Origin of the sequence: Litoribacter ruber, from assembly GCF_018449405.1 — a bacterium.
Taxonomy (GTDB): domain Bacteria; phylum Bacteroidota; class Bacteroidia; order Cytophagales; family Cyclobacteriaceae; genus Litoribacter; species Litoribacter ruber.
This window is the reverse complement of sequence record NZ_JAHCMY010000004.1, coordinates 1-57,671: the sequence shown is the minus strand read 5'-3', so window position 1 is coordinate 57,671 and position 57,671 is coordinate 1. Positions and strand designations below refer to the sequence as shown.

Genomic DNA, 57,671 nt, shown 5'->3' with positions numbered 1-57,671 from the left:
TGGCTAGTTTTCCGGTATTCACGTGGGATACCTTGGTGGCTCTTTCCTGAAAAGAAGTATAGATAATGGCCTGATAAGGATCTTTTTCAGATCTTGGATCAAAACCGTTATAGATTAGTCTGTGGATCGTTTGCTCTACCGCTTTCATGTCTGCACGGCCAGAAAGGTAAAGGTATTTGTTGAGCAGGTCGCCATGGCGGTTTTCCTCAGCCGTCCAGGCTTTGGACCATCTTACCCAGCCTCTTTCGCTTAAAAGGCTTCCCTCAGGATTGATGCCTTCCAAAAGGTTGAAGTAAGTCTGGTAACTCGGAAGGGCCTCCTCGGTGATCATGTTGCCAATCAGGGAAGTGATTACCGTGTCAGGGATGCCGGCCGCTCTTTCCTGCAGGGCTTTCACCTGGTCGAGGGCATCAGGCTCGGTCATGTTAGGAAGGAAATCGGTGGGCTGCCAGCAATCGTCTGGATCTACCAACACGCTGTCGACAGTCTCGCCTACAAGATCATCAAGTTGGCTGATGACCTCCATGTTTTTTTCTAATTCGTGGTTTGTTATTGCTTTCATGGTACTTTATATTCCTATTCTAAAAGAAAATTTCCAGTCTTTCAAATGTAGGATTACACTAGCAGAACGGGAGGATTCAGTTATTTTGGGCATGGTTAGGCCCGTATAAACAGCAAGTTAAGGATAATCCTGTAAAGCTCAATATGGAAAACCCGTTTAATCTTTTCAGTTTCCTCTTGGATTTTGTTAATTTATCCACATTTTTTAACAAACCCAACCATTCTAGGGGCTACTTGACCGTTTGTAGATAATCGTTTCCTGTTATGGAAAGTTTGTGCTACATTCCTTTTTAGACTAAAATCTAACCTAATCCATTACTATGAAAGCATTGAAGTATATCGGGATGGCTTTGGCCTTCCCCATGATGTTTGCCTGCCAGCAGTCAGATGTGCAGCAGGATACCGATTATCAATCCATGAGCGATGAGGAAAGGCTGGAGGCTGCCCGCTCCATGGCCCAGGAATTTATCATGGTTGATGGGCACGTGGATTTGCCTTACAGAATGAAGGTGGGAGGGTTTACCCTGCAGCGTGAAATGTTGGACGTATCGGAAAGAACCGATGGGGGGAATTTTGACTACCCAAGAGCCAAAGAAGGGGGACTTGATGCTCCCTTTATGTCGATTTACATTCCGGCAAGTTATCAGGAAAGGGGCGGGGCAAAAGCATTTGCTGATTCCCTGATTCTGATGACCGAGAGGATAGCCGACACCTGGCCTGACAAATATGCCATGGCCTACAGCCCTAGTGATATCGAGTCTAATTTTGAGAAGGGACTTATTTCCCTGCCTATGGGGATGGAAAACGGAGCCCCTATAGAGGACAAGCTTGAAAATGTAGCCTATTTCCACGAAAGAGGAATCCGCTATGTGACCCTCACCCATGGAAAAGACAACTTAATTGGAGATTCCTCTTATGATGATACCAAAACGCATGGTGGTCTTAGTGAATTTGGCAAAGAGGTAGTAAAAGAAATGAACCGCGTGGGTATCATGGTAGATATTTCGCACGTTTCGGATGATACTTTTTATGATGTCATGGAATTGACAAGCGTTCCCGTAATTGCCTCCCATTCCTCTGCAAGAAAGTTTACCCCAGGGTTTGAAAGAAACATGGATGATGATATGATCAAAAAACTGGCTGAAAATGACGGTGTGATCATGATCAATTTTGGAGGAAGCTTCATAGACGGGGATTACCAGCAGAAGACAGGTGAAGTGAGGGAGCATATTGTGAACTGGTTGGCCGAAAATGAATTGAGCAGAAATGATCCCGAAGCCCAAAAGTACATCTCTGAATACTCGGCCAAGCACAACCCTTTTCCGGATGTGCAAAAAGTAGCCGACCACATTGACCACGTGGTATCCTTGGTGGGGATCAACCATGTTGGACTGGGTTCGGATTTTGACGGAGTGGGGGATTCTTTACCCACAGGGCTCAAAGATGTCTCTATGTATCCAAACCTTTTCGCGGAATTGTTGAAAAGAGGGTATAGCAAAGAAGACATCGAGAAAATCTGCAGCACCAATGTGTTTAGGGTTTGGAGAGCCGTGGAGGACTTCGCATCCAAAAGCTAAAAAATCTGTAAAAAATCCTTTGCCGAAATACTCCCTCTTGGTATAATTTATGTATTTTACTACTGGCTATTTTTCAGTAAAATACAGTTGCCATGAGGGAGTATTTCCTTTTACATCCGGACTATTTCGTGGCTATTATCATTTGTTTGGTAATAGTGCTGAGAATAGTCATGCTGATAGTCAAAGGAGGCTATGGGGATGATGATGACAAAGGTGATGACGGGGACGAAGGAGAAGACGGCGACCCAGTACTTGACCTGCCGCCGGGTATCGACCTGCCCATTGAGGAGGATGAATTGATTATTCGGGGTTGACAATAAGGTGGCTCAAAAAAATAAAAAGCCTTCGGTTAGATTAACCGAAGGCTTTAATTTTCTTAGACCATTTAAACAGCCCAAGGAGTGTGTTTTAAATCAAAAGCTTTTTGTTATTTGAGTTAGATCTGAATTTGATTAGTTTACTCCAGTTGCTTTCGCTGCATTTACAAATCCATGGCCATAGAATTCATCATTGCCAGGTTTTCCCAAGTCAGTGGAAGATTGCCTTAATCTTGCGTTTACCTGGGCTGGGGTCATGTGACCTCCGTTTGCCTCCATCATCAACGCTACAACCCCAGCTGCAGCAGGGGAAGCCATAGATGTGCCTTGAGCCCAACCATAATTTCCATCAGTGCTTCCTCTAATGGTACTAAAAACTTGGTCAAAGACAGCGCAGGTCTGCGTAGAGGAACGCGTTGTTCCGATCAAAGTACATGGGGAGAAGTCGCCATCTACAATGGCAAAACCTGCTGTGCCTCCCGGAGCAGCGAAATCTACTAATGATTTACCAAAATCTGAATAATACGCAGGATCAGAAAAATTTGTGCTACCTAATACCCAACCTCTTGGTCCAGTTGAACTAATGGACAGTACAAATTGGTTTTGTGCAGGAAGTTTAAACAATTCCTTTGCAACATCATGGTTTGTTGCACCATTCCCAGCCGAGGCAATAACTGTTACCCCGTTTTGATTAGCGTATCGGGTAGCTCTATCGTAGATTTTCTGTAATTCCCGAAAGAAATCCCTAAAACCAGGTTCTTGCCAATTGTCTCTATAGTTAATAGATGCGCCTAAGCTCATATTGATAATTTGTGCACCTCCTCCACCTTGTGATAGTGGAGTAGCTGCATAAAGAATGCCTTCTAGAATCCACTCAAATGCACCAGATCCACTATGAAGTGATTTAACTCCAATAATTGTAGCCTTTGGTGCAATGCCAACAATACCAAAACCGGAAGCAGCAACTATGCCTGCCACGTGTGTGCCATGCCAAAATGTCCCTGTATCCTGATTAAACTGAAATCCTGGTACTGTTGAAGTAGAACTGTTCATGTCTAAATTTGGCGCCAAATCTATATGTGAGGAATGAAAGCCTCCATCAATTACGGCCACTCTTACTCCTTCTCCGGTAATTCCGGCATCCCATGCTTGTGGAGCATCTATAGATGAAGGCGCCCATTGAAATCCATCAAATATAGCATCGGCATAGTTAAAAGCATTTCCAGAAGAATTGATGCTTGAACCGGAACCTTCTAAAGCCATGTCAAAATCACTTATCTCCGGCTCTTCAGTGTACTTCAAGATTATATCTGGTGTCACCGACTCTATGCCATTTATACGGCTTGCTTTCAAAAAGAAGTCTTCTGATCGGCCAACAGCAACAGCCACTCCAATTTCAGGAAAGGTTTTTACTATTTCCCCTCCAGCATCCTTAATTCTTTGGTTTAAGTTATTTGGCAAATTTGAATTTCTTGCTATAATCAAATATCTTCCCGTAAAATCTCCCTCTCTTAAATTAGCGAAGTCGGTCATTTCGGTCAATTCTTTTAGATTAAATTGACTCATTAATGCCTCTTCATCCATCAAGGATTCCTGAACAGGGTCAACTTGCATTAAGTCACTATTGCACCCAACTAATAAAAAGCTGAGTAGAGCGACCAAAGGTAAAAATTTGGTGTTTTTGAAATTTTTCATTTTAAATTCTCTTTTTGTGTGGAATAAAAGTGTGAGTAAAAATTAAATTGTTTAATAAAGAGTTAAAATAGGTTTGATTGGGTCAAAAAAGCTCTAGACCAAATTGTCTATTAGATTTAAAACGCTTCTAAAATAATTATTAAATTTTAAATTTTGCTATTTTGACTAAAAATAATGCATAAATTTCTTCGCTTAGTCATTAAAATGAGTTTTAAGGGGTGATTAGGGGGTGTAAGTAGTCTAATGCCAAGTATCGACCTGCCCATCGAGGAGGATGAATTGATTATCCGAGGTTAATCCTATTTTTTGAGCAAGTACCACCCTTTTGGATCCACTTCAGGAGCCTGCTTGCTACGGATGGTGGTGGGCTTTTTGGAAAGTTCGACCGTTTTGATGCCCTCATCCGTTTGCACTTCCACCGGCATCTTGAAATCTATATTGTCCAAGCTGACATGGTATGCTCCTTTGCCTTTCTTTTTCACTTTCACCACAGGCAGGTCGGTGGTGTATAGATAGAGGTCAAAAAATGCTCGAAGGCTCTTTTCACTATAAGTTTCCATAAATTCAATCACTGCATCCGTGGTAGTCCTGTTTTGGTAGATAAAGCGCTCGTCGTTGGCTAGGGCTTTCAACATTGGAAAGAAGAGCTCATCCCCGACAAAAAACCTTAAGCTGTGAAGTATATAAGCCCCTTTGGTGTAAATTTCGGGATGGTAGGCTTCTTCGGCTGTGAGATTGGTGCCTTTTACAATTGGCTGGCTGTTGGGGATATCCTTTCTGACTGAACGTACTTTCTGCTGATAGGCTTCCTCTCCGCCGTGTTTGAGGTAAAAAAGCCAGTCTCCATAAGCGGTGAAGCCCTCATGGATCCAGAAATCGGCCCAATCTCTCACACTGACTTTATTTCCCCACCACTCGTGGCCAAGCTCATGGTGTAGCAGCCAATCATAAAACTCATCCCCCATGGGCACAAATTGAAAATTGTTGCCATACCCATTGATAGTCTGATGTTCCATGCCCAGGTAAGGCGTTTCCACTACAGCGACTTTATCATCTGGAAAAGGGAATTCACCAAAATAATACTCATGGGTGCGAGTGCTATTCTCCAAAACTTTCAAGAGCATAGGAGCCTGGGATTTATTTTCCTCCAACACATAAACTTCCATCTGAATGGGATTTCCATCTATGGAAGCATACTCCTTACTTTCCTTGTGAAATTTGCCAAGGGTGAAATTGATGTTATAATTATTGATGGGGTAGCTGCTGGTCCAGTGATACGTGGTTTTTCTTTCAGCTTCCTCTTGTTGGGTTAACCGGCCGTTAGAGGCGATGAAGTAGGGGGAGGGGGCCGTGAGGTACAGGTCCACGCCATTTTTGGGCTCACTAGAAGGGTGGTCTTTGGCCGGCATGAAGATTTTTGCACCCTCATTTTGGCTAGACAAGCCCATCCAGTGGTTGCCGCTTTCATCTGTGGTCCAGGTAAATCCGCCTACCCAAGGTGGATTCGGAGCAATGGGCGTCTTGCCGCCATAAAATACGGTAACCTCCTCAGCGCAGCCGTCGGGGATATAAATATCCAAAATATCTTCTTGATGGGAAAAATCCACTTCTTTCTCGTAAACCAGAACCTTTGACACTTTATAATTATCAATCAGGTCCAGCCTAAGGGTGTCCAGTTTTCCAGGACAGGTGAATTTGATGGTATTGCTTCCGGCTATTTCCTGTGTTTCAGGGAAAAATTCCAGCTTCAGCGTATAGTGTTCCACTTCATATTTAGCCTGAAGAGGATCTGAGGGCCCACCCCAGGTCCATGAGTCTTGGGCGTGAAGGGTTTGGATAGATAGGAAAAGTATCAAGCAGGAAAGTAGCCTTTTCATAAAATGTCTTTTGTGAAAAGTTACGCATTTCCTTTCAAAACTGCTATTTCAAAATTGCCTCCTGCACCAAAAGAGGGTAGTCGCTTACGATTATGCTTGGTTTTCTTTGCTCATAAAACTCACGAAAAACCTGTAATCCTTCTTCATAGGCAGCCAAATCTAGCTCCCCCATGGTGTCGGTGACGATAGGTACGTCGGCTTCCAGCACCTTGTTGTAAAGCTCCAGATCAGCGGCCTTGTTAATGTATGCGATCATGTAGGAAGGGTCTGTCGCAAGTTCTTGGTAATAAGAGATATCTTCTTCAGAGGTGATCAGCACAGAGACATAATAGGGCTGATCATAATCAAAAGCCTCAGCGGCCCGCTCTCGGGAAAAGGTCAATATCATCACCTTTTCCATCATTTCAGCAGCCTTGACCGCATCCATGATAGCCTGGACAGGTGCTTCCTTGGCATCTAACATCAATAAGGCATCGTTCTCTTTTGCCCAATTTAATGCGTCTTTAAAGCTTGGAATGGACTCCTCAGTGTTTAGTAGCTTGCCTTGACGGAGTTCCTGTGCGGTTTTTTCCGAGATTTTACCTTGGAGATTGGTGGTGCGGTCCAGGGTTTTGTCATGCAAAATATACAGCTCCCCGTCCTTGGTCTCCATAATGTCTATCTCGTGCATTTTGATTCCAGCCTGGAGGGACTCTTCCATGCTGGAAAGGCTATTTTCAACCTTGTCGGGATGGATTACACCCCTGTGGCTGCAAATGATGGGGGTTGGCTCTGAGAGCAGTTCACGCAGAGTCTGCCCATACGCCTGGAAAGAAAGAAGCAGGAAAAGAACGGGGAACAGGTTTTTTAGCATCAGAGGGAGAAATTAGTTTTCCATGATGTTATGGCTGTCCAGCTGTTCCTGCACCCAGTCGATATATTTGGATAGCAGATATTCGTTCCATTTCGCCTTATATTGAGGGGAGTTTTCCAGCACCACGCGGAAACTGGAAGTGGCTTTAGTTTTGGCCAAGGCATTGAATAAATCCTCTTGCATGGAGCGTTCTTTGACATGGCGGTCGGCAAACTCCTCCATGATCAAACTCTCATGGTAAGGCTCCATTTTGACAAACTCCACGTAATTGTCCGGATCTTCTTCGATTTCGTCCAGAATATCCTCCTCCTCGGGCGTCAGGTCGTAGCTGAAATGGTCTTCATCGTCAGGCAAGGAGTAGATTTTCTTGGAATCAATTTCGTAGAAACAAATCAAACCTTTGATTAAGAATCCGGCGATTTTTTGTTTTTCTGGATTGGTAAGGGAAAGCATTACGTTTATTGGATGGGTTATTTTTCGGAAAATTAATCAGTTGGGAATAAATTTCAAACCAACTACTTGTAATTTAATTGTTATCTAACTTAATCGCCCTCAGAGGGGTCGTGGGGAGGTTGGTTTAATACCCTATTATACCTTTCCCGAAGGTCTTTCAAATCCTCTGGCTCGCTAAAGGAATCCTCACCGGCCCTCATGGCCATATGGGCATGTTTTAAGATGACTTCCTCTCGGTCTTTCATCTTTATAAATTTGTTGACTATACTCAAGCCCTCCATCAAACGTATCAAAACGGAAGGGTTTTCTTTTCCATATTGTCGCACTTGATTGAAGGCAGCATCTGCCATTCCTGAAAAGTCAAGGCATTTGACCACTAAGCGTAAACGGTCCCCTTCATCAAATCGGTATGGAGAAGGAAACTTTTTATCAGCCAGCTCACTCAGGTTCGATATCAACTTGTCCAAGGCGGTGATGGCGGTAAAGGGGTCGTTGATACCCGGGGAAAGGGCACGGGCAATCACTTCCACCAGCTGGTGGATGGCAAATTGGGCATCCTGCGTTGGGGTACGCGCATGGCTGATCACAAATGACTCTCGGATGCCATCGGCCTGCCCTTCTTCCAAAATCTTGTTGGCGTGAACCTGCACCAGCTCGCTTCCTTTTACAATCAGGTCCCCGGGGCGGAACTTCACTACCAGAATCAGGTCGTTTTTCTTTGCAAACTTGATCAGATCATTGCCATTAATCAACTGTAGGTAGCCACTTTCTTCCGCATACACAAAATCCTTATAGGGTATTTTTTGTATGTATTTATTGATAAAAGTCTCGTCCTGCTCGAGGTTCTCTTTCCCGATGCTGGTTGGGAATATATGGTTTAAGCTTTTATTTAATTTGTCGCTTACATCTGAGATAATATTATCCGCCTGAATAATCACAGCGATATGGTGGATGTAGGCGATAAGAAGGAAAATATTTGCCAAGGCAATGATTAAAGTGGCGATAATCGAAATGTTTGGAATAAACTCATCCGTAGAGCCATCCCCTTCTCTTACCACCCTCATAATCAGCAGGCAAAACATAAAAGTAGCAATATAAGCCCCGAGCACCGTTTGGTTCAACCGGTCATTCATGAAATTTCTCAGCAGCCTCGATCCATATTCCGAAGATGCCAGTGTTAGCGCCACCAAGGTGATCGAAAATACGATACTGGTAACATTCAGCATCGCTCCAGCAATCGTGGATAGAATGGCGCGGGCTGAATCCACGTCTTCCGTAATGATATAATCAAACAAGCCAAATGGCTCCATGGAATACTTACTGTCCACATGAATGAGGAAAAAGGCCAAAGCTATGGCCGTACTGACAATAAGGGCGGGTATAAACCAAAAACTTGTTTTGATCATTTCCCAGAAAAATATCAGTTTGGTTTTCATTACTGATTAGGTATAGGCCTATTTAAACTAAATATAAAATACGTACAGGTTGTTTACCTCATTTTTTATGCAAAAAATAAGCAGTAAATTATTGAGGAAATGGAACAGCTACATCAATTCACCGGATTAAATGCTGCGGAGGTATTGTCCAGCCGAGAAAAGCATGGAGCTAACTTGATGCCAACTGATAGTAGATGGCGCTGGTTGGAGTTGCTTAAGGAGGTTGTGCTTGAGCCTATATTCCTGATATTATTGGCTGCAGCCTCCATTTATTTTTTTCTCGGAGAATATCAGGAAGGTATTATCATGTTGATTGCTATTGGGTTGGTTTCGGGTATTTCCCTTTTTCAGGAAAGAAAGAGCCAAAATGCTATCGATGCGCTGAAGAGAATGAGCAGCCCAAAAGCCAAAGTCTTCAGGGAAGGGGAGCTGCTCACCATTCCAAGTGAGCAGTTGGTGGTAAATGACCTTATGATGGTGGAAGATGGCGATCTGATACCCGCTGATGCGGAGGTGATCGAGTCCCATGATTTTACGGTCAATGAAAGTGCCCTGACGGGGGAATCCTTTCCCGTAACCAAGACAGGCAATGGTAAAAAGGAGAGCCTCTACCAGGGAACTTTGGTTTTGGGAGGCAACTGTGTGGGGAGAGTTACTGCGGTGGGAAAGGACACCACCTTGAATAAGCTAGGCATCAGCCTTCACGGAATTGAAACCAGCAAAACACCGCTTCAGCTTCAAATTTCCAGGTTCGTCACCGGCATGGCGGCTATAGGAGCGGTGGCTTTTTTTATTGTTTGGGGGCTCAATTATTACCTGTCCGAGAACATCTGGGACAGTCTTCTGCAGGGACTCACACTGGCCATGTCAGTGCTGCCGGAGGAGATCCCCGTGGCTTTCAGCACATTTATGGCCCTGGGAGCTTTTCATCTTTACAAAAAGCAAATCATTACCCGGAGTCCCTATACCGTGGAAACCTTGGGGGCGGCCACGGTAATCTGCGTGGACAAGACAGGGACGCTTACAGAAAATAAAATGGAGTTGGCAGCCATTTATGAACATGCTTCTGGTAGGCATTTTAGATATAATGATGGACAGGCCGAACTTAATGAAGTGCTGGAATATAGTCTTTGGGCTTCCGAGATATTGCCATTTGATTCCATGGAAAAGGCTATCCACAAAACTTATCAATTGGCCGCAAAAGTGGATATGAGAGGGGCCTACAACATGGTTCATGAATACCCATTGGGAGGGACGCCTCCTATAATGACGCACATATTTCAGAATGGCAGCCAAGACAGGAAGATCGCCGTCAAAGGCAGCGTGGAAGGGGTCGTTAAGCAATGTGATTTGACCCTGTCCGAAAAGGAAGGTATCATGAAAGTGGTGGATGATTATACCCATCGGGGGTATAGGGTTTTGGCAGTGGGAAAGGTGGCTCATTGGGTGGGAGCCTTTCCAGAAACCCAGTTTGATTTCCAATTTGAATTCCTGGGGTTGGTCTGCTTCTATGATCCGCCAAAATCCAATATCCCCGAGATCATCTCCAAGTTTTACAAAGCCGGGATTGAGGTAAAAATGATAACCGGCGATTATGCCAAAACGGCCCAGGCTATTTCTGAGTTGATTGGTATGAAAAACCACTCATCCGCCCTTACCGGAACCGAAGTGCTAAGTATGGATGCAAATGAACTGCGGGAGAAAGTCAAAAACACCAAGCTGTTTTCCAGGATGTTTCCCCAAGCCAAAATGAAAGTAGTGGAAGCCTTGAAGGAAAATGGGGAGATAGTGGCCATGACGGGTGACGGGGTGAACGACGGCCCAGCGCTAAAAGCCGCCCACATTGGAGTGGCCATGGGGCTGAGAGGGACTGAGATCGCCAAAAAAGCTGCTGCACTGGTTCTGATGGATGACGATCTGGCCCATATGGTGGATGCCGTGGCATTGGGGCGCAGGATTTATGAAAATCTTAAAAAAGCCATCCAATATATCATTTCCATCCACATCCCCATTATTCTGATAGTTACCCTTCCCTTGGTGTTTTTCTGGGAATTCACTGCCATATTTTCTCCTATACATGTGATCTTTTTGGAGTTGGTGATGGGGCCTACCTGCTCTATAGTGTTTGAAAACGAACCCATTGAGCCGGGGTCAATGAACCGTCCACCGAGGAAGATGACTAGCACTTTCTTTTCCCTGCGGGAATTGGCCATCAGCATAGTCCAAGGGCTGGTGATCACGGCAGGCTGTCTAGGAATTGGGTATTATTATATAGAGGCCGGGGCAAGTGAGCATTTGGTGCGAACCGTTATTTTCTCCACACTCATCTTCAGCAATGTTTTTCTTACCTTGGTCAACAGGTCTTTTTATTATTCGATTGTCAAAACACTGAGCTACTCTAACAGGCTCATGCCGCTGATATTATTGGCATCTCTGGGGGTATTGGGACTTGCTTTGTACTTTGAGCCATTGAGAAATGTTTTTGACTTTGCGCCTCTAAATGCCGCTATTTTGCTTCAAACATTAGCAGTCGGGTTTGCCTCGGTGATTTGGGTGGAGGGGTTCAAACTTTGGCGCAGGGTTTATAAAATAACATGAGGCCAGGTTGGCCCGGCCTCATGCTTTTACTTATATACAGGGATAGTCCATTCAGCACCGCTGATATCCGTTAGCCTCAATCTATATTCATTTTTATTCAATGAAGTTAGGCTAGTGTCTTCTATCCGCAGACGTGCTTTGCCGCCTAAAGGAATGATCAAACTGTGGGCACCTGGTTTAACTTTGGTCACATAAGTATTGGCAATCTGACTTTCCGGGAATGCTGCCAGCTCTTTGCCATCCAATTCCAAAACCGCCTCGCCATTTGGCTCCTCTAGCGCTATTCCGATTAGCCAAGAGCCGTATACATCAACACCTTCCACTCTGAAAACGGTAAATTCCAAGCTGCCATTTTCCAGCTGTGGTTTTGATAGCTCAAGTTTAGGCTTCACGGATTTGTTGTGAAGTGTTCCCCAAACCCCTCCATGGAAAACCTGGTTGGTTAGAAGGGTTATAAATAAAATGGCCAAAGAGCCCCCCAAAACCAGCTTGTGCAAGACATTGGCCTTGATCGGTATTACACCGGAGGCCAGCCAGGAAAACCAGGGCTTCTCGTTGATTGAGGGGTGGTTTTTCATTAGATAATAATCTAAAGAATACCGGCCACTGCCTGATAGAAAGACGGTAAAGCCAACCGCAATCCCTAAAATGCCGATTTGCCATTCGTCCAGACAGGTTGTTCCTATCCATCCGGCGCCAAGCAAGATGCCCATTGCCAATCCAAACACCCCTACACTCATCAATCGGGTGAATAAACCCAGCATGAAAAGTAGACCTACCACCGCTTCCACTAGGGTGAAAACAGTCATGGCTATCCATAAAATATCGGGGTTCAGCAACAGATATTCAATCATAGGCTGTATGCCCAAGGCATTGGGGAGGAAATGGTTGAATTTCTCACCAATGTAGCCTGGGGCATCCGGGTCGAGCTTGTTTTCCAAAACTAACCTTCTCCAAAATGCAGAGAAGTATGTCCATCCGGCCACTAATCTCAGGGCAAGGGAAAATAGTCCAGCCAGTTCATAGGAGTGGCCGTCATAAGATTTTAATTCTTGTGATTTCATTTAATGCAATTAGAAGTTCAAATAATTTTGGCTGTAAAAGGTGATTACATCAGCCAAGACTTCCATTGCTTAAATAAGATGTATAAGGGGAGTTTTGCCCATGAGCCAATATTATTATTGGATTGTGGGGTGAATTGTTGTAGGGTCTTAAATGAAAAAGTTGACCGGGCTGCTTCTGCAAAACCAAGTCCTAAATGGTGCTCCGAAACCTCAAAGGCCTCAACCTTTTCGCCCCAAGCCAAATCATCATGGATTTCGCAGCCCTCATTTTGAAGGATGGGCTTTGTGACGTTAAGAGGTTTGGGAATGGAGACTTCAAAATACTCCGAAATGGCTTTCCTGCTATTGCAGGCCATGACAAGCATTACCGCACTTAAAAGGTAAAGTGAAATCCTCCGAAGCGTTGAAGCTTGGTTTTTATGGGCGGTATTTAAATCTTGAGCTCTGATTTTTTTGAAGCTAGGTTTACCCAAAGGTAAAAATCTTTGTGATAAGGTATAAATAAATAGAAGAGGATAAGTTACTCAACTCTTTAATCCTGAAATTAGGAAATGACTGTTTTTGGTAGGCATTACTTATATTTGCTTATAAGCTGTACGATTAATGGGAGAACCAAGTTTTGATTTTTGGCGGTTCCTGGCCGGCATAGGGGTGTTTCTTTTTGGTATGAGCCAACTGGAGACAGCCTTGAAAGAGCTTGCCGGGAAATCTTTCCGCAAAATGCTGCAAAGCCTGACCGACCAGTCCTGGAAAGGGGTGCTGGTGGGCGCTTTGATCACGGCGGTTTTGCAGAGCAGCTCCTTGGTGACCCTAATGGTGCTGGCGTTTTTAGGAGCCAAAGTCATCAATCTCCGCAGTTCCCTAGGCGTGATCTTGGGGGCCAATTTGGGCACCACCATTACCGCTTGGATTGTGGCTACCTTGGGCTTTAAGCTAAGTGTGGCCGATTTTTCCCTGCCTTTTCTGGGATTGGGGAGCCTATCTGTCATTTTTCTGCAGCAACGGCCGGTGCTGAAAAACATTGGCTACTTCTGTATAGGTTTTGGATTGCTTTTCTTGGGCTTGGATTTCATGAAGGTGGCCATTGAAGAGGTTGCCACTCAGATTGATTTTAAGCAATATCAGCATTATGGCCTGTGGATGTTCTTGGGCATTGGGATCATTGTTACTGCGCTGATCCAGTCCAGTTCGGCCATGATGGTGATCATTCTCTCCGCTGTGCATGCAGGTGTGGTGACCCTCACACAGGCGGCCGCAATGGTAGTGGGGGCCAATATTGGCACCACCATCACCGTGGCCATAGGAGCCATGGGCGGGGCGGCAGATAAAAAGCGCCTGGCCTTGGCACACCTGCTCTTCAACTTGGTCACGGGCTTGATCATTTATGCCTTCATAGCGGATTTGATCAACTTGACCCTCATGCTCTTTCCAGTTCAGGATGCGCTGATTGATTTGGTGATCTTCAGTACATTTATCAAGTTGCTAGGCGTGTTCCTATTCCTTCCTTTTCTGGGGCTTTTGGAAAAATGGCTCAAGCGCCGGTTTTCGAAATCAGAACCCAAAGGTCAGACCCTTTACATCAAAAACGTGTCTACCAAGGTACCTGAGGTGGCGGTTTCGGCCGTGGAAAAGGAGGTGGCGGCGACTTTTGAGAAAACAGTGGATTTTATAATTGGCACTTTCCAGGCGGGTAAAAAACGGCAGAAAATGCCTACATGGAGAAGGATCGTCAGCGAAGTGAAAGACCCCATCGAAAATTACAACCAGCTCAAGGTAATCGAGGATGAGCTTACCGCCTACCATGTTTCCTTACAGGAGGAGGTGCTTAGTGAGAGGGAGGCGGAGTCCCTCACCAATCTCATGCTCAGCTTACGGTCTATGATTTTTGCAGCCAAAGACATCAAAGATATCCAACACAACCTGCGACAGATGGAAAATTCGGAGGATACACTCACTACAGAGATCTTGAAAAAGCTGAGAAACCAGCTCAAAAATAGTTTGTTGGACTTAGAAGAAAGGGTTCAGGCCGGATCTTTGACCTTTAACAACCTGAATGCTTGGCGATATGGGAATGAACTCTCCCTCAAAGAAATCAATACCTTCCTGCATGTGGAATTAAGAAAGAACAAACACGAACTCTTTCCAGTATCCACCTTGGCCAATGTAATCCGGCAAACTTCCACCTCATTGGACAACCTGGGGAATGCCATAGATTTTTGGAAATTCAGGACGCAACCGGAAAAAGTGGAGGCTAATTAAGCTTGCACCTCCTCCATGAGGGTTTGATAAAACGAAGTGGCTGCCAACTGGTGCGGCAGAAGGACTTGGTCGGGGTTTTCGGCCTGCAGGATCCGTAGATCCTTTTCATGCATGGCAGTCACGTATATTTTCCCCTTAAATTCCTGCCTTCTCAAGGCATGGATTAGGTTGATGGATAATTCCGTGCTGGGGACGGTGCAGATCACGCACTTGGCCGTGGTTAAGGGTAAGGAATCCAATAGATCCGGATCTTCAATGTCTCCATAAATCACATGATCGCCCTTTTTTCGCCACTCCCTGACCACAATGGGATCAAAGTCTATGGCCAAATATTTTATGTCATGGTACTGATCAAGCAGGTCTGCCACATTGGAACCAAACCTTCCCAGCCCAAATATGATCAAATCATATTTGGCATGAACTTCCTCTTCAAACTCGGCCTCCCGATACGGATGTCTTTTTTCGAAAATACTCAGGGCAGGGGCTATAAAATCGTAGATGGGATGGCTATAGATGATCAAATAAGTGGACAATGCGATGGTTATCAATCCCACAAGTGTTATTAACCCTACCACATCCTCAGTAATATGTCCCACCGACAGTCCCAAGCCGGCAAAAATCAGGGAAAACTCGCTGATTTGGGCTACGGTGAGCCCAGCCAGAAACCCGGTCCTTTTCCTATAGCCCATGACTCCCATGATGATCAAAACGATTATGGGGTTGCCAACGAGTACGAAAACGGAAAAAATCAGGGAGGAGGGGATTTGGCTTCCTATAATGCCGAGATCCAAGTTTGCCCCTAGATTGACGAAAAAAAACAGCAAAAGGAAATCCCTCAGGCTTATCAGCCTACTGCTGATGACGTCTTTAAACTGGGAGGAGGCCAGGCTGACCCCCGCCAAAAAGGCGCCAACCTCCCCACTGAAACCCATAGCGTCACCCAGGGCCGCCATCGCTATAGCCCAAGCAATGGCAAACAAGGTCAGAAGTTCTTGAGATTTTGCCAGAAAAATACTCAGTCTGGGGATGATAAATTTCATTGCGATGAAAGTCAAAAGACCCAAAACCGCCCCGGCCAGCACCGTGCTGCCCATGTCTTCCCAAAAAGAGCCTCCCTCACTTTGGCGCATGGCGGATAAGACGATCATGACCAAAATCACCACAATGTCCTGCACGATCAAAAAACCTATCGCTATTTGCCCGTGTAGGGAATCAATTTCTTTCTTGTCGGAAAGCAGTTTGACAATGATTATAGTACTGGAAAATGTCAGGGCCACGGCAATGTAAAAACTGTGAAGGTAGGAGAAATCCAAAGCCACGCCTATAAAAAAACCTATCAGGGAAGTGAATAAAACCTGCCCCAGCCCTGTAAGTAGGGCGATTTTTCCGATCGAGCTGATGATTCTCAGGTCCAGCTTTAACCCCACGATAAAAAGCAGGATCACGATGCCTATCTCTGCCAGCAGATGGATGTTGTCCTCTGATTTTACCACATTGAGAAAGGCAGGGCCAACCAGGATGCCCAAGGCAATAAACATCACGATCAATGGTTGCTTCAGCAGTTGCCCAAGCCCGCCCATCAATGCCGCCAAAAACAATATTATGGCAAATTCATAAAAAGGGTTGTCCGCTAAACTGGAAAGCCAATTCATTTGGGTAATATCAAAAGCGGCATAGAGCCATCGTGAATCAGGTCGTTGAGCATAAAGTTTCTGAAAAGCTGGTCGTTCAGCGTCCGGCTTCCCTTTTGGGCTACCAAGTAGGAGTTGGGAATGGCATGGACGTGCGATTTGATTTCTTTGAAAGCATCTGCTCCATGATAAATCTTATAGGTGGCCCCCCAATCTCTGAATCTTTCCTCAAGCAAAAGCAAGTATGCAGAGCTGCTGTCAGGATTATCGTTTTTGGTTACCACGGTGATAAATTCCAGCTTCACCCGGAATGGTTTGAAGGTTTCAAGCATATGTTGGAGACTATCCTCATTGACAGGAAAGCGGTAGCTTACCGCCACTACAAATTTGGACGGTTCAAAGGAAGTCAGATTGGAGGGGATGGCAATGATAGGCTTGTTGGTTTCCTCAATGATTTTGGTCACCGTGCTGCCGATCAATAGCTTTTTTAAAAATCCAGTTCCTTTTAGGCCCAGCATGACAATGTCATCATGTCCCATTACAGACCGCTCATTCAAAATCTTTGACAGGTTTTTTTCAGTCACCAAGAGTGAAACTTCCTCCTCAGCTAGTCCGACTGTATGTATAAGTTCGAGCATTTTGCTGGTGGCAGCTTCTTTTTCATGACTGATCAGCTGTTCTCTGCTTTCCAGGTCTGATAGGGAAGGAACCAAGCTAGGGACTTGATGGACTAATGTGATTTTAGACTCCAGCTGTTTGGCCAGCAAATGCGCCAGCTTTACCAGAGGTTCAGAAAATTTCGAAAAATCTATTAGAAGGATCAGGCGCTTTTTCATATTAGTTGAAGTGGTTAAAGTCCATATGAAGTTAACAATTTTAAAAATGGAGTTCAAATGGAAATTTTATTTTATAATTAAGGGCAGTCCTTAGTGAATTAAATTTTCCAGGCTTAATTTAATTTATCGATAAGCAACTTTTTTGTAATGTTTATGCATATATATTTGTTCTTATAATTCATCATACAATTTTACATGCAATCTCCCCTTAAATTTATTGATTCAAATAATTCAAGTTTTTTTTTGACTGTCCGCAACAGGGTAGATCACTACTTTGAAAAAAATGGGATATCCAGACGAGCCAACTTTCAAATGGTGGCCAAAACGGTGATATATATCACTTTATTCATTTCTCTTTACTTACTAATTATTCTTCAGGTCTTCCCCCTTTTCCTTTTATTGGTATTGGCCATATGCCTGGGCATGACCATGGCATTTATTGGGTTCAATATCTGTCATGATGCCCTGCACGGCTCATATTCTTCCAAGCCATGGGTCAATAAGTCATTGGGCTTGTTGTTTAATATAATCGGGGCCAATGTTTACATTTGGAATATCACTCATAATAAAATCCACCATACCTATACCAACATTATAGGCCATGACGGGGATCTGGAAGTGGCTCCCGGTATGGTGAGGGTGTCCCCAATCGAAAGACATAAACCGATCTATCGATACCAACACATCTATGCCTTTTTTCTATATGCATTGGCCTCTATGTCTTGGTTTTTCAGAAAAGATTATCTCAAATTTTTCCAGAAAAAGATCGGGCAACATGAGAATAACCACCCCAAAATCGAGTATTTCAATCTCTTTTTTTACAAATTTATTTATTACACCCTTTTCATCATATTGCCATTGGTATTTATGGATATCACCTGGTGGCAATACCTAATCGGCTTTTTTGCACTCAATTTTGCTGAGGGGCTGGTGTTGGGATTGGTGTTTCAATTGGCCCACTTGGTCGAGCAGACCTCTTTCCCCCAGCCGGAGGAGAACGAAAACATAGAAGAGGCCTGGGCGCAACACCAGATGAGAACAACGGCCAATTTTGCCAGGAAAAGCAAATTAGCTACCTTCCTTTGCGGGGGACTCAACTGTCAGGTCGAACACCACCTGTTTCCTAAAATCTGCCATATCCATTACCCAGCCATTTCGGATATTGTCAAGCAGACGGCCTTGGAGCATGACCTGCCCTATTACGAGAACAAAACCTTTATCTCTGCGCTTAAGTCCCACGCAAATTTTCTGAAGCGAATGGGGCGGCCACAAAACGAAAGTTTAAGCCATTAAGGAAGCAAAAAATATGACAATGAAAAAAAAACAGGCTTTTACAGCCTGTTTTTTCTTATTCTTAATAAGATCTGATCGGCTTCAAAATAGGCCTATCGCCATGCTGCTATCGCCTGTTTTCTAGTTAGTGCATGGTCTTGAAGCCCGGCTCATAGATGATCCGCACAAAGGAGCTGAGCCCCTGGATTTCCGTGTTGATGGGAATACCAGAGACGATGCCCACCATCAGGTTTTCGGCCAATGCGAGCCTCATCTGTGGCCGCATCACCGTCAGCAGTTTTCCCTGGTTCAATTCCTTGTTGATCTCAAGGCCGATGAAGTTCCGGGTGCCGGTGATCATGTAATGTAGATTGGTGTTAAACTCAAACACCTGATGGGTTCCCTTGTGGTGGAACTCCTGAATAAACTTTGGTCCTGTATAGATGAGGGTATGGTAATTCCTACCCCATCTTTTTGCCGCTACAAAAAACGGGTTGTAGATGTTGCCCTGATAGGCTTTTTCCCTGCCCATCCTGTCCAGATCTGTCAATTCAAATTCATGGATATATCCCAGCGCCAAGGTGGTGTTGTGCTTTTCCGAAACCAGGAATGACCACTGGGTAGCCAGTTTCAAGCTTTCTAGCCTGTTGGATGGTTTGCGCACGTCCGAATTGGCCATACTCAACGGTTGGCTGTACATGGTTACGGGAAGTTCAATCTCAAAACCAAGCCTATCGATCGGCGCCCATTCGTACTCTACCAATGCTTCAAACTCATTGTAATGCCGGCCGGCTTTCATGCCCATCCCTACGTTCCACTCCTTTTCGCCCTTTCTGGCACCCAGGTCACGGATCAAATCTATATATAGCGGTTCGGCATGGAGTACCTTAGGCTTTTCCCCTTTTACATTTTCCACCTCATGGATAAATAAGCTGTCCAAAACAAGGTTTTCTTGCCTCAAGCTGTCTCTATCCGTTTGTGCCATAGAGAAAAACGGAAGGAGAAACCCCACTAAGAGGATGAGTTTTTTCATAGTTTTCATAAAATTAAGCGCGCAAATATATAGAAATGCTTAAGTATTTCTCCTGTTAAAAATTATTAATTTCCGTAGGTTTTTTTGTTGGCATCCAAGACAATATAAGAGAGGTGATTTGCAAAGCTTTTGAGAGGGTTTATGGAAAATTTATGTCAGTTTAAAATAAAGATCTCTCATAAAATTGCTAACTTAAGGTGTTGTTAAGCAAAAGGTTACGATGAGTTTTTTGTGCCGGATTTTTATTTGTCAAATATCCCAAAGACATGACTGTTTTGACCATCTCCTTTCAAAAAATCCGCAACAGCGACGTCTCCCTGGTCGGCGGCAAGAATGCCAGCCTCGGAGAAATGATCCACGAACTTGCTCCGCTTGGAGTCAACATTCCTGACGGTTTTGCCACCACGGCAGATGCCTTTAGAAGTTATCTCCATGAAAACGGGCTTGACGCAAGTCTTTCCCGCCAACTCCAGCAACTGGACAGCAAGGGGCTGGGCAACCTCCAGGAGGTTGGGGCCAAATACCGGGAACTCATGGCATCGGGCAATTTTTCCGAAAAGCTCAAGACAGAAATTTTGGAGGCTTACCGTAAACTCCTCGGTCAAGAGGATATATCTGTCGCCGTAAGAAGCAGCGCCACGGCCGAAGACCTTCCCACCGCCAGTTTTGCCGGCCAACATGACAGCTTTCTCAACATCAAAGGCGAGAGCGAACTGCTGGATGCGGTGAAACGCTGCTACAGGTCCCTTTTCAACGACAGGGCGATCAAATACCGGATTGACAACGGGTTTGACCACATGCAGGTGGCCCTTTCGGTGGGGGTACAACGTATGGTGAGATCAGATCTTGGAAGTGCGGGAGTGGCCTTTACCATCGATCCTGAAACAGGGTTTGAAAAAGTAATCTACCTTACGGCTTCCTGGGGACTGGGAGAGAATATAGTGCAGGGAGCGGTGAATCCCGATGAATTCTATATTTTCAAACCCTCCCTCGAAAAGGGCATGAAAAGCATCATCCACCGCAAACTGGGCTCCAAGGAACATAAAATGGTGTATGCCGAAAATGCTGAGCGGCCCATCACCAATATCGAAACCGAGCCTTTTGAAAGGGGGATTTTTTCCCTGCAGGACAGGGAAGTGGAAATCCTTGCCCAGTGGTCCGCTGCTATTGAAAAGCATTATATCCTCCCCATGGACATTGAGTGGGCCAAGGATGGGTTGACAGGGGAGCTTTTCATAGTTCAGGCTAGACCGGAGACCGTTCATAGGCAGGCCAAAAAGGTGGCCGGGAAGGAGTATAAACTTATGTCAAGGGCGGAGCCGATCTGTAAGGGCAAGGCTGTTGGGCGGTCCATCGCCAGCGGAAGGGTTTGTATTGTACATTCCGTGGCTGATGCCAAAAAGGTTAAGAAAGGTGACATCATCGTGGCTGACATCACCAATCCCGATTGGAACAATATGTTGCAGAAAGCGATAAGTATCGTTACCAACAAGGGGGGGCGGACCAGCCATGCCTCCATTGTGGCCAGGGAATTGGGAATACATGCTGTGGTCGGAACAGGTGACGCGACCCAGAAGCTGTATGATGGGCAAATAATCACCGTTTCCTGCATAGAGGGCGACGAGGGCCATATCTATGACGGTAAACTCGATTGGGAAGAAAAAGAGATCAGTTTTGAAGCCTTGGAGAGCACCCGGACTAAACCCATGTTCATTTTGGCAGATCCCGAAAAAGCCTTCAGGTTGTCTTTTTATCCCAATGAAGGAGTGGGCCTGTTGAGAATGGAATTCATAATTGCCAACAGCATCCGGATCCATCCCATGGCGCTGGTGAAGTTTGGGGAACTGGATGACAACAACGATAAGAGAGCTATTCAGGCCATCACCCAACACTATCATGATAAGAAAAAATATTTCGTAGAAAACCTTTCGGAGGCAGTGGCCATGGTTGCAGCCGCATTTTATCCCAAGGATGTCATCGTCCGAATGAGTGACTTCAAAACCAATGAATATGCGGAACTCATCGGGGGGAAAAGTTTCGAGCCCCATGAGGAAAACCCCATGCTGGGATTCCGGGGAGCCTCTCGGTACTACAATGACCAGTACAGGGAAGGCTTTGGACTGGAATGCCAGGCCATGAAAGTGGTCAGGGATGAAATGGGCCTTACCAATGTAAAAGTGATGATCCCTTTTTGCCGGACAATCGAGGAGGGCAAAAAGATGCTGGAGACCATGAAAGAGTTTGGCCTTGAACGAGGTGACAACGGTCTTGAGGTATACGTGATGGCCGAGATCCCCAGCAACGTGATTTTGGCCGAGGAGTTTGCGCGGATATTTGACGGTTTCTCCATCGGTTCCAATGACCTCACGCAACTCACTCTTGGGATAGACCGAGACTCCGCCACCATCAGCGAGCTTTTTGACGAGAACAATGCCGCGGTGAAGCGCATGCTTTCAGAAGTTATCCGCAGTGCCAAAAAAGCTGGGGTAAAAATAGGTCTTTGTGGGCAGGCCCCAAGTGATTATCCGGAGTTTGCCCAGTTTTTAGTGGAGGAAGGCATTGACAGCATTTCCTTCAGTTCGGATGCCTTGTTCAGAGGCATAGAAAACATCAAGATCGCTGAGGATAAGGTCAGCAAACCTGCATAAATCATACTTTTCAACTTAATGATACTCACATGAAAATGAACTTTGAAAATAAAGTCGCTTTGGTCACCGGAGGGAGTTTCGGTATTGGCCAAGCCACGGCCATAGCTTTTGCCCGAGAGGGGGCCAAGGTGGTGGTGGTCGACTGGGTGGAGGATTCAAAAACTGTGGATAAGATCAAAAATGAAGGCGGGGATTGTATTTTCATTAAAGGGGATATGTCCAATGAAGAAGATATCAAGAATATGGTGGAAAAGACCATCAGTCACTACGGCCGCCTTGATTATGCCTTCAACAATGCCGGAGTGGAAGGATTGACCGCTCCTGTGATCGACTGTACCAATGAAAACTGGGACAAAGTCCTCGGAATAAATCTCAAAGGGGTATGGTGGTGCATGAAGTACCAGTTGCCCCACCTGATCCAGAACGGGGGCGGGGCCATTGTAAACAATGCCTCGATTGCGGGATTGGTTGGATTTCCCGGTATACCCGCTTATGTGGCATCCAAGCATGGACTGATAGGCTTGACCAAAAATGCCGCACTCGAATACGCAAAGTCCGGCGTACGGATCAATGTTGTCTGCCCAGGGGTGATCAAAACCCCCATGATTGACCGCTTCACCGGAAAAAATAAGGAGGTGGAAAAGCAATTTGAATCCGCCGAACCCATCGGGAGGTTGGGCGAGCCGGAAGAGGTGGCCGATGCGGTGCTTTGGCTTTGTTCGGAGAGGTCATCCTTTGTCACCGGGCATGCCTTGGCCGTGGACGGGGGCTGGGTGGCGCAGTGAAATGGTAAATAGGGGTGGTGGCCTGAGTGTTCATAATGAATTTTATTAAGATTGATTTGGAAATCCCTCCTTTCCTATATTGACAAAAAAATGAATCCCCACGGTGCGGGTAAGACCGAGGGGATCCCTTAAGATTCGGCTATTTGGTGACCGTCTTGCGAACTGGGGCGGGATCTTTTATCGGATGGGCTTTACCTATAATATTGCTTATCACCCTAATCGGGGCCAGATGGTCATTGTAGTATTTTTTTGCGCCCTTTTCCAATTTTTTCCGATAGGCCTCATTGGTCAACAGATAGTTTACCGCATCCTCCATCTCGCTTTCATCTTCTATTAAATGAATGTTTTCTCCATGCTGCAAGGGTTCAGGGAGTTCGTTGATTATGGGGCTTGAAATCATTGCCTTTCCCATGGCAAGAAACTCACCCAGTTTCCACCCATGGCAATTAAAAACTGAAGGGGTATTGAATACCAGTGCGGATTCATGGGTTTTCTGTAGAAATTCAGGGTGGGAAACAAATTTCTTGATTTTCAACTCTTTGAAATCCTTCACCCCTTTGAATTTTTTATAAAAGAAAAAGCCACCCTCAAAGCTGCACAAGGGACTGTTTTTACATATGGTCATAAATTGCTTTCTCAGGTGGTTGGTGCCCAGTTGGCAATTGGCATGTTCCCACAAGGTTGCAATGGTGAAAATGTATGGCTTTCTTTTAGGGCTGACTGGCCTAGGTGGGTTGACAAATTGGTTGAGATAGGATTTTTCCATCTGGTTTTCATAGGTCCTCACAAAGGTTTTCCAATAAATTCCCGGCTGGAAGTTAAGCCTGCGGAGATTTTGCAGGCAGTGCCAGTAGGTCTTCCATTTACCCCATATGCGAATGCTAAACCCTGGCCCTATGGACAGCAGCTTAGAGATATCCTTTCTGCCACTCAGGTAATCCAAATTGACGTTGATTTTGGCGTAGGTGTCACACCAGCGATAGGCGTGTTCATATACTTCCGGACTGTCCCTAAAATCGATAATATATTTGGTGCTTTTGCCGGCAGATTCCACCACAAATGCTGTATAGTTAAAATACTCTCCATTATCATTTTTTTCACGGTTTTGAAAAAGCTGTGAAAAGGGGCTTCTTTTAAAGCTCACATTTTTCCGCCCGAAATAATCGTAGAGGCCTACCAAATAGTAGGCAGTGTAGTTGATGCGGGTCGCGGGGTCGACAAAAACGTTTACGTTTTTCATTGAAAAAAATGATTAAGGTGGAAAAAATAGCTTACAGCAATTTAGCTATAAATTGTCAAAAATGGAAGCTGAAAACAGGGAGGATTTCGACAAACTTTTCAGTCCTGCTTTATATAAGCCACCGTTTTTTCATCCTTTTTTCCATCAAAAAACTGGTCCAATACCTGCTGAAAAATAAGGTCTCCTGTAGCCAAAAGGAATAAGGTGACGCAGGATCGAAGCTTTAAATCATCCGGAGATCCCATTATTTGGTAAGCTGTCCTTTGCCCGTGAGGCAACAATAGCTCGCAGCATTCCCGCAAATTGTGACCCAACACTGGATGCTGGTAAAAAGCCTTGGCCTCAGCCAGGTCCCTAATTCCATAAAACTTAGCCGTACTACTGTGTCCTAACTGCTTAAGCTGGGGGAATATATACCACATCCAATGGGATACCTTCTTGCCATTTTGGAGCTCTTGCTTGGCTTGGGCCAGACTGCTGGCTTGGGCCTCAAGGAAGCGGGTAAGCTGGTAAGGATCCTCTACTCGTCCCATGTCACCAAACCTTCGGCTAAGGTATGTCTCTTCTTGGGCTTTTTGGTTGTCAGTTCCAGAAGGTAATTGAGCTCTTCTGTTTTTTCATCTTTCATGAAAATCTCATTGCTTTCATATCGGATTGCCTGACCAGGCTCCAAGTCAGAAGTGACGCGGTCAAAGCTGATGTACTTTTTGTTGACTTTTAGGTATACCCGATAGGAACCTCCTTCCAGGGTTTCCTCTCCCTCATTGACTAGTATATAGGAGAAATGCTTGCCCTTGTTGTCGGTTTCGTGCACGGTAACCTCCCCCTTTACGGGCAGCTCAGTTTGGCCAAATGCTGAAAGGCTCATCATCAGACAGGCCAGCGCGGTCATTAATTTTTTCATGAAATCTGTTAGTAGTTTAATTGGTGTGTTCAATTTAGGGATATATTACGGAAAACGGATTGGCCGAGGGGTAAAAATGATTGGTTCTAAAAGAAAAATATTGATAATCAAGTGGGTAAAAAAAGAAAGGCTGAACACCAACCTTTCAGTTTATCCTTTCCTAGGTCATCACATGGCCTTCGGGGTTTTCCTGCATCACTGATTTGATCTTAGTTACCATCTCCGGCGTGATTTCTTTCACGCCATGAACCGTTTTCGCATGTTCGGCGGCAAGCTGCATTGCTTCCTCCTCGCTTTTGGCCCTGATCACCCCATTGCAATCAAAACCTACATCTCTGCAATAAATGACTTTTTCCATGAGTATTTTGCGATTGGTTATGATGTAAATTTACTCATTTTCAATGATTTAGTCAATTTGTGCTGGTGAGTTATTAACTTTCAATTGCTGAAAGTAAGCTGTTGATATCCAAAGCCCTGGTGTACATATCCAATTCCCCCTTGGAGGTTTTGGGCCAAGCCTCGACTGGCCGGTCCCAGTAAAGCTCCACGCCATTGCCGTCGGGGTCGTCGAGATACAAAGCTTCAGAAACACCATGGTCGGCAAATCCAGTAAAGGGATAATCGGTCTCCTTGATTCTTTGGTAAATTTGCGCTAGATCTTTTCGTGTAGGGTAAAGGATGGCCGTATGGAAAAGCCCCGGAGCATTGCGGGGAGCCGCGCTGGCATTTTTGCTAAACCAGACATTCAAGCCTATGTGATGGTGATACCCTCCTGCGGAAAGGAAAGCTGCTTCCTCTCCAAATTTTTGCTGCAGCTCAAACCCCAACAGCCCACAGTAGAAATCCATGGCCCGTTGCAAATTGGAAACCTTTAGGTGCACATGCCCAATACGGGTGTGGCTGGGGATTTTATAAGAATTTGTCATGGCTATAATAGGGTGGCTGTTCTACTAGTTTGTCCTTTTATCACCTCATGGACAAACTTCAGTTTTTTCTGTACCGTGGGGGTGATGACAAAGGGGTAGGCATCTCTTGCGCCCATGCTTCTGTTGAGGCTGTTGATCATCAGGGAGAGGGGGAACCAGTTTTTGATAATTTGGTCAAAATCTTTTTCCAAATAGGGATCAAAATCAGCCTTCCCGGAAAGCACGGGATGGTCTGTGGCCAAGTTGGGGTGGATGGATAGCCCATATGAAAAGGCGGTATCGAGAGTATCCACTATATGTAGGTAATGTGCCCAGGTCTCTGCCCAATCCTCCCAAGGATGCATGGTCGCATAGGAGCTGATGAAATTTTCCCTCCAATCCTGAGGGGGGCCGTTTTCGTAGTGCTGATCAAGGGCCTTTTGATAGCTTTTGCGCTCATCTCCAAACAAGACCCTGAAAGAATCCAGATAAGGGCTTCCCATCACCAATCGATCCCAATAGTAATGCCCCACCTCATGCCGGAAATGACCCAAAACGGTCCTGTAAACCTCATCCATTTGGTTTCTGGCCATTTCCCTTTCCACATCGTCGGCCTCGGAAATGTTCATGGTGATCACCCCATCTGCATGGCCGGTCAGTACCCGTTGCCCTGGAGGCAGGCCCTCATCTGATTTGAAATCAAAAACCAGCCCCTCAAGGGCATTTTCCGATTTGTTGACTACAGGTATGCCCCACCTGATCAAGGCATAGATTAATCTATGTTTGGCTTGTTCTATGGCCGTCCAACGTTCCAGGTGCTCGGGGTTTGAGAGATTGGGTATGGTACGGTTTAGGGAGCAGGCCAGGCAAAAGGACTGATCGCTATCCGCTGGAAGAAGCCAGTTGCAGACCCCGTGCTGGTGGTTGTGGCACTTTTTGAAGGTTTCTCCGGTGGTGGTGTCCATCCAAGATTCCCCGGCAGGTGAAAGAGATTTCATCCCTGCGTTTCTGGGATCAAAACCGAGCTCAGCCTTACAGTTGGCGCAATGGAAGTTTTCAAAATATACCGGCTGCTCGCAATTGTGGCATTTAAAAAGTCTCATAGGTAAAAGGGATAGCTGTCATATCATTAAGCAAATTCCCTTGAAATGGTTTTGGCCATAAAAGCTTTTTGAATACCCTTTGTGTGATTTTTATCACTAACTTAGAGTAGATGAACCCCTTTCTTTGAAAAAATAACCTAAAACTAAAATGGAATTAGATTCGCTAAAGGAAAAATTGCCCTTGTTGACAGACCCGCAATTGTTGAACGCTCTTAAGGCAGAAGGCAAGTTGATGACTTTTGAACAGGGAAAATCCATCATGGAGCCTGGTCAGTTTATCAAAATGGTGCCCATCGTGCTGGATGGAGCCATCAAAGTGATGAGGACAGATGAAGATGGACGCGAATTGTTTTTATATTACCTGGAGCCTGGGGAGACCTGCGCTTTGTCTTTGACCTGCTGCAGTGCGCACAAGCCCAGCGAAATCAAAGCCGTAGCAGAGGAAAACACCACCATTTTGGGCATTCCCGTACAGCTTCACGAAAAGTGGATGGATGAATATAAGCAGTGGAAGGATTTTGTGTCCAGCACCTACCAGCAGCGTTTTCAGGAAATGCTCGTTGCCTTGGATGCGGTGGCCTTCAAGCGTATGGATGAAAGGCTGATGCGCTACATCGTCACCAAGATGAAGCAATACAAAGGCAATGAACTCCACACCACCCATCAGGAAATTGCCAACGAACTCGGCACCTCCCGCGAAGTCATTTCCCGACTGCTCAAGCAGCTGGAAAAGAAAAAATGGATCGAGCTGGGAAGAAATGTGATTTACATCCGGGATGATTTTGAGGAATTGATTAGTAAGTAGCCCTTATGACAAAGGTCAAAAGTTAAACAAAAGCCTAAAAATGCTGGTTGGATTGGCGTACCGTTGATAAGTTTCACCCACGGTACGTTTTATTATGACCCGACTAATCTTTTTAATTTTATTTTTTTCAACGTTCAGCCAGTTGTTTGCACAACAGGACACGGTTTCGTATTCTTTAGAAGAAATCATCGATTACAGCCTTCAAAACCAGCCGGTTTTTAGGCAAATGAAGCTGCAAGAGGACATTGCCGATGCGCAGGTAAGGTCGGATATGTCGGGATGGTTTCCGCAGGCGGGGGTGTTTGCGGATTATTTCAGGTATTTTGAACAGCCAGTAGCCATCTTTCCCGATTTCAACAACCCGGAGTCCGGTCAATTTCAGGAAGTCCGTACGGGCGTGCCCTTCAATTCCAATGTGAATTTCTTTGTGGAGCAATCCCTATTTAACAATGAGCTCTTTTTGGCCAAAGGACAGGCCGAGCTTAGGAGGAAGGAGGCCGCATATCAGGTAGAAGAGTTCAAGCAGGACTTAATTCTGGAGGTTGGTAGGGCTTTTTATGAAACCCTCCTCAGCCAGGAACAAATCCGTATAAATAAAGAAGACCTGGTAAGACAGGAGCGTCAGCTCAAAGATGCCAGGCTGCTTTATGAAGCGGGTATTACCGATAACATTGATTACAAAAGAGCAACCATCACCTTACAAAATACCCAGGCGGCCCTATTTGAGGCTCAGCAGGATTATAAGGCCATGATGGCCGTATTGCAGGAAAGAAGTGGCGTCACACAGCCCATCCGGCTGGTGTACGACGAGGAGAAATTGGTGTTGAGCAGTTCACTGGATACCCTGGAAACCGTCGAGGTGGGAAGGAGGCCGGATTATCAGTTGCTGCTTACCCAGCAGGATCTACAGGGTGAACAGGTCAGTTATTTCCGACGCAGGTTTATTCCCACGCTCAGTGCTTTTTTCAATTATAACATCATCTATCAGACACCTTTTGGGAATGAAATTTTCAACCGGGCATACCCGAATTCCCTAGCCGGGCTGCGGCTGAATTTTCCGATTTTCCAAGGAGGAAGAAGAAACCATGATATCCGTGCCGCAAACCTCGAATTTGAACAGTTGCAATATGCTGAAGATGGCCTGTTGTTGCAAATAAACCGAGAGCATGAAGAGGCCCTATCTGGGTACAAATCCAGGTTTTATGAATTCAGAATTTTGGAAAGCAACAAGCAGTTGGCAGAGGAAATCTACAACACTGTCAGCCTGCAATATGAAGAAGGTATCAAAAACTTCCTGGAGGTGATACAGGCTGAAACCGACCTGCGAACGGCTAGAATTAATTATTACAACGCCCTTTTTAGAATGATGACCAGCAGACTGGAAGTGCTTAGGGCGAGAGGAACTATTGACGTAAATATATACGATTGAAGACGACCAGATTATACCACAGAATTTACTGCCTGATGCTGTTGGGTTTGCTGCCCTTTCTATTTTCCTGTGGTGAAGAGGAAGAGGAAGAAGAACCCACGGTAGTACAGACCGTGCAGGCCAGGAAATCCAACGTGAATTTCACCCAACAATATCCGGCCACAGTCACCGCTGTGGAAGAGGTGGAGTTGAGGGCTGATGTCAATGGGTATATTACAGGCATCTATATAGAAGAAGGGCAGCGGGTCAAAAAGGGCCAGCTGCTTTATCAAATAGATGAAACCCGGTTCAGGGCGAGAAAGGAGCAGGCCGAGTCACAGCTGGCCATTGCGAAGGCAAACCTGGAAAGGGCCCAGCGGGATTTGCGCAGGTATCAGGCATTGCAGGAAGAGGACGCCATTGCGGGGCAGATCTATGACAATGCGGTGATTGAGGTGCGCAATGCCGAACAGGAAGTTGCCGCAGCTGAGGCCAATCTTGAAAATGCCCGGATTGACCTTCAATATGCCAGTATTTATGCGCCATTTGATGGTACCATAGGCTTTTCGCAGGTCCGGGAAGGAACCCTCATTCAGCCAGGGCAGACGTTGTTGAACACGCTTTCCAGAGATGAGCCCATGGGGGTGGATTTTTTTCCGGAGGAAAGATACCTGAGAAAGTTTACCTCTTTGCAGTTTAGTGAAAATATTGAGGCCGATTCCGTGTTTTTGCTCCGCTTGCCTGACGGGCAGAGTTATCCATACACCGGCAATATCCGCATCATCGACAGGGCAGTGGACCGCAATACTGGAACCATCCAGATCAGGCTTTCTTTTCCCAACCCGGATTTTTTACTCCGTCCCGGACTTAGCGCCACGCTGATTGTCAAAGAAGAAGAAAGCAGTGAGGTGCTGCTGGTGCCTGAGCAGGCCGTGCAGGAGCAGATGGGGGAATTTTCTGTTTACATAGTCGAAAATGGGGAAGCCAGACAGGTAAAAGTGCAAACCGGTAGAAAGCTGCAGGGAGAAACGGTGATTTTGGACGGGCTGCAGGAAGGCCAGGAAGTGATTGTAAAAGGTATCCAAAGGGTGAGTGATGGTGCTGCCGTACGGGTAGAAAACCAGACGCAGCGATGATAGCAGATGTTTTTATAAGAAGGCCCAATACGGCTATCGTAGTATCCATTTTTATTTTACTGTTTGGCATTTTGGCCATTGTGGGCCTCCCGGTGTCCCAATACCCGAACATTACCCCACCAACTATTCAGGTGACGGCCGTGTACACAGGCGCTGATGCTGAAACCATCGAACAGACAGTTATCACTCCCCTTGAAACTGAAATCAACGGTACGCCGGGGATGTCTTACATTGAAAGCACGGCAAGTAGTGAGGGCAGGATGACGATCAACATTACTTTTGATGTGGGGACGGATATCGATGTGGCAGCCGTGGAGGTGCAAAACAGGGTCAGTATAGCCGAACCTTTGTTGCCTGAGGAGGTAAGGAGGCTGGGGGTGATCATTCGGAAAAGAAATCCGAGTATCTTGCTTATCGTTTCTCTGTTTTCCCCAGAAGGCACACATGATATAGACTTTCTAAATAACTATACCAACATATTCGTAAAAGATGAGCTGCTCAGGGTGCCCGGAGTCGGGGATATTTTTGCCCGGGCGGAGGATTTCAGTATGCGGGTTTGGCTAAAGCCTGATAGACTTTCGCAGCTGGGCTTGACTGCCACTGACGTGATCAACTCCCTTCAAGATCAGAATATCCAAATTGCCGCAGGCCGATTGGGGGCCCCTCCCCAGCCGGATTATCAGGCTTTCGAATACACGCTGTTTTCCAATGGGCGCTTACAAAGTGTGGAGGAATTTGAAAGTGTAATCCTCAAAGCGGATGAGGACAGCAATGCCCTGGTCTACCTGCGAGATGTGGCCCGGGTGGAGTTGGGCCGTTTTGATTATGCCCCAAACAACTTTACCGATGGCTATCCTGCTGCCTATCTGTTGGTGTACCAGACCCCGGACAGCAATATTCTTGAAACAGAAGAAGGGATCAGGGAGACTATGGAAAGGCTGAAGGAAAGTTTCCCCCCCGATCTGGACTACATCATCCCTTTTGAGTCAGCTTCTGTGGTGGACGCCTCCATCAATGAAGTGGTAAAAACGCTATTTATAGCCTTAGGGCTGGTATGTTTGGTAGTATTTCTCTTTTTACAGAATTGGCGGGCCACCCTCATTCCAATCTTGATCATTCCGGTATCCATCATAGGTACTTTTGCCCTGTTTATACCACTAGGCTTCACCATTAATACCTTAACGCTATTTGGTTTTGTGCTGGCTATTGGGATTGTGGTGGATGATGCCATTGTGGTGGTGGAGGCCACTTCTGCTATCATGCAAAAGGAAAAAATCTCAGCCAAGGAAGCGGTGAGCAAGGCCATGAAGCAAATCTCAGGTCCGGTGATTGCCATGTCATTGATTGTGGCCTCGGTATTCATCCCGGTGGGTTTTATCCCGGGGATTTTGGGAAGGTTGTATCAGCAGTTTGCCATGGCGGTGGCGGTTTCTGGCCTGATTTCGGGTTTTGTGGCTTTGTCCCTAACCCCCGCACTCTGCTCTTTGCTACTTAAACCCACGGCGGTATCTGAAAAATCCACCGGGCTGAACAAGTTTTTCCATAAGTTCAACACCTGGTTTGACAGGATGGGGGACTGGTATATCAAAAAAGTTAAGTGGAGTTTTTCAAGGTCGCTGTATTTCATTATTGGGCTTGTGGTGCTCGCTGTGGCTACTTTTTTCATGTTCCAGCAGAAATCCACCGGCTTCATCCCTGTGGAGGATGAAGGAAGGCTGTTTGTCGCATTCGAACTCCCTGAGGGGTCCTCCACGGCCCGATCCCTTTCTACCATCAAAAGGCTCATGGAAATCCTGGACGAACAGGAAGAGGTCTTGCATTATTCTGCCGTGACTGGCCTGAATGCCGTCAACTTTGCCACCAAGTCCAACAGCGGAACTGTTTTCACGCAGTTGAAGCCTTGGGATGAACGGAGTGGGAGCGGGCAGGGGGCTTTTGAAGTCAGGGACAGGCTAGAAAAACTGCTTGCTGAAGAACTTCCTGAGGCCAAAATAGTCATCTTAGCCCCGCCTGCTATTCCGGGTCTGGGCAGCACCTCTGGGTTTTCATTTGTTTTTCAGGAACTTGAAGCCGGTGGGGATATCAAAAACTTTGAGGAGAACCTCCAGAATTTCATATCAGAGGCCAATGACCACCCGGATATCAACAATGCGATCAGCTTTTTCAGTGCCTCCACTCCTGCATACAGGTTTAATCTGGACAGGGAGAAGACCGCGCGGCTGGGATTGAATATTGGAGATGCGTACCGAACTCTGCAGACCTACTTGGGAAGCTTTTATGTCAATGACTTCATTCTTTATGGTCGAAATTTCAGGGTTTTGGTGCAAGCAGATAGCAATTACAGGGAAAAGCCGGAGGCTATACAGCAGTTTTTCCTTCGTAACCCTGCCGGGGGGCTGACCCCGTTGAGTTCGCTTGCCGAAGTGGAGCTGATCGAAAATGCCCCATTGATCAACCATTTTAACCTTTTCCGATCCGCCACTATCAATGGGGAGGCAGCCCCCGGAAGGAGTTCAGGGGACGCCATCGCGGCATTGGAGGACTTGGCGGGAAAGCATCTTCCTTCTGGATATGGGTATGAGTTTTCGGGAATCACTAGGGAGGAAGTCAAAACGGGTGCAAGCACCATCATCATTTTCCTGTTGTCCATCTTATTTGTGTTTCTGTGTCTGACAGCACTTTATGAAAGCTGGTCTGTGCCATTTTCAGTGTTGCTGGCAGTGCCCACGGGAGCTTTTGGGGCCATACTCACCTTGTTGCTTTTCCCTAGGTTGGACAATAATGTGTATGCCCAAATCGGGCTTTTGACTTTGGTGGGATTGGCGGCCAAGAATGCCATCCTGATTGTGGAATATGCCAAGGAGCGGGTAGATCAGGGCATGTCCATCAAGAAAGCAGCCCGGGAAGCCGCTGAGCTGAGGTTGCGGCCCATCATCATGACTTCCATGGCTTTCATTTTGGGGATTTTGCCTTTGGCATTTGCAGGTGGTGCTGGAGCATTGGCCAGGCAGACGATCGGCTGGACAGTGTTTGGTGGAATGGTCGCTGCCACCACCATGACCATTTTCCTGGTACCCGTTTTATTTGTTCTGATTTCGAGAAAAGCTTATAGTAAAGAGGAGTTGGCAGAATTGAAAAAAAAGGCGGAAAAGGAAGAGGACGATAGAAATTAACCTCTTAACCGACTGTACTAACGCCTTTGCATCCACTTCGTAGCACAGCTGGTTAGGAGGTTAAGTCCGCTGTCGGCCTCCCCCGGGAGGTAAACTTCGCCTCCAGCGAGACGGTTTAGAAGTTTAGGCGCGAGGCGTCGAGAAAGATTGCAGGTGGTTCTTGGCGCCTATACACGGAGCCAGTTGGAACCGATTAAGTATAGTTGATGGGTGAAATTGCAAGAAAGATGGTAAAGATCCCCGACCGGCAGGCCTTCAATACCTAAACTTCTAAACCGTCCCGATGCGCGCCAGCGCCAATCGGGACATAACCTTCTAACCGTCCTGGCATCCCATGTGCTGAATTGTTGTTGTTTATAAATGAAAAATCCCGCGTCGGTTGGTGCGGGATTTTCTTTTTTTAGGTGACCTGGGTGGCGTAGGGTGAAAGTTTTTGGACGCTTTCCAGATTTGCGGTATGGTCAAAGTATTCCACGGCGGAATTGTCATCGACAAACATATGGTCAGCTCCCACGCACTCGATCAGCCCCCAGCGGTTGAGTGTGTCCCGCACGGGACCTTTGGTGGCGGTGATGCAAACGTCCAACTCCTGTGACCTCCAAGTAGTGACCCAGTCGTGTAATTCATGGGCTCCTGTGCTGTCCAGGTTGGTCACACTTTCCATGTTGAAAACAATCATTTTGACCTTCGGACCTTTTTCCTCCAGCCATTTGCCGATTCTGCTTTTGATGTATTCAATGTTGGCAAAGTAAATTGGCCCGTCAATCCTCACCATCAGCAATTCTTCTCTATTCTCCAGATCTTTGAACCTGTTGACATTTCTGAAAATATTGGTTCCGGCAACCCTTCCCAGCTGCGCCATATGTGGCCTGGAAGCTCTGTAGATGACTACAAGCAGGGAAAGCACCATCCCTGCGATTATCCCGGTTTCAATCCCCAAGGTCAGCGTTATCACAAAGGTGGAACTCAACATCCAGAAGTCCGCCTTGTCTTTGTGCCAAAGCTTTACCGGTTCCTTAAAGTCAATCAGACCCGAAACGGCTACCAACACTACCGCAGCCAGTATGGCGCTGGGCAGGTTGTAAAACAAATCAGTGAAGAACAATAAGGTGAGCACGATCAGCGCGGCACTGAAGATGGAGGCCAGGCCTGTTTTGGCGCCGGCGTCATTGTTTACAGCAGTTCTGGAAAACCCGCCGGTGACCGGATAGCCTTTGAAAAAGGCCGCTCCAAAATTAGCCATCCCCAATCCGATCAGCTCTTGGTTGGCGTCCAGTTTGTAATTTTTATGCTTGTTTTGGATGGTTTTGGCCACTGCAAAACTTTCCGCAAATCCCACCAATGAAATCGTCAAGGCAATGGGCAGCAAGGTATTCCAGGTGTCCAAATCAAAAGAGGGAGCGGATAGGCTAGGCAAACCGCTTGGCACCTCCCCTACGATTTTTACCCCCTGTCCGGTCAGGTCAAAACCCCAGACCAACAAAATACCGACTACCACAGCCGCCAAGGGGGCAGGGAAGGATTTGTGGATCTTTTTGCCAAACTTGATGATCAGGATCCCCAGTACACCGATACCCAAGGTCAAAAAATGGGTGTCCCCAATGTTTTGGGCAATCGCCACGGCCATATCCTGAATATGTTCGCTATTGGGTAGGTTGATTCTGAAAAGGTGCTTAATCTGGCTGAGTCCGATAATGATGGCGGCCGCAGATGTAAACCCGCTGATCACGGGATGGGAGAGAAAGTTTACCACAAAGCCCAATCTGAATAGCCCCATTCCAAACTGGATGAGGCCGATCAAAAATGCCAAAGAGAGGGCATAAAGTAGGTATTGCTCGGGACCGGACGGGTTTAACGCCCCAATTCCGGCAGCAGTCAGCAGTGAAACCATCGCTACCGGTCCCACGGCCAGCTGCCTGGAGGTCCCGAAAATGGCATAAAGCAATAGTGGCACGGTCACCGCATACAGTCCGTGGATTGGTTCGAGTCCGGCCAGCATGGCATAGGCCATCCCCTGGGGGATAAGCATGATCCCCACCGTTAACCCAGCCGATAAGTCTCCCTGGAGATTACCCTTTTGGTAGTTGGGCAGCCACTCCAGTATGGGGAGAAATTTTGTCAGTTTATCTTTCATAGAATATGTTCAAACCTCTTAATTGAAATCTATGCAAAGATACTTTTTAGGTCCCTTTCACTCAGTGATTTAAATCACATGAATATGTAGTCTTTTCTAAAAAAGAAAGCCCTGGGGACACAGCCTAGGGGCTTTCTTTTTTAGCTGACATATATTGTACTAGGTACTAGGTACTATGTACTAAGTTTAACCCCATCGGGGACAAATGCTACTTTCTGGAATTTCTCCGCGAAGAGACTCTGTTGAACCTCTGTGCCCCTTTTCTCTCACGGCGGACCTCACTTCTTCATGATCTTAATACTATGCGAGCCCTTGTCTGTATATATCCTGATATAATAAGTGCCAAACCTCAAAGAAGACACGTCAACCTCAATTTTATTCCCGCCAGCCTTTCTATGCACATTCCTGATTTCCAGGTTGCCGTAGGCATCGGTCAGCATGGACTGGATCAGCTCAGGGTCGATGTCACCCAGGTCAATCGTGATCCTGTCGCTGGCCGGGTTGGGGTAGGCCTTGATCTTTTTGAGTTGCTCCAGTAGGAAGTCCTTGGCAGCAATGCTATCTGGGAGGGTTTCTTCCTCCAGGATTATGATGGTTCCTCTTTCAATGGTGGCAGTCGCCACAGCCCCCTCGGCATCCCCGAGCTGGTTGTCGTAGACCACGCGACCGTCTTTCTGCAGGTTCCAGATCTTCACGCGGAGTTTGTCCTTGCCGCGGGATTTCCACTTGCGGTAGCTTTTTTCGTTAGACTTGTCTTCCTCGTCTACCATCGCCAGCAGGAACCCGTATTTGCCCCTGCCCTTGATCCGGCCCTCGCCCTGCAGCCAGGCTTTGTTGTCCTCAATCACCAAGCTGCTGAAGCGGGTACTTCTAAGGTGGAGGTCGGCTATCTTGAACTGGAAGTTGCCTTTGACCTTGCCCTCTGTTGCCTTGGCGCTGAAGGTATAGTGAGCCATGCCTTTGACCTGTGGTCTGCTGACATATGCCCCTCTTGGGGAAAGGAACATGCCTTCGCCTTTCACCGAACCGGTGCCTTGAGAGGCTTCATCTGTGACTTCCACTTCTATAGAAGGCGAAACCTGAACTCCACAGGCGTCGCTTACCTCAAGGGTTACCTGATAGGATCCGGCTGTTGAATAGCTATGGGTGCCTACAATGGTGGAATCGGTGAGGGTAGCTTCGATGGTGTTCCCGTCACCCCAATTCCACTTGGCACCCTGGATTGAACCACTATAGGATGCCGAGGCAGTAATGGTGGTAGTGCTGCCGACGGGATTGGAAGGTATGATTTCAACAGTTCCTATCTCAGCCGGAATACAGTCTCCGGAAACAGCCAAGGCCAGCCCCCGAATGCCACTGTATTCACTAGGCACTTCTTTGATCACTTCAAAATTGGACCCGCTTGGACTGATTCGATAGATGGCATTGATAGTCATACCATACAGCAACCCATCAGGTCCAGCCACCAACCCGCTGGATGGGCTAGAAATTGGAAAAACAAAGCGGTGGAGAACCTCAAAACCTGACCCATCCGCATTTATTTTGTAAATGCTGCCGTCCCCATCTTCCTCGACTCCATGCTCGAGCACCCCATAGAGAACCCCTTGACCGTATTCCAGAAGCTGTCCTATTGGATAAAAACCCTCTTCACTTCTGTTAAAGCTCCTTAGAACCATGAATTCAGAGCCATCAAGACTGACTTTGTAGAGGGTTCCCCTTCGACTGCCACCTTCTTCGGTGAGGCCATAGATGTAGCCGTCAGAGCCTTGGATGAGATCCTCTGTTGGATACCTGCCATCCGGATCGTCAAAATGCCTTAATATTGTAAAATCACTGCCATCCCTTTCCAAACTATATAGCAGCCCATTGAATTGGTTGCCGCCACTGGCATGTCCATAGATTTCTCCGTCATCGGCCAGCAGGATTTCGCTTGGCCTAAATCCTTGGTCTGTTTGTTCTTGGTCAAAGTGTTTCAAGACTTCAAAACCGGAACCGTTTGGCCGAATCCTAAAGACCGTCCCCCCACCGGCATTGCCACCAGAATAAGCAGCTCCGTATAGGTAGTTGTCTCCCCCCCATTCCAGGCTTCCCAGAGGGTGGGTGCCATCCGGCTCGGCAAAATTATGGATCACCGAGAAGGATGTGCCATCGGGTTTTATTTTATACAGAGTGCCTAGGCCATTGGATCCACCGTCACGGGTCATACCGTAAAAATATCCATCTGAACCAAAGATTGGTTTTCCGACTGGAATTTCCCCGTCACTGGGCACAAAATCCCTGAGGGAAGTGAAATCCGAGCCGTCGTTTTGCAGAGAAAAAATAGCCCCTATCTCCTGATCGCCCCTAGAGGAAAGGCCCCATAGTGGGAACTTGTCCATTGGGGGGGCGGCCATGCTTTGCTTGACAAGCATACCCAAAAGGCCGGAGTTTTCAATGGCGAAAATCTCAGAAAATCCGGTGCCGTCTTTTTCAATTTGGTATAAATAGCTGCTAAAACCGCCCGCAGTGCCATACAGTGAATTGTCTGAGCCTTCTATAAGGGATTCACCAACCCATGGGAAATTGTAAAGCACCCCAAAATCGCTATCACCATTTTCAAGTTGGAATAACTTGCCAGAGGTAGACTCATCATCCTGATAAATCCCGAATATCCCCCCATCCTCAGTTTCGATCAAAGCTAATATGTCATTAATCTCCTCAGTGTCATACTCCAGTAAGACCTGAAAATCAGAGCCGGTATCCGAAAACGTTACCAACTCCCTTAGGGTGGGAGATTTTTGGGAAATTGCGTAGAAAGTGCCGCCTTTGGTCAAAAGCAACAAGTTAAAGTTTGGACCCAAATCCTGGATGTCAAATATGGAGCTAAATGAATTGTCTTCTGTATCCATGCTGAACACTTCATCTCCGTCCTCCCCATACAGATACCCATCTTTGTAAAACAACTTTTTGGGAATAAACCGGCTACCCGTAAATTCCCGAATGATTTCCAAATCTGTTCCTTCAGCAAAAATGCGGACCAGTCGATTTCCCATGGCATAGAGGTTGCCACCTTGACCCGCCTCCAGATGTGAAAAAGCAAATTCTTGGTCGAGTTGTCTGGTGATTTCAAATTGGCCGTTCTCTATTTTGAATATCGTGCCATGCCCAAATTCTCCCCCAAACCTGTTTATGCCATAGAAGGTATTGCCCACCTGAACGAGATTGATCGGGGATAGTCCTTCCACGTTCAATGGTAGCGGGAGGCTGTCCAAATCAGCGCTGTTGGGTGAGGCAATGTATATTTGGTTGTAGGTTAGGGCAAGTAAGTTGTCATCGTTGTCAAATGCAATATTTTGATTGAGGGGTGAGCTGAAATTCGGATCCTCGAGAGGGGGATCAAAAGTGAAAAGCTGGGTGAAATTATCGCCGTTTTTTTCCAGGCTAAATACCCGCCTTTCCGTGATCCCAAATAACATGTCATCTCTTTCGCTCAAGGAACCCAAGTGGAGTTCGGATGGGAATTCATGTAAAATCTCAAAGCCTGAACCATCCAGCCCGATGCGAAAGGCAGCACTGCTGGTCCCACTCCTGCGGGCAAAACCGTACAAATAGTTGTTGTCCGACAAGAGTAATTTCCCGACTGGCCTGAACTCAAAATTTCCGAACTCCTCAAATTGCCGTAAATACTGGAAGTCTGTGCCATCGGTTCCCATTCTGTAAAATCTGGACCTTCCGTTGTTGTCTGCGGCAAAGCCATAAATCCAATCTTCCTCAAAAACCAGTGCCACGCTAGGGGAGAAAAAATCAGTTCTGAATTCGGCCTCCCCCAACATCGTGGCTTCATTTCCAGCTATCCGGATTTTCAGGATGCCATATTGCTGTGAGGTATAAAAGTAGCCGTCGGATACATGCAAAACTTCTCTGGGCAGGATGCCTGCCGGGTTTTCAAAAAACTCCAGGCCTGATCCGTCTTGGCTGATCCGAAATATTCTGGCTTCAACGTCATCGTCGGAAATTTGGACTTCTGCGGAGCCATAGATGAATCCATCCGCTGCCAAAAAAAGACCCAGTGGCCTGGCATTTATGGGGATGGTTTCAAAATTTGAACCGTCACCCGAAAACCTGTAGAGGGCCCGCTGAGTGTTGGAGGACGCCATAAAGTCCCCATCATCGAGTAATAAAAGTCCATTGGAAAAGGCCCCCGGCGTAGGGGCAAAGTCTTTGATAACTTGGAAATCCGATCCATCCGAATTGACCGCGTAAATAAAGCCTCCGGGGAAATCATATCCGCTTTGGGAGGAACCGTAAAATTTGTCTTGGGCCACCACTGATTGAATGATAAAGGGCGCCAATAGCAGATAACAGATCCATGCTAGAACATAGCTTTTTGGGTTTTTTAGTAAAATAGGTTTCATAATCAACAGAGGTGTAGAAGGTTAAGTGGAACGTAGCTCTTTGAAAAACTGCTTGAAAACCAGTACCAAAACCTAAAAATCCCGCTAGATAACCGGCCTAATTAAAAAGCAGTCTGTAACGTTGCGCTACATCTTGCCTTGGGTTAACCTGCAGTCAATTATTCTGAAAAAATCAAAATCCAATGGTAATCTATGTTACAAATTTAAGCTAATTGCAAATCTTTTAAAAGGTGTAAAACAATGATTTTAAGGTGATTATGTGGTAAATAGGGAGGCGGGCCCAAGTCGGGACTGGGTTTTTCCCGACTTGGAATACTTGCCTCAAAAGATGTCAATAAGCAACTCTTACCTCTTCAAAACTTTCACACTGTGGTAGCCATATTCGGTACGAACCTGAATATAATAAGTGCCTTTTCTCAGCCTACTCACGTTGAATTCCAAAATGTTGTTCTCCAAGAGTTGATGCAGGTCCCTCAACTCCAGGTTGCCATAGGCATCCGTGAGGATAGTGGTGATGAGTTCCGGGGACAGATCTCCCAGATCAACATAGATTTTGTCCACCGTCGGGTTAGGGTAGGCCTTGATTTTCTTGAGCAGTTCGGCAAACAGCTCCTCATGGCTGGGTTGGCCCTTACGCTTGCTTCCTTCCAGCACGGTCACCGTTCCTTGTGCCAAAAGTTCGGGCATGGCATCCCAAGGGGCATTGATGTCGCTGTCGTAGACGAGTTGGTCACCCCGGTTTCTGTCCCAGATTTTCATCCGTACTTTGGTAGTGGAAGTGCCTTCGGCGCTGGCAAGCAGGAATCCATAGTTGCCTTTGCCATTGAGTTTGCCTACCCCCTGGATCACGGCCTTATCCTCCTCAATCACCAGCCAGTTGAGGTAACTGCTGTTGAATTTGAAATCACGGGTATTGAGTCCCACATGGCCTGAAGGGGTTTTGCTGTGGCGATGATAGCGTGCCGAAAGGCTGAAGAAGGCCTTGCCGGAGGAGTTAGGCCTGGGTATGTAGGCCCCCTGCGGGGAATGGAACCAGCCTGCCCCTGCAACAGCCCCCGCCTCGGGATCAAAAATGGGGTAGGGGTCGGCCTCGGCTAGGGTATTTTCCCCGCAGCCGCTTTCGACTTCCAGACTGATCCTGTAAAGGCCGGCCTCCTCATATCTAAATGTACCCGTGGCCACGCCGTTATCAATGGTAGCCGGGCTGCTTTGTCCATTGCCCCAATGCCAGGTGGCCGACTTGATCTCCCCGGATGGCAGTGCCAGATGAGGTCTCACGGTTTTGCCCACCGGTGCGCGCTTGTCTGGGTCAATGATGAGATCACCAAGCTTGATTTCAATGCAGTCGGGCAAATCTCCTTTAATAAAGCTAACGCCTGTCACACCTTTTCCATCAGTTGATTCATTGAGCCTTCTGAGTATTTCGTAATTGTAATCCCCGGCACTTAATTTGAAAACCACCCCGGATTGAGTAATGGGGTCATATGGTTGAAAATTTATATCGGTTCCGCCATACAGATTTCCCTGATTGTCAATGGCCAACCCTATGTCCGGGACCCCATCTTCCTCCACCACAAAGGTTTGTAAAATCTCGAAATTTAAATCCTCCACCGTAAGCTTGAAAACCAGTCCATAATCCAAAAAGCTGAAAAAATCATCCGGCCCCGTTACCATCACACCGTAGAATATCCCAGGATCTCCCTCAACCATGTGGTCAATGGGAAACATACCTTGGTCCCGAAATGGGGTTTCATATAGGACTTGCAGATCCCGGCCATCCAAACCTATGCTGAAAATTGTTCCTTTTCTATTTCTGGCGCCTTCTGTGGTAAACCCATAAAGTCTGCCATCCTGACCTAAAGTGAGGGACCCGTTTGGAGATCGGCCTGCTCTGGCCTCTGAAAAAGCATATACCACATTAAAGTCTCCTTCCTTGCTGATGCTAAACAAACTTCCAAATCCCTCGGGACCCTCATCTCTGGCCAACCCATAAAGCAGCCCATTTGGCCCTTCCACAAGCTGTCCGTTGATGTTGCCTCCGTCCAATTCTGGGTGAATATGGCGGAGTGCCGAAAAGTCAGAACCATCCGGAGACATTTTAAATATTGTACCGCCCAAATGAACCCCGCCTCCTGAATTTACCCCGTAAATATGTCCATCGCTTCCTTCAATTAACCCTGTGGGGTAGGCTCCGTCCTCATTGCTGTCAAGGTTTCTTAGAACAGTAAAGCCAGTTCCGTCGGCATTTATTCCAAAGATCGTTCCTACACCTTTCCCCCCAGCGGCTGTGCCGTACAGCTTGCCAAATGAACTTTCAAGCAACCTATTGTTTGGACCAAAAGGGGCTTCAATAGTTTTTTCATAAACAATGCTGGGGGTGCTTTCCTCTAAATCCAACTTAAAGATCAGGGTGGAAATCTTTTCACGAATGGATCCTGCTCCGAATAGGTCTCCACTGTTATTAAAGCCAATGGTGGTAGCATTGATAAAGCCATTGCTTGACTCAAGATGGGAAAAAACAGTTAAAGCTCTCGAATCCGGATCGAAGCGGAAGACCTGGGAATTAGCCCTGAACGTGCGGGTAAGCCAATAAAGGAATCCGTCACTATCAATTAATAATCCTGAATCTACCCTGTTGTCAGCGCTTTGTGGGGACTCCATAGAATAAAGCAATTCCAGTTCGGCCGTTTCTGTATCTATTTTATAAATCTTCGTCTCTCCTCCAGCAAATCCCTGAATAGCCAATGCATATAGAATTCCTGCAGCGTTATCCGGATGGTTTACCATGGAGAAAAGCTGCAAACTTGAATCAAGGTTTCCTAATGTCTCAAAGTTGCTGCCATCAGGGGATATTCTGAACAGGGCATTATCATAGTCTAGTAGCCCATAAAGTAAACCATCAGGTCCTTCGTAGAACTTTGACGAGGGGCTTCCGTTTCCAAATCCCTCAAATTCCCTAAAGGTAGTTAAGCCAGTTCCGTCACGATCGATAACAAAAAATGCCCCTGCCCCGAAACCATCCAAACTAGAACCGGTGGTTCCGTAAAGTCTTCCATCACTGCCTAGCGTGACTCCATCTCTAGGATTTCCACCAACCGCCGTAGCACTATTGAAATGGTGCAATATGGTAAACCCACCTTGGCTATTAAATCTATAAAGGATTCCATCATCGGTTTGCCCTCCCAAAGCAAAACCATAAAAATTGCCGTCCTCATCCTGGATAAGTTGACCGAAAGGTTGGCCACCCATTTCTCCACCCTCAAAATAATGCAGCACCTGCACTTCCGTGCCATCAGCCGCATATCGGCTAATTGCTCCCTGCCCATATATTCCTCCATAATTGGTGCCGTAATAGTTGCCATCCATCCCCTGCGCTAATGCTATAGGGCCACTTATGGGAAGCTCAAATGCATGTTCAATTGTAAAGTTGTCTCCATTGGGATTCATGCTAAAGATGGTGCCCCCGCCTTTAGGCCCTCCATCCTGCCCCGTACCGAAAACCCGCTGCCCCTTTGACTCCGGGACAAAGTAGATAATCAGCAAGATGGTCAATAGGGTGTGTAAAAATCCTGTGGTTTTGATTGGTATAAAGGTTTTCATAATTTCTCTGTTTGGTAAAAAAGATTTCAAAAAAAGCATAGGTGTCCCGCCCGGCATGGATGCATGCCCGTAATGATCTCAAAAGTGATAAGTCGCGGGAAAAACGGGTTAGGAAGAGTTCAGGGTCATAGGCCTAGCAGTTTATGGTTAATGGTTTTCTAAAAAAAATCCTCAAAAAAGACCCATAGGCCCACCCAAATTACCAACTTATAAAAAGCAATTAGTTGATATTACTTGCTACACGTATAAAATACTAATAGTTAAAATAATTCTTTATATTATTACAAATATAGTCTTTTGTTGTTGTATTATTATAGTGTTTCACAGAAAAAAATATTGACTTATAATGGTTTAAAGGTTTAAGGATTAAGGGATTAACGTTGGGCACTAAGTCTCCTTAATCCATTAATCAGTCCCGCTGGGCTCCAATGCAATTATGCCAGCGGGACGTTAAACCCTTAATCTACTTTAACAGCCAAGAGGGCAGGCTGCGACCCTGCCTTTGCCGGCAGGCGCAACGATTTTTGCAGCGCCGCTGCGAGAAATCATGACGTCATTGCAAAGGGCGTGTTTGGGAAAGACAGAGCCTCTAAGTGACCCAAGTCACCGAGTTTAAACAGAAATAGAATTATTTTTGTACTAAATAAAATTTAACCATTAGCAAACCATTTGTACATTCATGGAAATCAAACAATTTGAAGACAAGGGACTTTCTCATTTTTCATATGCCGTGTTGGCCGACAACAAGGTTGTTCTAATAGATCCTGCCAGGGATCCGAAACCTTATTATGAATACGCCAAACAGCATGGCGCCGAAATCGTGGGTGTGATCGAGACCCACCCGCATGCCGATTTCATCAGTTCGCATTATGAGATCCACAAGACCACCGGAGCCACCGTTTACATCAGTGAGATGGTGGGCGCTGATTATCCGCATCAGGCCTTTGATGAAGGTGATGAAATCAGCCTGGGCGACAAAGTTAAGTTCAAAGCCCTTCACACTCCAGGACATTCTCCTGACAGTATCAGCATAGTGCTTTCGGAAGAAGGCAAAGACAAAGCGGTCTTTACGGGGGATACCCTATTCATCGGTGATGTGGGAAGACCTGACCTGCGTGAGAAATCCGGGAAAATGCAGGCCAAACGCGAGGAACTTGCACGCCAGATGTACAAAAGTACCCGTGAAAAATTAATGAAACTCGAAGATGAGGTGGTGGTCTATCCGGCCCATGGGTCGGGCTCCCTTTGCGGCAAGTCCATGAGTGATGCCAACAGCAGCACCATCGGTCAGGAAAAAGCTTCCAATTATGCCCTTCAGGACATGAGTGAGGACAGGTTTGTGGAAATCCTCCTCGAGGACCAGCCCTTTATCCCTAAGTACTTCCCCTACGATGTGGACCTCAACAAACAGGGCGCGCCAGATTATCTGGAAAGTGTTGCCAAAGTGAAAAAAATGGAGCCCAACTTCCATCCCGAGGAGGGAGCCCTGACCGTCGATGGACGTTTAGGCGATAAATATAAGGAATCACACCTACCCGGTGCCATCAACATCATGGACGGGGAAAAATTCGAAACCTGGCTGGGAAGTATAGTTGGACCTGATGAGGCTTATTACCTGGTAGCTGAAGACGAGGAGACACTGGACAAACTGATCCGAAAGGCAGCCAAAATCGGGTATGAACTGAATATCAAGGCTGCCTTTGTTTACACCGGAAAAGACGGCAAAAGCTTCGATTCATTTGATAAAGGGAAGTTTAAGGAAAACAAGGATGCCTACACCATCGTGGATATCCGGAATACCAGCGAAACCAAAGGGGATAAGGTATTTGATTCGGCGATCAACATTCCCCTGCCCGAACTTAGGGAGCGCATCAACGAAATCCCGAAGGATAGACCTATTGTGGTCCACTGTGCCGGGGGTTACCGCTCGGCAGCAGGTAGCTCCATCGTCAAAAACGCCTTCCCCGACAAAACCGTCATGGATATGAGTGAGGCGATCAAGGATTTTAACTGAGGCAGTTTAGAAGTTTAGCATCCCGCACCGCATAGCTTCGCTATATGCGGTGCGGGATTGGTTAGGAGTTTAGGGAGTGCTATTTCTAAACTTCTAAACCCTCTGGATGCGCGCAGCGCCCAGAGATAACCTCCTAACCACCTTTAATAACTTTAATCCATACAAAATGAAAAAACTACTAATTCTCGCAGCAATGGCCGGCATGTTCGGTCAGGCTGCAATCGCACAGGATGAGAGGCAGACCCCGGTAAAGCGGGATGTGCCGCTGATGGAGGAAAACTACAACCCTGAGGGTGGCGCCGTGATCATTGACGGCCGGCCTCAGGAGAAGTTTAAGCAATCCCACCTGCCGGGTGCCATCAACATTCAGGAGGCCAAGTTCGGGGAATTCCTAACCAAAATGGTGGACCCTGAGGTGGAATTCTTTGTAGTGGCAGATAATCCTGAAAGGCTTTCCATGCTAGTGGATCATGCCGATTCGGTGGGGTATGGTCCTAATATCAAAGGAGTCTTTTTGTACAATAAAACGGATGGGGAAAAAATTCAGCAGTTTGACAAAACTGAATTTGATCGGGATCCCGATGCGTTTACGATTGTTGACGTGAGAGGAGAGGATGAGCATGAGGATTATCCGGTGTTCAAAAACTCGGTAAACATCCCCTTGGCCGAGCTAGCCGATCGCGCCGATGAGATTCCGACTGGCAAACCCATTGTCGTCCATTGCGGTACCGGCTACCGCTCCGCCATCGGCGCCAGCATCCTTCACCACGAACTGACAGGAGCCAAAGTGCTCGATATGGGCAGTCACATCAAGGGATACTTGCCGAAGAAGGATTGATCCGTAGTTGTCCGTCCCGAAGTCGCCTCCCCTGGGAGGTAAACTTCGCTCTTCGGGACTGCTGTCCCGCCATGGGTCGGCTTCGCCTCCCTGGCTAAGTTGTCATTGTTGTCATGGTTCGAATCCGCGCCCAGCAGGACATTATTTGCGTAATATCAACCGAAAGTCCTTTCAAAGGCAAAGCCTTTGGAAGATAGCCGAATCCCCACCTTAAACTGTTCTCGTTAAGCGGGCTCTCATCCCACCCGTGACTGACCTTACGTAGAACAATGACAACCATGACAACAGCCCCGGGGAGCCGCAGGCGACTCGCGGGGCGGACAACCATGACAACCACCTGCACCCCATCCGACATCCCCCTATGTGACTAAAATTACTGTACACCCCACCTCCTTACCCTACCTTTGCATAAACTTAAACTAATAACCATTATGTTCTCGAATTTCTTTAAAAGCAAACCAAAGGGTTACAATGATCTTGACGCCAAGTCTTTCCAAGAAGGCATGAAAAATAAAAATGCCGTGATCATTGATGTGAGAAGTGCAGGGGAATTTGCAAGCGGGAAACTGAAAGGGGCCAGAAATATCGACCTGATGGGTAACTTTGCCAAGCAGATCGCAGGCCTGCCCAAAGACAAGGAGTATTACCTGTACTGCAGAAGCGGCAACCGAAGCGGATCCGCTGCCGGCCTGATGGCTAGCAACGGATTTGAAAATGTGAACAACCTGAAAGGCGGCATCATGAGCTGGCCTTTTGATACGGTTTGATTTATCGTACTTTGTACAAAAGAAAAAAACATGAGCACTCAAAATAAACCTAAGTCTTTCAACGAGCTAATCTCCGGCGAGCAGCCGGTGTTGGTGGATTTCTTTGCCACCTGGTGCGGACCCTGTCAGATGATGCAGCCTATACTGGAGGATGTGTCCAAGCAGATGGGTACGGCCGTTAAGGTGATCAAAGTGGATGTGGACAAAAACCAGCTGGCCGCAAGCAAGTTTCAGGTTAGAGGCGTTCCCACTTTGATTTTATTTCAGAATGGCAAACCTTTGTGGAGGCAGTCCGGTGTGGTGCCGGCTAATCAGCTGGTGCAAGTCATCAGACAACACGCCAAAGTATAATGTGACAAATGTCATTTAGCTTGAGCGATTCGTAGTTTAACTTTGTAGAATAGAAAGACGGAAGACCGAAGACGGAAGACGGAAGACGGGAAACCGAATCTAGGGTAAAAAATTGGCCACAAAGGCCACTTCGCGGAGAAAAATTAAAAAGCTTGAGAAAAAAGTGTCAAGTAAATTTAGAACATGACATAGTTATCAAATACGGAAAATATAACCATTATGAAAATAGAACAGATTTATACGGGATGTTTGGCACAGGGGGCCTATTACATCGAATCAAACGGCGAGGCCGCAATCATTGATCCTTTGAGAGAGGTGCAGCCTTATATTGAAAAAGCGGAAAGAAACGGAGTGAAGATCAAGTATGTGTTTGAAACCCACTTCCACGCCGATTTCGTGTCAGGCCATAAAGACCTTGCTTCCAAAACCGGTGCAACTATTGTATTTGGTCCAACTGAAATGAAACTGGGCTTTGATGCCGTAGTGGCACAGGATGGACAGGAATTCTCCATCGGTAAAGCTAAAATTAAAGTGATCCACACTCCAGGTCATACCATGGAAAGCTCCGTTTTCCTTTTGACCAATGAGGAGGGTAAAGAAGAGGCCATCTTCACCGGCGACACCTTATTTATCGGTGACGTGGGAAGACCTGACCTGGCCCAAAAAGTAGTCGAGGATTTGACCCAGGACATTCTTGCGGGCCATCTTTACGATTCTTTGAGAAACAAGATCATGCCGCTTTCCGATGATTTGATCGTATATCCGGCCCACGGTGCGGGTAGTGCCTGTGGGAAGAACATGAGCAAGGAAACTTCCGATACTTTGGGCAACCAAAAGAAAACCAATTACGCTTTGCAGGACATGAGCAAAGAGGAGTTTATCAAACAAGTGATTACCGGACTTACCCCTCCGCCGTCATATTTCCCACAAAACGTGATGATGAACATCCAGGGTTATGACAACATCGACGAGGTGTTGACCAGAGGCCAGAGAGCCCTTTCTCCTACGGAGTTTGAAGCTGCTGCCAATGAGACCGGAGCCATCCTTCTGGATACCAGAGCTCCTCAGGTATTCGCCAAAGGTTTTGTTCCTAACTCCATCAACATCGGTATCGACGGGTCATTTGCCGTATGGGTAGGGACTTTGATCCCGGATGTGAAGCAGGAGTTGCTGATCATTGCCGATGAGGGTAGAGAGGAAGAAGTGATCACCAGACTTGCCCGTGTGGGTTATGACCATGCTTTGGGATACCTAAAAGGAGGTTTCGAAGCTTGGAAATCTGAAGGCAAGGAAGTGGATGCCATCAGATCCATCTCAGCAGATGAGTTGGCCGCTATCAAGGAAAACGACCCCCAGGCAGCCATATTGGATGTGAGGAAAAACAGCGAGCATATCAGCGAGCATATCGTGGGAGCTGAAAATGTTGCCTTGGACTATATCAACGAAAACATGGCCCAAGTGGACAAGGACAAGACTTACTACGTGCATTGCGCAGGGGGATACAGATCCATGATCTTCACCTCCATCCTCAAAGCTAGAGGTTACGACAACTTGATCGACGTGGACGGCGGCTTCAAAGCCATCAAGGATTCCGGCAAATTCCAACTAAGCGAATACGTCTGTCCTTCTACGTTACTGTAAAGGGCAGGGCACTGAAATGGGTCACAAAGGACACAAAGTGCTCACGAAGTCGCACTAAGGCCTCTTCGCGGACAATTAAGCGTCGTCACCTCGACTGAAGCGAAGCGAAATGGAGAGGTCTAGGACGTGACAAAAATTGGATAGTGGGTTTAGAAGTTTATTTCCCGATCATCGCTGCGCGGATCGGGAGGTTTAGGAGTTTAGAAACCGCGAAGCGACGCCAGGCTGAAATGAAATTGGTCACGAAGGACACAAAGTTTCCTCTAAGTCGCACGAAGGTCTATTCTCAGATTCATTTGCTCAAATTAGCCTCAAGGCTAAAAGGGTATAAAACAAGCCTTTGACCTAGAAATACTTGGTACTTGGTACCTGGTACTTCGTACCCAAATACTCACGTAAGTAAAAGGGTCACGAAGGACACAAAATCCTCTTTGCGGTCCGAAAGTAATTCCCCCTTTGAAGGGGGTTTGGGGGATGTGAAACGTGCATTAAGGCTTCATTCGCTGAAATTAGCACCAAGGCCAAAAGGACATAAAACTAGCCCCCGACCCAAAAATACTTAGTACATAGTACCTAGTACCTAGTACATTATATTAAACCAAACAAACCCTAAGCGGCGAGACCTAGTTCTCGCCGTTTTCGGTTTCAAGACCTGCAGTGTGACGAATGTCACTGTATCGGCACAAGATGATGATGTATCTTTGTAACGTGATGAAAAAGTATCTGTTCCTAGCGGCCTTCTTTGTTTCTTTGGTGGCTTACCCCCAGGAAAAGCACGCTAAAATGGACAGTACAAACCAGTCAAGCGAATCGCTTGGGGATTGGTTTAAGAGAGGGGAGCTGGACTTTCATGTCCGCAACTTCTACATGGCTACCCGAAACAAAGGCGCTTTGTTGGATTATTCCTCCCTGGCCACCGGAGCTGGGATGGGGTATTACAGCCCTTCCTTCAAAGGTTTCCATGTGGGATTTAGCGGGTTCTTTGTTTTCCAGCTCTATGAACATAATCTGCGCATAGCGGACCCGAGCACGGGAAATGTCAACAGGTACGAAATCCTGCTCTATGACATGAATGATCTGGATAACACCAGGGACCTGGACAGATTGGAGCATTTGTATATTTCCTATCTTAAGGGCGGTTTTCAGGCCGTTTTCGGAAGGCAAAGTGTTAACTCGCCATTCCTAAATGAGCAGGACAACCGGATGAGGCCTAATACTTTCAGTGGTTTGACTCTCAGGTACAAGACTAACGAATGGGACATATACGGGGGTGCTTTCAGCCATGTCACCATGCGGGGCACGGTGGATTGGTACACTATTGAGGAGTCCTTCGGGGTGTATCCCTTTGGCAGGAATCCTTTTGGGGAGCCTTCTAGGTATAAGGACAACATTACCTCCAAAGGCATAGGGATGCTGGGCGTGCAGCGCAAACTGAATGAGCATGGCAACCTACAGGTGTATAATTACTGGGCGGAAAATGTGTTCAACACCACCATTGCCCAGACAGATTGGAAGTTTGGGATGGGGGGAAAAGGGTTGCAACTGGGTTTGCAGGGCTTTTATGAGTCCCCAACAGGGGGAGGTAACGAAAACCCAACCATGTCCTATATTATGGACAGCGAGCAGACCTACGGGATAGGCGGCAAGGCCGGTTGGTATGCCGGAAACCATGCCTGGTCCCTGAATTTCCTCGGCATTTCAGACTCGGGAAGATTTCTCTTTCCGAGAGAATGGGGAAGGGAAAGGTTTTACGCCAGTTTGCCAAGAGAAAGATTCGAAGGAAATGGCGGGGTGACGGCCATCACCGCCAAATATGACTGGAAAAGTTCACATAACTGGAGAGGTGCCCTGGGTGCCAGCACAGTCAAAAACCCGGACATTAACAATTATGGGTTAAACAAATACGGGGTGCCGTCCTATTATCATTTCGTGGGCGAACTTGACTACGAATTTGACGGTTTTCTCAAAGGGCTGGACCTCAGGTTTATGGTAGTCAACAAGACCGCCCAGAGGCCCAACCAGGTTCCCGACCGTTTCCGGATCAACCGGGTGGATATGTGGAACTTCAATGTAATAATGGATTATAGATTTTAAACAATAGATTAGAAAATGGAACAATTAATTGAACTGATTAAGCAACCGTGGCCCTGGTATGTGGCGGGCCCGTTGATTGGATTGACGGTACCGGCGCTTCTGCTGCTGGGCAACAAATCCTTCGGGATATCCTCTTCGCTGCGCCATGTTTGTGCGGCCTGTTTGCCGGCCAACATTCCCTTTTTCCAGTACAATTGGCAGAAGGAAATGTGGAATCTGGTATTCGTGCTGGGAGTGCTGATCGGAGGTTTTGTGGCCACCGTGTTTATCTCCAATCCCGACACCGTAGTAGTGGCCGAGTCCACCCAAAGGGATCTTGCAGCCTTGGGGATAACCAGTTTTGGCAACCTGATGCCCAAGGAGATCTTTACCTTTGACAACCTGTTTACGCTGAAAGGACTGTTTTTCTTCGTGATAGGTGGTTTTATGGTAGGTTTCGGAACCCGATATGCGGGCGGCTGTACCTCAGGTCACGCCATCATGGGGATCAGCAACCTGCAGTGGCCATCTTTGGTAGCAACCATTTTCTTCATGCTGGGCGGCTTCGCCATGACCCACCTGCTCCTACCGCATATTATGTCATTTGTGGGGTTCTAAAAAATGGGCCACAAAGGGCACCAAGTTTTCACGAAGGACACAAAGGCCACATCGCGGACAATTAAGCGTCGTCACCTCGACTGAAGCGAAGCGAAATGGAGAGGTCTTGAACGTGATAAAAATTAGATAGTGCGTTTAGAAGCCTGCCTGCCGGCAAAGGCAGGTTTATTTCCCGATCAGCGCTTCGCGGATCGGGAGGTTTAGGAGTTTAGAAACCGCGAAGCGACGCTAGGCTGAAATGAAATGGGTCACGAAGGGCACAAAGTTTTCACGAAGTCGCACAAAGGAAGCTTAAAGTCTGACTCCGGTCCCGGTCTTCCGTCTTCGGTCTTCCGTCTTTAAAAAACATCAAAAAAATGAACACAGAACAAAAAAACATACAAAACAACCCGTTGGAGTGCGAGGCGCCCAATATGCAGAAAATGGACGAGACAGGCTTGTCTCTGCTGAAATACTTGATCGTAGGAATCCTTTTTGGGATCGTGTTTGTCAAGGCGGAGATCATTTCTTGGTACAGGATACAGGAAATGTTCAGGCTGCAGAGCTTCTTCATGTACGGGGTGATCGGTTCGGCCATCGCCGTGGGGATGCTTTCCATTCAGATCATCAAAAGATTCAACATCAAAACCATCTCCGGGGAGCCCATCAAGATCGGCAACAAGGAGTTCAGAAAAGGCCAGATCATCGGTGGATTCATCTTCGGTCTGGGTTGGGCCCTCACAGGCGCCTGTCCAGGACCATTGTTCGCCCAGATCGGTAGTGGTTTCGGCGTGGTAGCTGTGACGCTGTTGAGTGCAATAGCCGGTACTTGGGTGTACGGCAGGTTTGCGGATAAACTACCTAACTAAAGGGGGGCACGGAGCTAAATGGGCCACGAAGGACACAAAGTTTTCACGAAGGACACTAAGTCCTCTTTGCGGACAATTAAGCGTCGTCACCTCGACTGAAGCGAAGCGAAATGGAGAGGTCTTGGACGTGACAAAAAGTAGATAGTGCGTTTAGAAGTTTATTTCCCGATCATCGCTTCGCGGATCGGGAGGTTTAGGAGTTTAGAAACCGCGAAGCGACGCCAAACTTAAATGGGTCACGAAGGGCACAAAGTGCTCACGAAGAACACAAAGCCTCTTCGCGGAGATAATGCAATATAATATGAGATTAGGTCAAAATGGTATAAAACCAGATCAGACCTAGAAATACTTGGTACGTGGTACGTGGTACTTGGTACCCAAATTAGATCCGGCGTTTAGAGGGTTATTTCCCGATCATCGCTTCGCGGATCGGGAGGTTTAGGAGTTTAGATCCTGAGCAGGGTGGCAAATCCATTCCCAATCTAAACTTCTAAACAGTCCTGGGTCGCATATAGCGCAGCTATGCGATCCGGGACGCTAACCTTCTAAACCCCTATTCAAAAACCTTTTTGATAACAGCCCTTATCAATAGCACTGCTGCCAATATTACTGAACCTACAATTACTAATTCCATATCTTTACTTTGGTAGGTTTACCTTTTGTTGAACTGTTAAGTTTTCAAGAGGGAAGAATTTTGGCACTTTTTTAATGCTCAGCGTTTCCTGTGATCTATACGAGGGTCTTTTTTTCCATGGACATTGGAGAAAAGAGCATCATGCTTATGGAAATTAAATTTCTCCACCAGTTTCTCGCAAAATTTCACCCCACGAACTGTATTCCCATGTTTGTCCAATGGAGGGGAGTAAATGGAAATACCCATCAGTTCTGGGATGACGGCAATCAGCCCTCCCGCCACTCCGCTTTTGGAGGGGATACCTACTTTGAAAGCGTATTGCCCAGAATGATCGTACATCCCGCATGAAAGCATGAGACTGAGCATATCCCTCACGGTTTTATGGCTGAAGACTTGGCTGCCGGTAGTCGGGCTAAGACCATAATTGGCCAGCGTGGCGGCCGCATGGGCCAGGTCATCGATGTTGACCCCTATGGAACAGCAGAGGTAGTGGAACTCCACGGCTTTTTGCAGGTCGGTATTCTCAGGAAAGGCACCATTTTCCATCATAATATGGGCCATGGCAAAGTTGGAGTGGGAGGCTTTCATTTCCCGCTCAAATGCCTTTTGGTCAAACAGCAGCGTTTTGCCACCGCAAAGCTTTCCCCACACCTCCATGACATGCTCAAGTTTCTTTTCATTGTCCCAATCGGGACGGATGAGGCATCCGCTCATGATGGATCCCGAATTGATCATGGGGTTGTGGGGGAGTTTGTCGAGGTTGAGTACCATCCCCTTTTCAAAATTCTCCGCCCCGGGTTCGCGGCCTATATGGCGATGGACCAACTCCTCGCCCCGTTCCTCCAGTGCGATGCCATAATTGATGGGTTTGGAGATGGACTGCACGGAAAAGGATAGGTGGTGGTCCCCGAGTTGAAGCAATTGCCCATCAATGGTGCAGATGGAAACGGCAAAAGGCGGGTTTTCCAACCCTTCCGGATATAGATCCTCATCAGGCGTACCTTCGGTATGGGGAGCCACCTGCTCAAAAATTTCCTCAATATCTCGTTTAAAATTCTCAAAATCTGGTATCACCGGGCTTTTCGACATATAGGCTTGGGTTGTTTGCTGTACCTTAACAAGCTGGAGAGGGAGATGTTTTTTTCGGAAGTACGAACAAGAGGCCTCTTCGCGGAAGTAAAGGGACACAGACCTGCCTGCGCAGGCAGGGTTTCGCAGAGTTTTTAAAAGGACGGCAGTCAGGGTTTTCACGAAGTTTCACTACTTGTCCCGATCCGCCCTCGTTAGCCACCTGGATTATCGAGGGCGGATCGGGAAAGGCCACTTCGCGGTGAAAAATTTAATAGCTTGAAAAAAAGTGTCAAGTAGATTTAGGACGTGACAAGAAATTTCGGGCAGTCACGGAGTTTAATGATGAATGATGAATGATGAATAATGAAGTTACTTTCGGTACACTGATACCCCATCCGAAGAGCGCAGCTCAAGGGAGGGCGACGGAATAAAGACGCCAGATTGCTTCAGTCGGGCAGAATGGCTTCAATCAACCTCAGGTGATGGTGTACTTGGTACCTGGTACCTGGTACTTGGTACCCATTTCTAAGTCCGAAGGACTACCCCCAAGCTTTCAACTCGCCATATCCGGCAACGCTTTCTCCTTCTTCCCGTCTTTTTGGATTTCCACATTGATAAACGGCCTGTTTTCCAAAAAGGCCAGCAGCTTTTGGGTCAGCAGGCGGTGGTTGTGGTGGGCGGAGATGTAGTCCAGACAGTGTGAGCGCATCTTGTCGTATTTCTTGGTATCCAAGCTCTCAAGTTGCAGCTGAAGGTCTTCGCGGGTGGCATAGATGATCCCCAGTTTATGGGTGGAAATGATGCCGTCCGGATTTACCCGCCCGCTGGATATGATGGGCGTGCCCACATACATGGCCTCCAAAAAGGTGTTGCTGAAACCTTCGTAGTGGGAGGTGTTGAGCAGAAACTTTGCCTGGGCCAGCACCGGAAGTACCTCGTGCCGCTGAAGGAAGCCGATAAACTTCACGTTGGGCAAAGTTTTCAGCTGCTTGACATAGGCGCGGGTGATGGAATTGATGTTTTTTTCCTCCTTGCCGGCTACCACAAACTCCTGCTCAGGCATGAGGGTGGCAATCTCAAAAAGCAGTTTGAGGTTCTTCTCAGGCTTGAACAGCCCCAGCCAAACGATGGCGTTTTTGGGCATGCCCAGGTTTACCGGGGGGGTGTAGGGGAATATCGGGTTGCTGAGCTTGACGGTTTTTTTGTTGGGAAATCTTTTTTGGATCTGGGCAAGCTGATATTCGTTTTGGCAGAGGATGGTTTCACTTAGGCTGAGCCCCATAGCCTGCAGGAATTTATGGCTTTTGGAATACTTGGAAAGGATCCTGTTGTCCACCAGCCCATCGCTGGAAATCCTTACAATGAGTTTAATGCCGAGAGCCTTGCACATGAGTGCAAAATAGAAAGTGCTCCAGGAAGGAATGCCCACATACACATAATCTGGTCTGACTTCCTTGAAGATTTTGTAAAAATAGGGGAGCCTGTATGTGGCCCATCTGATCTTTTTGATACCCTTGTTATCGTCATAAAAAGGAATGAGATCGAGATCCTCAAATTCCTGCTTGAGCTTTTGGCCCGGGGAGGTGCGCGTCACAATGCTGACGCGGTGGCCCTCATCCTGCAATCCCTTTACCCATCCCAAGGCCTGCACCGCGGCCCCTCCACTGGGTTTTTCCTCTACTGTCAATAAATCGATAAGCTTGTCGTCAATGAATAAAAAATGCAGCATAACTCTAATATTTAAGGTATAAAATATTACTAAAATTGAATGAACTGAAAACGGGGTTTGTATTTTACTTCATAAAAGTACTTTATTATCATAAAAATTTGGTGAAAAACAATTGAAGTAATTGTTAATTCTATCCATCCTAACTATTTAAAAATAACATAGCGTTAATTAGTATGTGGCAATATAGGATTTAAAATATTAATATTAAAATTTTTTTTTGTTAAAAAATAAGGGAGTAAGTTATTGTATGCTAGGGAGGTAGGGGGTAATACAAAATTTCACGCAGCGGCGCAGCGAAAAACGCGGAGGGCGCAGCGTGGGGTAGGAAGAATAAATAATCACAGGTGTAAGAAGATCATTTGGGAGGGAGAGAAGGGGAGAAGGGGAGAGTGGGAGAAAAAAAGAAAAACTTTGCGATCTCTGCGTCTCCTTTGCGGTCTCCCGATTCGCTTCGCTGCTCGGGACAGGTTTGCGTGAAACTGAAAACGAGATTTCACCCAACGGCGCAGCGAAAAACGCGGAGGGCGCAGCGTGGGGTAGGAAGAAAAAAATAACCACAGAGGCGCGGAGTGCACAGAGATTATTTGGGGGTGGGAGAGGGGGAGAAGGGGAGAGTGGGAGAAATTGAAACCGAGATTTTACGCCCGACACCAAATGTCCCACTACCTGCCTCCTAGATTTTTATCCTTCACCAATCAGGAGTAAATTGTATCTCACTAATTTTTAAGCTAAAAATGGATATAGATAAAAAGGTGGCGCAGCTGAATGCGTTGATAGCCGGGGATGAAATTGACCGTGAGGAGTTTGGGAGTTCATTGGGGGAGCTGCTGGGGGAAGGAGGGCTGAAGGTGAAGGTGCTGGATCTGGAGTTTTATAGCAAGGAAAAGCTGGAGCATGCCGAAAGGGAGAAGGCTGAGGCCATGCGCAGGCAATATTATGAGGAGGCCGCCCAATGGAGGGACAAGGCCAACGAGATCCGGCAGTACGTGGAGCTGGGAGAAGACCTGCAGCTGACCTCATCCACCTTCCGCATAGAACACGGCCACCTTTTCTATTTCCACACCGGTCTCGGAAAGCATGATCAGTTGATCCTAAAGTTGATTGGGAAGGTAGGTTAAACTCCCCCTTAAATTAGCTCCGGCGTTTAGAAGGTTATTTCCCGATCATCGCTGCGCGGATCGTGAGGTTTAGGGGTTTAGAAAATCGCAAGGCGACGCTAGGCTGAAATGAAATGGGTCACAAAGGCGGATATGCGATTAGGTCCAAATGGTATAAAACCAGATCTGTCCTAGAAATACTTGGTACATGGTACCTAGTACTTTGTACCCAAATTAGCTCCGGCGTTTAGAAGTTTATTTCCCGATCAGCGCTGCGCGGATCGGGAGGTTTA

At 46.7% G+C, this 57,671-nt stretch carries 42 protein-coding genes (1 of these 42 running past the window's edge); 20 read left to right on the top strand and 22 right to left on the bottom strand.

Annotation, left to right across the window (positions count from 1 at the left end; genetic code table 11):
- On the bottom strand, window positions 1-562 hold the 5' portion of the coding sequence (locus KI659_RS09080; protein ID WP_213945033.1) for an acyl-ACP desaturase. The gene continues 434 nt to the left of window position 1, outside the view; 562 of the gene's 996 nt are visible here — the first part of the coding sequence; the start codon lies at window positions 560-562; the stop codon falls past the left edge of the window.
- Window positions 563-923: 361 nt separating this feature from the next.
- Here KI659_RS09080 and KI659_RS09075 point away from each other — a divergent pair, with 361 nt between their 5' ends.
- Entirely contained in the window at window positions 924-2,138 is a 1,215-nt protein-coding gene (locus KI659_RS09075) for a dipeptidase (protein WP_394369781.1), read from the top strand.
- A 92-nt stretch (window positions 2,139-2,230) separates the two neighbouring features.
- Window positions 2,231-2,452: a hypothetical protein gene (locus KI659_RS09070; RefSeq protein WP_213945031.1), complete on the top strand. Its 222-nt coding sequence runs from the start codon at window positions 2,231-2,233 to the stop codon at window positions 2,450-2,452.
- 138 nt (window positions 2,453-2,590) lie between these two features.
- On the opposite strand, the gene KI659_RS09065 is transcribed toward KI659_RS09070, so the two are convergent.
- The 5 genes from KI659_RS09065 to KI659_RS09045 all read right to left on the bottom strand — a co-directional run bounded on the left by KI659_RS09065 (window position 2,591) and on the right by KI659_RS09045 (window position 8,769).
- Window positions 2,591-4,150, bottom strand: a complete 1,560-nt coding sequence (locus tag KI659_RS09065) for a S8 family peptidase (RefSeq protein WP_213945030.1) — start codon at window positions 4,148-4,150, stop codon at window positions 2,591-2,593.
- A 299-nt stretch (window positions 4,151-4,449) separates the two neighbouring features.
- Window positions 4,450-6,027: a M1 family metallopeptidase gene (locus KI659_RS09060; RefSeq protein WP_213945029.1), complete on the bottom strand. Its 1,578-nt coding sequence runs from the start codon at window positions 6,025-6,027 to the stop codon at window positions 4,450-4,452.
- Window positions 6,028-6,070: 43 nt separating this feature from the next.
- Window positions 6,071-6,880 (bottom strand): glycerophosphodiester phosphodiesterase family protein, encoded by an 810-nt coding sequence (locus KI659_RS09055; protein ID WP_213945028.1) that lies wholly within the window; start codon window positions 6,878-6,880, stop codon window positions 6,071-6,073.
- 12 nt (window positions 6,881-6,892) lie between these two features.
- Window positions 6,893-7,333, bottom strand: coding sequence for a UPF0158 family protein (locus tag KI659_RS09050; protein ID WP_213945027.1), 441 nt, complete (start codon window positions 7,331-7,333; stop codon window positions 6,893-6,895).
- Window positions 7,334-7,422: 89 nt separating this feature from the next.
- Complete coding sequence (locus KI659_RS09045; RefSeq protein ID WP_213945026.1) at window positions 7,423-8,769, bottom strand: DUF2254 domain-containing protein; 1,347 nt, start codon at window positions 8,767-8,769, stop codon at window positions 7,423-7,425.
- A 99-nt stretch (window positions 8,770-8,868) separates the two neighbouring features.
- On the opposite strand from KI659_RS09045, the gene KI659_RS09040 reads away from it, so the two are divergent.
- Window positions 8,869-11,367, top strand: coding sequence for a cation-translocating P-type ATPase (locus KI659_RS09040; RefSeq protein ID WP_213945025.1), 2,499 nt, complete (start codon window positions 8,869-8,871; stop codon window positions 11,365-11,367).
- Between the two features lie 26 nt (window positions 11,368-11,393).
- Here the strand turns inward: KI659_RS09040 and KI659_RS09035 are convergent, their stop codons facing one another.
- Entirely contained in the window at window positions 11,394-12,431 is a 1,038-nt protein-coding gene (locus KI659_RS09035; RefSeq protein ID WP_213945024.1) for a TQO small subunit DoxD, read from the bottom strand.
- 44 nt (window positions 12,432-12,475) lie between these two features.
- Window positions 12,476-12,904, bottom strand: coding sequence for a hypothetical protein (locus KI659_RS09030; protein ID WP_213945023.1), 429 nt, complete (start codon window positions 12,902-12,904; stop codon window positions 12,476-12,478).
- A 130-nt stretch (window positions 12,905-13,034) separates the two neighbouring features.
- Between KI659_RS09030 and KI659_RS09025 the strand changes: the two genes are divergently transcribed.
- Entirely contained in the window at window positions 13,035-14,690 is a 1,656-nt protein-coding gene (locus tag KI659_RS09025) for a Na/Pi cotransporter family protein (RefSeq protein ID WP_213945022.1), read from the top strand.
- Here the strand turns inward: KI659_RS09025 and KI659_RS09020 are convergent.
- Both KI659_RS09020 and KI659_RS09015 read right to left on the bottom strand, forming a co-directional pair.
- The gene (locus KI659_RS09020) at window positions 14,687-16,342 is read right to left on the bottom strand and encodes a cation:proton antiporter (protein WP_213945021.1); all 1,656 of its coding nucleotides are present in this window, start codon (window positions 16,340-16,342) and stop codon (window positions 14,687-14,689) included. The genes KI659_RS09025 and KI659_RS09020 overlap by 4 nt on opposite strands.
- A complete protein-coding gene (locus KI659_RS09015) occupies window positions 16,339-17,157 on the bottom strand; it encodes a universal stress protein (RefSeq protein ID WP_213945020.1) in 819 nt (272 codons plus the stop codon). Before KI659_RS09015 ends, KI659_RS09020 begins: the two co-directional genes overlap by 4 nt.
- 195 nt (window positions 17,158-17,352) lie before the next feature.
- Here KI659_RS09015 and KI659_RS09010 point away from each other — a divergent pair, with 195 nt between their 5' ends.
- Window positions 17,353-18,450: a fatty acid desaturase family protein gene (locus tag KI659_RS09010; RefSeq protein ID WP_213945019.1), complete on the top strand. Its 1,098-nt coding sequence runs from the start codon at window positions 17,353-17,355 to the stop codon at window positions 18,448-18,450.
- Between the two features lie 124 nt (window positions 18,451-18,574).
- Here the strand turns inward: KI659_RS09010 and KI659_RS09005 are convergent, their stop codons facing one another.
- Window positions 18,575-19,462 (bottom strand): HAEPLYID family protein, encoded by an 888-nt coding sequence (locus KI659_RS09005; protein WP_213945018.1) that lies wholly within the window; start codon window positions 19,460-19,462, stop codon window positions 18,575-18,577.
- 266 nt (window positions 19,463-19,728) lie between these two features.
- On the opposite strand from KI659_RS09005, the gene ppsA reads away from it, so the two are divergent.
- Window positions 19,729-22,110, top strand: coding sequence for a phosphoenolpyruvate synthase (gene ppsA, locus KI659_RS09000; RefSeq protein ID WP_213945017.1), 2,382 nt, complete (start codon window positions 19,729-19,731; stop codon window positions 22,108-22,110).
- A 29-nt stretch (window positions 22,111-22,139) separates the two neighbouring features.
- Window positions 22,140-22,895 (top strand): SDR family oxidoreductase, encoded by a 756-nt coding sequence (locus tag KI659_RS08995; RefSeq protein ID WP_213945016.1) that lies wholly within the window; start codon window positions 22,140-22,142, stop codon window positions 22,893-22,895.
- Window positions 22,896-23,034: 139 nt separating this feature from the next.
- On the opposite strand, the gene KI659_RS08990 is transcribed toward KI659_RS08995, so the two are convergent.
- The 6 genes from KI659_RS08990 to KI659_RS08965 form a co-directional block, all read right to left on the bottom strand.
- The gene (locus KI659_RS08990) at window positions 23,035-24,135 is read right to left on the bottom strand and encodes a glycosyltransferase (protein ID WP_213945015.1); all 1,101 of its coding nucleotides are present in this window, start codon (window positions 24,133-24,135) and stop codon (window positions 23,035-23,037) included.
- Window positions 24,136-24,233: 98 nt separating this feature from the next.
- Window positions 24,234-24,668 (bottom strand): DUF1810 domain-containing protein, encoded by a 435-nt coding sequence (locus KI659_RS08985; protein WP_213945014.1) that lies wholly within the window; start codon window positions 24,666-24,668, stop codon window positions 24,234-24,236.
- Window positions 24,656-25,039, bottom strand: a complete 384-nt coding sequence (locus tag KI659_RS08980; RefSeq protein WP_213945013.1) for a hypothetical protein — start codon at window positions 25,037-25,039, stop codon at window positions 24,656-24,658. The genes KI659_RS08985 and KI659_RS08980 overlap by 13 nt, the downstream gene beginning before the upstream one ends.
- Before the next feature lie 160 nt (window positions 25,040-25,199).
- Window positions 25,200-25,397 (bottom strand): DUF1059 domain-containing protein, encoded by a 198-nt coding sequence (locus tag KI659_RS08975; protein ID WP_213945012.1) that lies wholly within the window; start codon window positions 25,395-25,397, stop codon window positions 25,200-25,202.
- A gap of 73 nt (window positions 25,398-25,470) precedes the next feature.
- Window positions 25,471-25,965 (bottom strand): VOC family protein, encoded by a 495-nt coding sequence (locus KI659_RS08970; protein ID WP_213945011.1) that lies wholly within the window; start codon window positions 25,963-25,965, stop codon window positions 25,471-25,473.
- 2 nt (window positions 25,966-25,967) lie between these two features.
- Window positions 25,968-27,047, bottom strand: coding sequence for a zinc-binding metallopeptidase family protein (locus KI659_RS08965; protein ID WP_213945010.1), 1,080 nt, complete (start codon window positions 27,045-27,047; stop codon window positions 25,968-25,970).
- A 148-nt stretch (window positions 27,048-27,195) separates the two neighbouring features.
- Between KI659_RS08965 and KI659_RS08960 the strand changes: the two genes are divergently transcribed.
- The 4 genes from KI659_RS08960 (at window position 27,196) to KI659_RS08945 (ending at window position 33,569) form a co-directional block, all read left to right on the top strand.
- On the top strand, window positions 27,196-27,852 hold the full coding sequence (locus tag KI659_RS08960) for a Crp/Fnr family transcriptional regulator (protein WP_213945009.1): 657 nt from the start codon (window positions 27,196-27,198) through the stop codon (window positions 27,850-27,852).
- A gap of 142 nt (window positions 27,853-27,994) precedes the next feature.
- Entirely contained in the window at window positions 27,995-29,281 is a 1,287-nt protein-coding gene (locus KI659_RS08955; protein ID WP_213945008.1) for a TolC family protein, read from the top strand.
- Window positions 29,278-30,396, top strand: a complete 1,119-nt coding sequence (locus tag KI659_RS08950; RefSeq protein ID WP_213945007.1) for an efflux RND transporter periplasmic adaptor subunit — start codon at window positions 29,278-29,280, stop codon at window positions 30,394-30,396. Before KI659_RS08955 ends, KI659_RS08950 begins: the two co-directional genes overlap by 4 nt.
- The gene (locus KI659_RS08945) at window positions 30,393-33,569 is read left to right on the top strand and encodes an efflux RND transporter permease subunit (protein ID WP_213945006.1); all 3,177 of its coding nucleotides are present in this window, start codon (window positions 30,393-30,395) and stop codon (window positions 33,567-33,569) included. Before KI659_RS08950 ends, KI659_RS08945 begins: the two co-directional genes overlap by 4 nt.
- A gap of 400 nt (window positions 33,570-33,969) precedes the next feature.
- Here the strand turns inward: KI659_RS08945 and KI659_RS08940 are convergent, their stop codons facing one another.
- The 3 genes from KI659_RS08940 to KI659_RS08930 form a co-directional block, all read right to left on the bottom strand.
- A complete protein-coding gene (locus KI659_RS08940; protein WP_213945005.1) occupies window positions 33,970-35,703 on the bottom strand; it encodes a SulP family inorganic anion transporter in 1,734 nt (577 codons plus the stop codon).
- A 278-nt stretch (window positions 35,704-35,981) separates the two neighbouring features.
- Entirely contained in the window at window positions 35,982-40,097 is a 4,116-nt protein-coding gene (locus KI659_RS08935; RefSeq protein ID WP_213945004.1) for a choice-of-anchor tandem repeat GloVer-containing protein, read from the bottom strand.
- A gap of 345 nt (window positions 40,098-40,442) precedes the next feature.
- Window positions 40,443-43,697: a choice-of-anchor tandem repeat GloVer-containing protein gene (locus KI659_RS08930; protein WP_213945003.1), complete on the bottom strand. Its 3,255-nt coding sequence runs from the start codon at window positions 43,695-43,697 to the stop codon at window positions 40,443-40,445.
- Window positions 43,698-44,376: 679 nt separating this feature from the next.
- Between KI659_RS08930 and KI659_RS08925 the strand changes: the two genes are divergently transcribed.
- The 8 genes from KI659_RS08925 (at window position 44,377) to KI659_RS08890 (ending at window position 52,847) form a co-directional block, all read left to right on the top strand.
- Window positions 44,377-45,711, top strand: coding sequence for an MBL fold metallo-hydrolase (locus tag KI659_RS08925; RefSeq protein WP_213945002.1), 1,335 nt, complete (start codon window positions 44,377-44,379; stop codon window positions 45,709-45,711).
- A 166-nt stretch (window positions 45,712-45,877) separates the two neighbouring features.
- Complete coding sequence (locus KI659_RS08920) at window positions 45,878-46,549, top strand: rhodanese-like domain-containing protein (RefSeq protein WP_213945001.1); 672 nt, start codon at window positions 45,878-45,880, stop codon at window positions 46,547-46,549.
- A 431-nt stretch (window positions 46,550-46,980) separates the two neighbouring features.
- Window positions 46,981-47,316, top strand: coding sequence for a rhodanese-like domain-containing protein (locus KI659_RS08915; protein WP_213945000.1), 336 nt, complete (start codon window positions 46,981-46,983; stop codon window positions 47,314-47,316).
- A 30-nt stretch (window positions 47,317-47,346) separates the two neighbouring features.
- Window positions 47,347-47,667 (top strand): thioredoxin, encoded by a 321-nt coding sequence (gene trxA / locus KI659_RS08910; protein WP_213944999.1) that lies wholly within the window; start codon window positions 47,347-47,349, stop codon window positions 47,665-47,667.
- Between the two features lie 219 nt (window positions 47,668-47,886).
- Complete coding sequence (locus KI659_RS08905) at window positions 47,887-49,308, top strand: MBL fold metallo-hydrolase (RefSeq protein WP_213944998.1); 1,422 nt, start codon at window positions 47,887-47,889, stop codon at window positions 49,306-49,308.
- A 666-nt stretch (window positions 49,309-49,974) separates the two neighbouring features.
- Window positions 49,975-51,402 carry an OprD family outer membrane porin gene (locus KI659_RS08900; RefSeq protein WP_246535345.1) on the top strand — a complete coding sequence of 476 codons (1,428 nt, stop codon included), beginning with the start codon at window positions 49,975-49,977 and terminating at the stop codon, window positions 51,400-51,402.
- A 15-nt stretch (window positions 51,403-51,417) separates the two neighbouring features.
- The gene (locus tag KI659_RS08895) at window positions 51,418-51,999 is read left to right on the top strand and encodes a YeeE/YedE family protein (protein ID WP_213944997.1); all 582 of its coding nucleotides are present in this window, start codon (window positions 51,418-51,420) and stop codon (window positions 51,997-51,999) included.
- Between the two features lie 356 nt (window positions 52,000-52,355).
- Entirely contained in the window at window positions 52,356-52,847 is a 492-nt protein-coding gene (locus KI659_RS08890; protein ID WP_213944996.1) for a DUF6691 family protein, read from the top strand.
- A 712-nt stretch (window positions 52,848-53,559) separates the two neighbouring features.
- Here the strand turns inward: KI659_RS08890 and KI659_RS08885 are convergent.
- Window positions 53,560-54,570, bottom strand: coding sequence for a glutaminase (locus tag KI659_RS08885; protein ID WP_213944995.1), 1,011 nt, complete (start codon window positions 54,568-54,570; stop codon window positions 53,560-53,562).
- Window positions 54,571-55,105: 535 nt separating this feature from the next.
- Window positions 55,106-56,281, bottom strand: coding sequence for a glycosyltransferase family 4 protein (locus tag KI659_RS08880; protein WP_213944994.1), 1,176 nt, complete (start codon window positions 56,279-56,281; stop codon window positions 55,106-55,108).
- Window positions 56,282-57,015: 734 nt separating this feature from the next.
- Here KI659_RS08880 and KI659_RS08875 point away from each other — a divergent pair.
- Complete coding sequence (locus tag KI659_RS08875) at window positions 57,016-57,399, top strand: hypothetical protein (protein ID WP_213944993.1); 384 nt, start codon at window positions 57,016-57,018, stop codon at window positions 57,397-57,399.
- The last annotated feature ends 272 nt before the right edge of the window (window positions 57,400-57,671 follow it).

Bases quoted from the DNA above. Each gene is read 5' to 3' on its own strand.
- KI659_RS09050 (WP_213945027.1), bottom strand. From the start codon at position 7,333: ATGCTTTCCCTTACCAATCCAGAAAAACAAAAAATCGCCGGATTCTTA.
- KI659_RS08965 (WP_213945010.1), bottom strand. From the start codon at position 27,047: ATGAGACTTTTTAAATGCCACAATTGCGAGCAGCCGGTATATTTTGAA.
- KI659_RS09065 (WP_213945030.1), bottom strand. From the start codon at position 4,150: ATGAAAAATTTCAAAAACACCAAATTTTTACCTTTGGTCGCTCTACTC.
- trxA (WP_213944999.1), top strand. From the start codon at position 47,347: ATGAGCACTCAAAATAAACCTAAGTCTTTCAACGAGCTAATCTCCGGC.
- KI659_RS08935 (WP_213945004.1), bottom strand. From the start codon at position 40,097: ATGAAACCTATTTTACTAAAAAACCCAAAAAGCTATGTTCTAGCATGG.
- KI659_RS08925 (WP_213945002.1), top strand. From the start codon at position 44,377: ATGGAAATCAAACAATTTGAAGACAAGGGACTTTCTCATTTTTCATAT.
- KI659_RS08920 (WP_213945001.1), top strand. From the start codon at position 45,878: ATGAAAAAACTACTAATTCTCGCAGCAATGGCCGGCATGTTCGGTCAG.
- ppsA (WP_213945017.1), top strand. From the start codon at position 19,729: ATGACTGTTTTGACCATCTCCTTTCAAAAAATCCGCAACAGCGACGTC.
- KI659_RS08900 (WP_246535345.1), top strand. From the start codon at position 49,975: ATGTCACTGTATCGGCACAAGATGATGATGTATCTTTGTAACGTGATG.
- KI659_RS09015 (WP_213945020.1), bottom strand. From the start codon at position 17,157: ATGAAAAAGCGCCTGATCCTTCTAATAGATTTTTCGAAATTTTCTGAA.
- KI659_RS08880 (WP_213944994.1), bottom strand. From the start codon at position 56,281: ATGCTGCATTTTTTATTCATTGACGACAAGCTTATCGATTTATTGACA.
- KI659_RS09010 (WP_213945019.1), top strand. From the start codon at position 17,353: ATGCAATCTCCCCTTAAATTTATTGATTCAAATAATTCAAGTTTTTTT.
- KI659_RS09025 (WP_213945022.1), top strand. From the start codon at position 13,035: ATGGGAGAACCAAGTTTTGATTTTTGGCGGTTCCTGGCCGGCATAGGG.
- KI659_RS08960 (WP_213945009.1), top strand. From the start codon at position 27,196: ATGGAATTAGATTCGCTAAAGGAAAAATTGCCCTTGTTGACAGACCCG.
- KI659_RS09055 (WP_213945028.1), bottom strand. From the start codon at position 6,880: ATGCTAAAAAACCTGTTCCCCGTTCTTTTCCTGCTTCTTTCTTTCCAG.
- KI659_RS08915 (WP_213945000.1), top strand. From the start codon at position 46,981: ATGTTCTCGAATTTCTTTAAAAGCAAACCAAAGGGTTACAATGATCTT.
- KI659_RS08975 (WP_213945012.1), bottom strand. From the start codon at position 25,397: ATGGAAAAAGTCATTTATTGCAGAGATGTAGGTTTTGATTGCAATGGG.
- KI659_RS09075 (WP_394369781.1), top strand. From the start codon at position 924: ATGATGTTTGCCTGCCAGCAGTCAGATGTGCAGCAGGATACCGATTAT.
- KI659_RS08970 (WP_213945011.1), bottom strand. From the start codon at position 25,965: ATGACAAATTCTTATAAAATCCCCAGCCACACCCGTATTGGGCATGTG.
- KI659_RS08890 (WP_213944996.1), top strand. From the start codon at position 52,356: ATGAACACAGAACAAAAAAACATACAAAACAACCCGTTGGAGTGCGAG.
- KI659_RS09020 (WP_213945021.1), bottom strand. From the start codon at position 16,342: ATGAATTGGCTTTCCAGTTTAGCGGACAACCCTTTTTATGAATTTGCC.
- KI659_RS08895 (WP_213944997.1), top strand. From the start codon at position 51,418: ATGGAACAATTAATTGAACTGATTAAGCAACCGTGGCCCTGGTATGTG.
- KI659_RS08885 (WP_213944995.1), bottom strand. From the start codon at position 54,570: ATGTCGAAAAGCCCGGTGATACCAGATTTTGAGAATTTTAAACGAGAT.
- KI659_RS08990 (WP_213945015.1), bottom strand. From the start codon at position 24,135: ATGAAAAACGTAAACGTTTTTGTCGACCCCGCGACCCGCATCAACTAC.
- KI659_RS08980 (WP_213945013.1), bottom strand. From the start codon at position 25,039: ATGAAAAAATTAATGACCGCGCTGGCCTGTCTGATGATGAGCCTTTCA.
- KI659_RS08930 (WP_213945003.1), bottom strand. From the start codon at position 43,697: ATGAAAACCTTTATACCAATCAAAACCACAGGATTTTTACACACCCTA.
- KI659_RS09060 (WP_213945029.1), bottom strand. From the start codon at position 6,027: ATGAAAAGGCTACTTTCCTGCTTGATACTTTTCCTATCTATCCAAACC.
- KI659_RS09005 (WP_213945018.1), bottom strand. From the start codon at position 19,462: ATGAAAAAACTCATCCTCTTAGTGGGGTTTCTCCTTCCGTTTTTCTCT.
- KI659_RS08945 (WP_213945006.1), top strand. From the start codon at position 30,393: ATGATAGCAGATGTTTTTATAAGAAGGCCCAATACGGCTATCGTAGTA.
- KI659_RS08985 (WP_213945014.1), bottom strand. From the start codon at position 24,668: ATGGGACGAGTAGAGGATCCTTACCAGCTTACCCGCTTCCTTGAGGCC.
- KI659_RS08940 (WP_213945005.1), bottom strand. From the start codon at position 35,703: ATGAAAGATAAACTGACAAAATTTCTCCCCATACTGGAGTGGCTGCCC.
- KI659_RS09040 (WP_213945025.1), top strand. From the start codon at position 8,869: ATGGAACAGCTACATCAATTCACCGGATTAAATGCTGCGGAGGTATTG.
- KI659_RS09045 (WP_213945026.1), bottom strand. From the start codon at position 8,769: ATGAAAACCAAACTGATATTTTTCTGGGAAATGATCAAAACAAGTTTT.
- KI659_RS08905 (WP_213944998.1), top strand. From the start codon at position 47,887: ATGAAAATAGAACAGATTTATACGGGATGTTTGGCACAGGGGGCCTAT.
- KI659_RS09070 (WP_213945031.1), top strand. From the start codon at position 2,231: ATGAGGGAGTATTTCCTTTTACATCCGGACTATTTCGTGGCTATTATC.
- KI659_RS08995 (WP_213945016.1), top strand. From the start codon at position 22,140: ATGAAAATGAACTTTGAAAATAAAGTCGCTTTGGTCACCGGAGGGAGT.
- KI659_RS09035 (WP_213945024.1), bottom strand. From the start codon at position 12,431: ATGAAATCACAAGAATTAAAATCTTATGACGGCCACTCCTATGAACTG.
- KI659_RS08875 (WP_213944993.1), top strand. From the start codon at position 57,016: ATGGATATAGATAAAAAGGTGGCGCAGCTGAATGCGTTGATAGCCGGG.